The sequence below is a fragment of the Methylobacterium thuringiense genome (genome assembly GCF_022179645.1).
Lineage (GTDB): Bacteria > Pseudomonadota > Alphaproteobacteria > Rhizobiales > Beijerinckiaceae > Methylobacterium > Methylobacterium thuringiense.
This window is the reverse complement of sequence record NZ_BPRA01000009.1, coordinates 1-56,917: the sequence shown is the minus strand read 5'-3', so window position 1 is coordinate 56,917 and position 56,917 is coordinate 1. Positions and strand designations below refer to the sequence as shown.

The 56,917-nt window shown below is 69.4% G+C and carries 49 protein-coding genes, 1 tRNA gene and 2 pseudogenes (1 of these 52 cut by a window edge); 29 read left to right on the top strand and 23 right to left on the bottom strand.

Going from position 1 to position 56,917, the window contains the following annotated elements:
* Window positions 1–1,353 carry the 3' portion of an NADP-dependent malic enzyme gene (locus MFF07_RS10715; RefSeq protein WP_147818497.1) on the top strand. Its footprint begins 981 nt before the window's first position, so only the last 1,353 of its 2,334 coding nucleotides appear in the window; its start codon lies off the left edge, out of view; it ends in the stop codon at window positions 1,351–1,353.
* A 42-nt stretch (window positions 1,354–1,395) separates the two neighbouring features.
* Here MFF07_RS10715 and MFF07_RS10710 read toward each other — a convergent pair whose 3' ends face one another.
* Window positions 1,396–2,046 (bottom strand): response regulator, encoded by a 651-nt coding sequence (locus MFF07_RS10710; protein ID WP_147818498.1) that lies wholly within the window; start codon window positions 2,044–2,046, stop codon window positions 1,396–1,398.
* Window positions 2,043–3,470 carry a sensor histidine kinase gene (locus tag MFF07_RS10705; protein ID WP_238231878.1) on the bottom strand — a complete coding sequence of 476 codons (1,428 nt, stop codon included), beginning with the start codon at window positions 3,468–3,470 and terminating at the stop codon, window positions 2,043–2,045. The genes MFF07_RS10710 and MFF07_RS10705 overlap by 4 nt, the downstream gene beginning before the upstream one ends.
* Before the next feature lie 162 nt (window positions 3,471–3,632).
* On the opposite strand from MFF07_RS10705, the gene MFF07_RS10700 reads away from it, so the two are divergent.
* The 3 genes from MFF07_RS10700 (at window position 3,633) to MFF07_RS10690 (ending at window position 6,373) form a co-directional block, all read left to right on the top strand.
* Complete coding sequence (locus MFF07_RS10700; RefSeq protein WP_147816770.1) at window positions 3,633–3,839, top strand: hypothetical protein; 207 nt, start codon at window positions 3,633–3,635, stop codon at window positions 3,837–3,839.
* A gap of 4 nt (window positions 3,840–3,843) precedes the next feature.
* Complete coding sequence (locus tag MFF07_RS10695) at window positions 3,844–5,349, top strand: sodium:solute symporter family protein (RefSeq protein ID WP_147816771.1); 1,506 nt, start codon at window positions 3,844–3,846, stop codon at window positions 5,347–5,349.
* Between the two features lie 94 nt (window positions 5,350–5,443).
* Window positions 5,444–6,373, top strand: a complete 930-nt coding sequence (locus tag MFF07_RS10690) for a class I SAM-dependent methyltransferase (RefSeq protein WP_147816772.1) — start codon at window positions 5,444–5,446, stop codon at window positions 6,371–6,373.
* 24 nt (window positions 6,374–6,397) lie between these two features.
* On the opposite strand, the gene MFF07_RS10685 is transcribed toward MFF07_RS10690, so the two are convergent.
* Complete coding sequence (locus MFF07_RS10685; protein ID WP_147816803.1) at window positions 6,398–7,267, bottom strand: DMT family transporter; 870 nt, start codon at window positions 7,265–7,267, stop codon at window positions 6,398–6,400.
* 75 nt (window positions 7,268–7,342) lie between these two features.
* Between MFF07_RS10685 and rhuM the strand changes: the two genes are divergently transcribed.
* A complete protein-coding gene (rhuM, locus tag MFF07_RS10680; RefSeq protein ID WP_238231876.1) occupies window positions 7,343–8,455 on the top strand; it encodes a RhuM family protein in 1,113 nt (370 codons plus the stop codon).
* Window positions 8,456–8,906: 451 nt separating this feature from the next.
* Here the strand turns inward: rhuM and leuC are convergent, their stop codons facing one another.
* Window positions 8,907–10,322: a 3-isopropylmalate dehydratase large subunit gene (gene leuC, locus MFF07_RS10675; protein WP_147816773.1), complete on the bottom strand. Its 1,416-nt coding sequence runs from the start codon at window positions 10,320–10,322 to the stop codon at window positions 8,907–8,909.
* A 248-nt stretch (window positions 10,323–10,570) separates the two neighbouring features.
* Between leuC and MFF07_RS10670 the strand changes: the two genes are divergently transcribed.
* From MFF07_RS10670 to MFF07_RS10655, 4 genes are all read left to right on the top strand, one after another.
* Complete coding sequence (locus MFF07_RS10670; RefSeq protein ID WP_147816774.1) at window positions 10,571–10,933, top strand: prenyltransferase/squalene oxidase repeat-containing protein; 363 nt, start codon at window positions 10,571–10,573, stop codon at window positions 10,931–10,933.
* Window positions 10,934–10,955: 22 nt separating this feature from the next.
* On the top strand, window positions 10,956–11,423 hold the full coding sequence (locus MFF07_RS10665; protein ID WP_147816775.1) for a DsrE family protein: 468 nt from the start codon (window positions 10,956–10,958) through the stop codon (window positions 11,421–11,423).
* Window positions 11,424–11,504: 81 nt separating this feature from the next.
* Window positions 11,505–12,479 carry a 2-hydroxyacid dehydrogenase gene (locus MFF07_RS10660; RefSeq protein ID WP_238231875.1) on the top strand — a complete coding sequence of 325 codons (975 nt, stop codon included), beginning with the start codon at window positions 11,505–11,507 and terminating at the stop codon, window positions 12,477–12,479.
* Window positions 12,476–13,453: an AprI/Inh family metalloprotease inhibitor gene (locus MFF07_RS10655; protein ID WP_147816777.1), complete on the top strand. Its 978-nt coding sequence runs from the start codon at window positions 12,476–12,478 to the stop codon at window positions 13,451–13,453. Before MFF07_RS10660 ends, MFF07_RS10655 begins: the two co-directional genes overlap by 4 nt.
* A 97-nt stretch (window positions 13,454–13,550) precedes the next feature.
* On the opposite strand, the gene MFF07_RS10650 is transcribed toward MFF07_RS10655, so the two are convergent.
* The 6 genes and pseudogenes from MFF07_RS10650 to MFF07_RS22710 form a co-directional block, all read right to left on the bottom strand.
* The gene (locus tag MFF07_RS10650; protein WP_147078374.1) at window positions 13,551–13,715 is read right to left on the bottom strand and encodes a YqaE/Pmp3 family membrane protein; all 165 of its coding nucleotides are present in this window, start codon (window positions 13,713–13,715) and stop codon (window positions 13,551–13,553) included.
* A gap of 322 nt (window positions 13,716–14,037) precedes the next feature.
* Window positions 14,038–16,242: a 3-hydroxyacyl-CoA dehydrogenase NAD-binding domain-containing protein gene (locus tag MFF07_RS10645; protein ID WP_147816778.1), complete on the bottom strand. Its 2,205-nt coding sequence runs from the start codon at window positions 16,240–16,242 to the stop codon at window positions 14,038–14,040.
* Window positions 16,243–16,335: 93 nt separating this feature from the next.
* Window positions 16,336–16,824, bottom strand: coding sequence for a DUF2059 domain-containing protein (locus MFF07_RS10640; protein ID WP_147816779.1), 489 nt, complete (start codon window positions 16,822–16,824; stop codon window positions 16,336–16,338).
* Between the two features lie 220 nt (window positions 16,825–17,044).
* Window positions 17,045–18,253, bottom strand: coding sequence for an acetyl-CoA C-acetyltransferase (locus tag MFF07_RS10635; protein WP_147816780.1), 1,209 nt, complete (start codon window positions 18,251–18,253; stop codon window positions 17,045–17,047).
* 168 nt (window positions 18,254–18,421) lie between these two features.
* Window positions 18,422–20,212 (bottom strand): acyl-CoA dehydrogenase C-terminal domain-containing protein, encoded by a 1,791-nt coding sequence (locus MFF07_RS10630; protein ID WP_147816781.1) that lies wholly within the window; start codon window positions 20,210–20,212, stop codon window positions 18,422–18,424.
* Window positions 20,213–20,773: 561 nt separating this feature from the next.
* Window positions 20,774–20,944 (bottom strand): annotated as a pseudogene (locus MFF07_RS22710) (hypothetical protein); the annotation flags it as partial.
* 2,086 nt (window positions 20,945–23,030) lie between these two features.
* Here MFF07_RS22710 and MFF07_RS22780 point away from each other — a divergent pair.
* From MFF07_RS22780 to MFF07_RS10615, 3 genes and pseudogenes are all read left to right on the top strand, one after another.
* A pseudogene (locus MFF07_RS22780) lies at window positions 23,031–23,795 on the top strand (tetratricopeptide repeat protein); the annotation flags it as partial.
* Between the two features lie 362 nt (window positions 23,796–24,157).
* A complete protein-coding gene (locus MFF07_RS10620; protein WP_147816783.1) occupies window positions 24,158–24,595 on the top strand; it encodes a DUF3429 domain-containing protein in 438 nt (145 codons plus the stop codon).
* A gap of 57 nt (window positions 24,596–24,652) precedes the next feature.
* A complete protein-coding gene (locus MFF07_RS10615) occupies window positions 24,653–25,807 on the top strand; it encodes an FAD-dependent monooxygenase (RefSeq protein WP_147816784.1) in 1,155 nt (384 codons plus the stop codon).
* Window positions 25,808–25,921: 114 nt separating this feature from the next.
* Here the strand turns inward: MFF07_RS10615 and pdeM are convergent, their stop codons facing one another.
* The 5 genes from pdeM to MFF07_RS10590 all read right to left on the bottom strand — a co-directional run bounded on the left by pdeM (window position 25,922) and on the right by MFF07_RS10590 (window position 32,076).
* On the bottom strand, window positions 25,922–26,635 hold the full coding sequence (pdeM, locus tag MFF07_RS10610; protein ID WP_238231974.1) for a ligase-associated DNA damage response endonuclease PdeM: 714 nt from the start codon (window positions 26,633–26,635) through the stop codon (window positions 25,922–25,924).
* Window positions 26,636–26,748: 113 nt separating this feature from the next.
* Window positions 26,749–29,409: a ligase-associated DNA damage response DEXH box helicase gene (locus MFF07_RS10605; RefSeq protein WP_147816785.1), complete on the bottom strand. Its 2,661-nt coding sequence runs from the start codon at window positions 29,407–29,409 to the stop codon at window positions 26,749–26,751.
* A gap of 46 nt (window positions 29,410–29,455) precedes the next feature.
* The gene (locus MFF07_RS10600; RefSeq protein ID WP_238231872.1) at window positions 29,456–30,619 is read right to left on the bottom strand and encodes a methyl-accepting chemotaxis protein; all 1,164 of its coding nucleotides are present in this window, start codon (window positions 30,617–30,619) and stop codon (window positions 29,456–29,458) included.
* Between the two features lie 235 nt (window positions 30,620–30,854).
* Window positions 30,855–31,043 carry a hypothetical protein gene (locus MFF07_RS10595; protein ID WP_187272485.1) on the bottom strand — a complete coding sequence of 63 codons (189 nt, stop codon included), beginning with the start codon at window positions 31,041–31,043 and terminating at the stop codon, window positions 30,855–30,857.
* A 58-nt stretch (window positions 31,044–31,101) separates the two neighbouring features.
* Window positions 31,102–32,076, bottom strand: coding sequence for an alpha/beta hydrolase (locus tag MFF07_RS10590; protein ID WP_147816787.1), 975 nt, complete (start codon window positions 32,074–32,076; stop codon window positions 31,102–31,104).
* A gap of 327 nt (window positions 32,077–32,403) precedes the next feature.
* On the opposite strand from MFF07_RS10590, the gene MFF07_RS10585 reads away from it, so the two are divergent.
* The 5 genes from MFF07_RS10585 to MFF07_RS10565 all read left to right on the top strand — a co-directional run bounded on the left by MFF07_RS10585 (window position 32,404) and on the right by MFF07_RS10565 (window position 34,102).
* Window positions 32,404–32,754, top strand: coding sequence for a DUF6460 domain-containing protein (locus MFF07_RS10585; RefSeq protein ID WP_147816788.1), 351 nt, complete (start codon window positions 32,404–32,406; stop codon window positions 32,752–32,754).
* Between the two features lie 241 nt (window positions 32,755–32,995).
* Window positions 32,996–33,070: transfer RNA gene (locus MFF07_RS10580), tRNA-Gly, on the top strand.
* Window positions 33,071–33,186: 116 nt separating this feature from the next.
* Window positions 33,187–33,429 (top strand): hypothetical protein, encoded by a 243-nt coding sequence (locus tag MFF07_RS10575; protein ID WP_147816789.1) that lies wholly within the window; start codon window positions 33,187–33,189, stop codon window positions 33,427–33,429.
* A gap of 86 nt (window positions 33,430–33,515) precedes the next feature.
* A complete protein-coding gene (locus MFF07_RS10570; protein WP_238231870.1) occupies window positions 33,516–33,755 on the top strand; it encodes a DUF4926 domain-containing protein in 240 nt (79 codons plus the stop codon).
* A gap of 8 nt (window positions 33,756–33,763) precedes the next feature.
* Entirely contained in the window at window positions 33,764–34,102 is a 339-nt protein-coding gene (locus MFF07_RS10565) for a DUF6883 domain-containing protein (protein ID WP_147816790.1), read from the top strand.
* Between the two features lie 6 nt (window positions 34,103–34,108).
* Here MFF07_RS10565 and MFF07_RS10560 read toward each other — a convergent pair whose 3' ends face one another.
* Both MFF07_RS10560 and MFF07_RS10555 read right to left on the bottom strand, forming a co-directional pair.
* Window positions 34,109–36,412: a hybrid sensor histidine kinase/response regulator gene (locus MFF07_RS10560; RefSeq protein WP_147816807.1), complete on the bottom strand. Its 2,304-nt coding sequence runs from the start codon at window positions 36,410–36,412 to the stop codon at window positions 34,109–34,111.
* 139 nt (window positions 36,413–36,551) lie between these two features.
* A complete protein-coding gene (locus tag MFF07_RS10555) occupies window positions 36,552–37,943 on the bottom strand; it encodes a pentapeptide repeat-containing protein (protein ID WP_373322308.1) in 1,392 nt (463 codons plus the stop codon).
* Window positions 37,944–38,113: 170 nt separating this feature from the next.
* Here MFF07_RS10555 and MFF07_RS10550 point away from each other — a divergent pair, with 170 nt between their 5' ends.
* From MFF07_RS10550 to MFF07_RS10530, 5 genes are all read left to right on the top strand, one after another.
* Complete coding sequence (locus tag MFF07_RS10550) at window positions 38,114–38,488, top strand: response regulator (protein WP_147816792.1); 375 nt, start codon at window positions 38,114–38,116, stop codon at window positions 38,486–38,488.
* Between the two features lie 37 nt (window positions 38,489–38,525).
* Entirely contained in the window at window positions 38,526–40,475 is a 1,950-nt protein-coding gene (locus MFF07_RS10545) for an AI-2E family transporter (protein ID WP_147816793.1), read from the top strand.
* A gap of 213 nt (window positions 40,476–40,688) precedes the next feature.
* Window positions 40,689–41,039 (top strand): hypothetical protein, encoded by a 351-nt coding sequence (locus MFF07_RS10540; protein WP_238231865.1) that lies wholly within the window; start codon window positions 40,689–40,691, stop codon window positions 41,037–41,039.
* A 115-nt stretch (window positions 41,040–41,154) separates the two neighbouring features.
* Window positions 41,155–41,625, top strand: a complete 471-nt coding sequence (locus MFF07_RS10535; RefSeq protein ID WP_147816794.1) for a tellurite resistance TerB family protein — start codon at window positions 41,155–41,157, stop codon at window positions 41,623–41,625.
* A 143-nt stretch (window positions 41,626–41,768) separates the two neighbouring features.
* The gene (locus MFF07_RS10530; RefSeq protein WP_147816795.1) at window positions 41,769–44,417 is read left to right on the top strand and encodes an MGH1-like glycoside hydrolase domain-containing protein; all 2,649 of its coding nucleotides are present in this window, start codon (window positions 41,769–41,771) and stop codon (window positions 44,415–44,417) included.
* A 229-nt stretch (window positions 44,418–44,646) separates the two neighbouring features.
* Here the strand turns inward: MFF07_RS10530 and MFF07_RS10525 are convergent, their stop codons facing one another.
* The 5 genes from MFF07_RS10525 to MFF07_RS10505 form a co-directional block, all read right to left on the bottom strand.
* A complete protein-coding gene (locus tag MFF07_RS10525) occupies window positions 44,647–45,501 on the bottom strand; it encodes a CheR family methyltransferase (protein WP_147816796.1) in 855 nt (284 codons plus the stop codon).
* Entirely contained in the window at window positions 45,498–46,646 is a 1,149-nt protein-coding gene (locus MFF07_RS10520) for a protein-glutamate methylesterase/protein-glutamine glutaminase (protein ID WP_147816797.1), read from the bottom strand. The genes MFF07_RS10525 and MFF07_RS10520 overlap by 4 nt, the downstream gene beginning before the upstream one ends.
* A gap of 104 nt (window positions 46,647–46,750) precedes the next feature.
* Window positions 46,751–47,134, bottom strand: a complete 384-nt coding sequence (locus tag MFF07_RS10515) for a response regulator (protein WP_147816798.1) — start codon at window positions 47,132–47,134, stop codon at window positions 46,751–46,753.
* Between the two features lie 30 nt (window positions 47,135–47,164).
* On the bottom strand, window positions 47,165–47,647 hold the full coding sequence (locus MFF07_RS10510; protein ID WP_147816799.1) for a chemotaxis protein CheW: 483 nt from the start codon (window positions 47,645–47,647) through the stop codon (window positions 47,165–47,167).
* Window positions 47,648–47,673: 26 nt separating this feature from the next.
* Entirely contained in the window at window positions 47,674–50,376 is a 2,703-nt protein-coding gene (locus MFF07_RS10505; RefSeq protein ID WP_147816800.1) for a hybrid sensor histidine kinase/response regulator, read from the bottom strand.
* 290 nt (window positions 50,377–50,666) lie between these two features.
* Here MFF07_RS10505 and MFF07_RS10500 point away from each other — a divergent pair, with 290 nt between their 5' ends.
* Window positions 50,667–51,257, top strand: coding sequence for a PilZ domain-containing protein (locus tag MFF07_RS10500; protein ID WP_147816801.1), 591 nt, complete (start codon window positions 50,667–50,669; stop codon window positions 51,255–51,257).
* A gap of 76 nt (window positions 51,258–51,333) precedes the next feature.
* Here MFF07_RS10500 and chpT read toward each other — a convergent pair whose 3' ends face one another.
* On the bottom strand, window positions 51,334–52,065 hold the full coding sequence (chpT, locus tag MFF07_RS10495) for a histidine phosphotransferase ChpT (protein ID WP_147816802.1): 732 nt from the start codon (window positions 52,063–52,065) through the stop codon (window positions 51,334–51,336).
* A gap of 178 nt (window positions 52,066–52,243) precedes the next feature.
* Here chpT and MFF07_RS10490 point away from each other — a divergent pair, with 178 nt between their 5' ends.
* The 6 genes from MFF07_RS10490 to MFF07_RS10465 form a co-directional block, all read left to right on the top strand.
* Window positions 52,244–53,176 carry a 3'(2'),5'-bisphosphate nucleotidase CysQ family protein gene (locus tag MFF07_RS10490; RefSeq protein ID WP_238231864.1) on the top strand — a complete coding sequence of 311 codons (933 nt, stop codon included), beginning with the start codon at window positions 52,244–52,246 and terminating at the stop codon, window positions 53,174–53,176.
* A gap of 87 nt (window positions 53,177–53,263) precedes the next feature.
* Window positions 53,264–53,875 carry a DUF1134 domain-containing protein gene (locus tag MFF07_RS10485; protein WP_147821807.1) on the top strand — a complete coding sequence of 204 codons (612 nt, stop codon included), beginning with the start codon at window positions 53,264–53,266 and terminating at the stop codon, window positions 53,873–53,875.
* 176 nt (window positions 53,876–54,051) lie between these two features.
* Window positions 54,052–54,888, top strand: coding sequence for a hypothetical protein (locus MFF07_RS10480; protein WP_238231862.1), 837 nt, complete (start codon window positions 54,052–54,054; stop codon window positions 54,886–54,888).
* Between the two features lie 210 nt (window positions 54,889–55,098).
* On the top strand, window positions 55,099–55,359 hold the full coding sequence (locus MFF07_RS10475) for a 3',5'-cyclic-nucleotide phosphodiesterase (RefSeq protein WP_147821701.1): 261 nt from the start codon (window positions 55,099–55,101) through the stop codon (window positions 55,357–55,359).
* A gap of 109 nt (window positions 55,360–55,468) precedes the next feature.
* Entirely contained in the window at window positions 55,469–55,849 is a 381-nt protein-coding gene (locus MFF07_RS10470; protein ID WP_238231861.1) for a hypothetical protein, read from the top strand.
* Between the two features lie 252 nt (window positions 55,850–56,101).
* The coding region (locus MFF07_RS10465; protein ID WP_238231860.1) for a diaminopimelate decarboxylase family protein at window positions 56,102–56,917 on the top strand (816 nt) is incomplete at its 3' end.

Below are 56,917 nucleotides of genomic sequence, written 5' to 3'. Positions count from 1 at the left end.
CCCTACATCTTCCGCGGCGCGCTCGACGTCGGCGCGCGGGCGATCAACGAAGAGATGAAGAAGGCTGCGGTGAAGGCCATCGCCGCCCTCGCCCGCGAGGCGCCCTCCGACGTCGTCGCCCGCGCCTATGGCGGCGAGGCGCGGCCGTTCGGCCCGCAATCGCTGATCCCGAGCCCGTTCGATCCGCGCCTGATCCTGCGCATCGCCCCGGCCGTGGCCCAGGCGGCGATGGATTCGGGCGTCGCCGGGCGGCCGGTCGAGAACATCCACGCCTACGCCGAGTCGCTTGACCGCTTCGTCCACCGCTCGGGCTTCATCATGAAGCCGCTGTTCTCGAAGGCGAAGGCCGACCCGAAGCGCGTGATCTACACCGAGGGCGAGGACGAGCGCGTGCTGCGCGCCGCCCAGGCCATCGTCGAGGACGGCGTCGCCCGTCCGATCCTGGTCGGCCGCCCGCGGGTGATCGAGGTGCGCGTCAAGCGCTTCGGCCTGACCCTGCGCCAGGGCGAGCATTTCGACCTGATCGATCCCGATGACGATCCGCGTTACCGCGACTACGTCGCGACCTATCTCGAGGTCGCCGGCCGCAAGGGCATCACCCCGGACCTCGCCCGCACGCTGGTGCGCACCAACACCACGGTGATCGGCGCCCTCGCCGTGCGCCGCGGCGAGGCCGACGCGCTGATCTGCGGCCTCGAAGGGCGCTTCGACACCCGGCTCCGGGTGATCCGCGACATCATCGGCCTCGCGCCGGGCGTGCTCGACCTCGCCGCGATGAGCCTGATCGTCACCAAGAAGGGCGCGTTCTTCCTCGCCGACACCCATGTCCGCCAGGATCCGAGCGCCGAGGAGATCGCCGACATGGCGATCGCTTGCGCCGGCCATGTCGGCCGCTTCGGCCTGACCCCGAAGATCGCGCTGCTGAGCCACTCGGATTTCGGCCAGTCCGACGATCCCGCGTCTAGGAAGATGCGCCGCGCCCTCGAGCTGATCCAGGCCCGCGACCCGAAGCTTCAGGTCGACGGCGAGATGCAGGCGGATTCCGCCCTCTCCGAGATTCTTCGTGACAGGGTTCTGCCGGGGTCGCGCTTCAAGGGCGCGGCCAACGTCCTGGTCTTCCCGAACCTGGATGCGGCCAACATCGCCTTCCAGTTCGCCAAGATCCTGGCCGACGCGCTCCCCGTCGGCCCCCTCCTGATCGGCCCGGCCAAGCCCGCCCACATCCTGACGCCCTCGGTGACGGCCCGCGGCATCGTCAACGTCACGGCGGCGGCGGTGGTCGAAGCCCAGGCGAGCCAGCGGCTGGCGACGCTGCAGGCGGGCGAGCCGGGGGCGGCGCTGGTGACGGAATAGGCGGGCTGGCGCCTCGACGTCGAATGTCTTCGAACGCGAGCATCACACCGCCCGCTCCAGCTCCAGCAACCCCGCCCCGATCGCGAGCCAGACCAGATGCGCGTCCGTCCGCGCGCCGATCTTGGCCTTGATGCCGTAATGGTAGTTCTGCACGGTCTTGGGGCTGATGTTGAGCTGCCGGGCGATGCTGTCGGTGGTTTCGCCCGAGGCGACCAGCCGCAGGATCTCGACTTCGCGGGTGCCGAGGTCGCGGATCACGGCGTGGCCGCTCGACAGGCGGTCGGCGGCGATCTCGCGGGTGATGTCCTCAGATAGCGCCCGGCCGCCGCGGGCGACCGTGCCGACGGCGCGGACGAGTTCGGACGGGGCGCTGCTCTTGGTGACGTAGCCCGAGGCGCCGGCCTCGAAGGCTTTCAGCGCGAAGGCTGCGCCGCCGTGCATCGTGAAGACCAGAACCCGGGCATGCGTGTCCCATTGCCGGATGTGGCGCAGGGCCTCGATGCCGCTCGGGCCGGGCAGCGAGATGTCCATGACGACGATGTCGGGGGTATGCAGCTTGTAGGCGCGATAGGCGCCGGCCGCGTCCTCGGCCTCGGCGACGACGCGGGTGCCGGGCTGGCGCTCCAGCAGCAGCCGGTAGCCTTCGCGCACCACGGGATGGTCGTCGACGAGGAGGATCGAGAGGCCGGTCACGCAGCGGCCGCGACGGCGGGGACGAGCCGCGGACCCCTGAGCGGGATCACCGCGGCGATGCGCAGGCCGTGTTCGGCCCTGGCGATCGAGAGGCTTCCGCCCAGCGAGGCGATGCGCTCGCGGATGCCGAGGATGCCGCGGCCGGTGGTGCCGTCGAGACGGGCCGGATCGCCGCCGCCCTCGTCCTCGACGGTGAGGCGCAGCCCGCCCTCGGCCGCGCCGGCATGCTCGATCGTCAGCCGCACCTCGGCGGGGCGGCCGTCGGCGCGCGGACGGCCGTGGCGGGCGGCGTTGGTGAGGCATTCCTGGGCGATGCGGTAGACGCTGACGGCCGCCTGCGCCGGCACGGCGGCGAGGTTGCCGGCGACGTCCAGGCGGAAGACCGAGCGCGGTTGGCCAAGATGTCGGCTTCTGGCGTTCCAGCCCGAGACGAGCTGGGCGAGGCTCGCCTCCAGGCCGAGCTCGTTGATGTCCTGGCTGCGCAGGCGCGACAGGGCCTCCTTGAGGCTCCCCATCATCCGGGCCGTCACCCGCGAGACCGAGCGGGCCTGGGTGGCGAGATCCGGCCGGTCGGGTTCGGCGCCGGCCTCGATCGCGGCGGCCAGCGCCGCGGTCGCGGTGAGGCACTGGCCGAACTCGTCGTGCAGGTCGCGGGCGAGCGCCCGGCGCTCCTCCTCCTGGACTTGGAACAGGCGCTTGGTGAGGGCGGCGCGCTCGGCGGTGGTGCGGGCGAGGCGGCCGGCAAGGTCCTCGACCGCGCGGCCGATATGGCGGAACTCCGCCGTGGCGAAGGCCGGAAGGCGCGGCCCGAATTCGCCGGCCTCCAGCCGGCGCAGGGCACGGGCGATGGTGCGGGCCGGCATCACGGCGTGGCCGATCAGCAGCGCCGCGAGCAGGCCGATCCCGGCCGCCATGGCGGCGGCGATGCCGGTGACGATCCGCACCTGCCCCCAGACCTGCCGCAAAGCCGCCGCCGGATCCGGCGCGGCGGTGATCGTGCCCGCCCTGAGCTGGCGCACCGTCAGGGGCACGCTCACCGAGGGATGCGCGCCGAAGGCCGTCTCGTAGACGCCGGCGAACCAGGCCGGCGGGCTCGCACCGACGCCCTCGACCTGGCTGCACAGCGGCTTCGCGCCCTGCACGGCGCTCGTGAGCGTGATGCAGATGCCGGGGGAGATGACGCGCAGCGTCTGCACGGCCTGCCATTCGGGCAACGGCAGCAGCGGCGCCTTCTCCATGCCGTCGCGCCAGAGCAGCTGGCGCCAGTACAGCACCGAGAGGTCGCGGGCGACGCGGGCGGCCGAGGCCTCGGTCTCGGCCCGGATGCCGTTCTTGGCGTCCCAGACGATCCAGCCGACCGCGCAGGCGAGACAGAGCAGCACCACGCCGACGAGGCGCAGGATCAGATGAGCCAACAGACGCATGGCGGCCTCCCCGGGATCGTGAGCGAGTTGGAGCGGGCCGTGACGGCCTTGGCAAGGCCGCGTCGGGGCCTTCGGTCAAATTGCCCGGCGGTAGGCGGGCACCCTGCCCTGTCGGCTACGGCTCCGCGCGGCGAGGTTCTGCGAGCCGAAACGGAGACGCCGATGCGACTGCCCCGCTTCATCCAGGTCTGGTTCGCCCTCGACCTGCTCCTGGCCCTGCTGCCGCCGCTGCACTGGCATCTCGGCGTGGCGGAGCCGGTGCTCGGGATGCCGTGCACCCTCGCCTACCTCTGGGGCGCGAGCCTGTTCATCGCGGCGAGCGTCGTCGCGGCCTATTTCGCCGATCCCGCGCGCGCCGTGGAGCGTTGACCCAATGGGCATCCTCGTCACCTACGGCGCGCTGGCGCTGTTCTTCGCCGCCGTCGTCCTCATCCTGCAGCGTTCCTACGTCGCCGACCGGAATTTCGCGGATTTCACAGTGGCCGGCCGCTCCTTCGGCGGCTTCTTCCAGGCGATGGCGTTCTTCAACACCTACCAGCCGGGCACGGTCTTCCTCGGTGCCTTCGGCTTCATCGTCGGCAACGGAGTCGTCGGCCTCGGCGTCTCGACCATGCTCGCGCCGGTGGTCATGTACCTGATGGCACAGCGGGTCTGGACCTGGGGCGCCCGCCACGACCTCAAGACGCAGCCCGACCTGATGGCGCTCCGCTACGGCTCGCGGGGGATCCGCGTGGTCGCGGCGCTGATCGGCGTGCTCGGGCTGTTTCCATGGATGGTGCTGGGGATGCAGTCCCTCGGCGCGGTGTTCTATGCCCTCGGCCTCGGACATCTTGGCTTCACCACTTCGGTGATCCTCGGCGTCGCGGTGATGTCGCTGCGCCAGGTCTGGACCATCCGCATGGGCATGCGCGGCATCGTCATCTCCGACGTCTTTCAGGGCATCGTCGCCTACATCGTCGGCAGCGGCCTGATGATCGGCCTCATCGTCTGGCTATTTTCGCAAGGGGCCTCGCTCGATGCCGTGCCGGCGACGAAGCTCGCCCTGCCGGGTGCGAACTCGGACGTGCCGCTGCTGTTCTTTTCGCTGACGCTCTTGCCGCTGCTCTGCTCGCTGTGCTGGCCGGACCTGTTCATCCGGCTCTACACCGGCTCCGGCGTCGAGGCGGTGAAGCGCTCCTCGGCCTATTGCGCGCCGCTGTCACTGGTCTTCGTCACGAGCCTCGGCTTCCTGGCGCTGCTGGCCTCCTCGCGCCCCGACGTGCTGGCGAGCCCGGAGACGGCGTGGTTCACGCTGAACCAGGCGGCCGGGGGCGTGCCGCTGCTGGCGCTCGCCGGCGTCATCGTGTTCGCGGCCTCCATGGGCAACATCGACGCCACCGTGCAGTCCATGGGCGCGCAGATCGCCAACGACGTGGTGCATCCCTACCGGCTCCTGAGCGAGCGCGGGCTCATGCTGACCTCCCAGATCGCCATAGCCGCTATCACCGCCCTCTCGGCCGTCATCGCCTGCCTGCCCCTGCCCTCGCTGTTCTCGATCGGCCTGTTCGCCTTCCAGGTGATGGTGCAGATTGCGGTACCGCTCTACCTCGGCATTTTCTCGAAGGCCGGCAACGCCGCCGGCGCTCTCACGGGCATGCTCGCCGGCATCGCGGTCGTGGCTGTGCTGCAACTGCTCTATCCGCTCGGCGTCCCCTGGGCCTGGGGCCTGACCTCCGGCTTCGTCGGGCTGATCGTCAATCTCGCGATTTTCTTGGGGGCGGCCGCATTGCTTCCCCGGAGCGCCGCCGAGCAGGCTCGGCTCGACACGCTGTTCGGCGAGGGCGGCAGCCCGTCCGCTGCGACCGATGCCGGACAGGGTCTGAGGGTTCGGCCGGCCTGACGACCTTGGTCGCTTGCGGGGAGTCGCGTCCTGTTCCAGGATCGCGGGTCCCCGTAAACCGGTGGCGCCCGGCCGCGCCGATCGAAAGCGCCCGATGACCCCTCCGCCGTGCCCGATCACCGGCGAGCCGGCGATCCGCCTCGTGCAGTGGGTCGGCGCCGGGTTCCTCGCCGACCTCTGGCGCATCACCCTGCGCGTGGACGCGCTGCCGAGCTTCAAGGGCACGACGCGCTTCGGGTTGTGGGAATCGGCGACGGGTCTCTACTTCTTCGACCCGATGCTGGAGGGCGATGCGGGATTCTACAGGTCGCTCTACGAGCGGCTGAGCAGCCGTTACTACCCGCGCGAGGGCCATCCGCGCTCCGAGTTCACCCTCGCCGCACGCCATATCCGCCCGAACGAGCGCGTCCTCGACGTCGGCTGCGGCTTCGGGGCCTTTCGCCATGCGGTGCACCACGCGCGCTATACCGGCCTCGATCCGCATTTCTCCGGCGAGCCCGGATCTGAGTGGGCCCGCATCGAGACGCTGACCGATCACCTCGCGGCCCATGCCGGCGCCTATGACGCCTGCACCGCGTTCCAGGTCCTCGAACATGTCGAGAACCCGGTGGCGATGCTCGGGACCATGATGCGGGCGGTCCGGCCCGGTGGGCGCGTCATCATCGGCGTGCCGCACGTGCCGGCGGCCCACACCAGGATTCCGAACTACCTGATCAACGCCGTGCCGCACCACCTGACCTGGTGGACTGCGGACGCGCTGACGGCGATCGCGGCCCGCGTCGGCCTCGTGAACGCGACGGTCGAGACGGCGCCCTGGGCCGATGTCGACGGACTGGTCTACTGGATGGCGCGCTGCTCGCCGGTGAAGTGCCGGGACCGGCACTACCGGCATTCCTGGGCCTGGCATGCCTCCACCGTGATCGGCTTCCTCGGCGGCTACGCGATGTGGACGATCAAGCCGACACCGAAGACGACGGACGAGGGCGCGTCGCTGCTGCTCGTGGCCGACACGCCGGCCGGATAGGCGGTCTCCCGACTGCGAAGCGGGTCACCGACCCTGGCCCGGCCGGAAGCGTTCGGCGACGGCGATGCCGCCGAGGACCAGGGCGAGGGCGGTCGCCTGCGTCGCGCCGAAGGGCTCGTCCAGGAGCATAACCGCGAGGCCTGCGCCGAAGACCGGTACGAGGTTCACGAACAGGCCGGCGCGGTTCGGTCCGATCAGCTCGACGCCGCGGATGAAGAAGAGCTGCGCGGCCAATGTCGGGCCGATCGCGACGAAGGCGACGACGGCCCAGCCCTTCGCGGTCGGCCAGATCAGGTGGCCGGCCGCCCATTCGACGGCGAGCGGCGGCAGCGAGGTGACGAGCGCCGTCGCGGCGATCGCCGTGAAGAAGGCCAGTCCCGCCACTCTGGGCCGGGAGGCCAGCCCCACGGTGTATCCGGCGTAGAACAGGCAGGCGGCGAGCATCAGCCCGTCGCCGAGATTGAACGAGAAGGTCCGCAGCACGCTCCAGTCGCCATGCGTCGCCGCCACGCCCGCGCCCATCAGAGTGATCGCTGCGCCGACGGCCTGTCCGCTGGTTACCGGTGTCCGGCTGACGAAAAAGTTCATCAGCATGACGAGCACGGGGATCGAACCCTGGAACAGGGCGACGTTGGTCGCGCTCGTATAGGTGCCGGCGAGGTAGAACAGGCTCGCATAGGCGGTGAAGCCGCTGGCGCCCATGGCGAACAGATAGACCGGCCGGCGCGCCAGCAGGCGCCAGTCCTCGGCCGACTGGCGCGGCGCGATCAGTGCGAGCACGGCGAAGCCGATCGCCCAGCGCAGCGTCGTCAGCACCTGCGGCGAGACCTCCCCCGTCGCCCATTTGCCGGCCACCGCGTTGCCCGCCCACATCAGCGTGGTCAGGACCAGCATGGAGTAGGCGAGCGCTGCCGGGTTGGAGCGGGCGGGGACAGGTAGGCTGGTGTGGGACTCCACGATCGCCTCGGCATGGTGGGACGCATTTTGACGAAAGCGATCGACCTAATAAGGTTGCCGGAATGTTCTCCGTCAACAAGGTCGCGCCGCTTTATGGGCCCCGAGGATAACGAACCGGTTCACTTGGTCGAGGAGCCGGAAACCGGCGATCGCTTTCTCGTGTACGCAACCGACAAAGGCCTTCGGCTGGACATCCGGTTTGTGGGCGAGGCGCTCTGGATGACGCAGGGGCAGATCGCTCAGCTTTTCGGTCGCGACGTCTCGACCATCTCCCGGCACATTGCCAACGTGTTCGAGGAGAAAGAGCTCGACGAATCGGCTTCTTTGCAAAAAGTGCAAACAACCACCGGTCGTCCGGCGTCCCTTTACAGCCTGGATATGGTCATCTCGGTTGGCTACCGTGTCTCCTCGGCGCAAGCAACGTTGTTCCGGCGATGGGCAACCGGCGTTCTGGTTCAATTCGCCAAGAAGGGTTTCGTGGTCGACGCACCACGTCTGAAGCAGCCCGACAACGCCGATCGGATCACGGAACTACGCGAAATCATTCGCGATATCAGGTCCGATGAGGCGAATGTCTACCGTGAGCTGCGTCAGATCTGCGCACTTTGCCGAGATTACGATGGAACGACAGCTGCCGCGAGAGAATTTTATCAGCATACGCAAGCGAAACTTGTTTACGCAGTAACCTCGCATACGCCAGCGGAAATCGTATCGACAAGAGCCGACCATTCTGCCGATAACATGGGCTTACAAGCTTGGCCAAATGATAGCATCAGAAAGGCCGATGTAAGTGTCTCGAAAAATTATCTCACGGAAAGGGAAATCAGAGAACTTAATAGACTTACAACAATATTGTTAGATATATTTGAAGACCAATTAGATCTAGGTAGAATTTTAATAATGGAAGACGCGAGAAGCCTTTTGGTTCGACAGCTGCAACAACTGGGTCGCGCTATTCTCCGGGCAGGCGGTCGCGTGAAGGCCTTGGATGCGAAGCGCCTGGCGGAGCAAGAATACGATCAGTTCGATTATCGGCGTAAGTTGGAACGTCAGCGGGAAGCGGACGAACGGATTTCCGCACTTGCAAAAGAGGCCAAAGCCCTCGGCAGGATACCGCGCAAGTAGAGAACCCCGCCGCCTTTGTCCGATCGCGGCAGAGCGCGTCTGGCCGCTGAGCCCCTATCGCATCTGCCCCGCCGGGCGAAGTGACCAGTTCGCGCGCGAAGAAGAGCTATCGCCGGACCGGCCGGTCGTCCCAGCGGATCGCCGGATCGTATTTGCGACAGCCCGCGATCATATCCTCCGGCGGCTTGCGCTCGACCCGGCTGCCGGAAAAGCCCTCCAGCACTTCCCAGCTATCGCTGTGGGAGAGAAAGTCTTGCAGGCGTTCCGGTGGCTTTGGCTCGGAAGGGGCGAGGCAGCCCCTTCGGCAAGGGCGCCGGAAGCTGCCGGGATCGCCCCAAGAGGATGAGCGCCGATCGTCCCGTCACGCGCCCGCCTTCCACAGCGACCATGCACTGCCCTCATTCCTACTCGCGGTCGCAGCGGAGGACGATGCGGTCCGCTGCCGTGAGGCTCAAGCCTGCCCGCGCCAGTCCCGGATATCGACGAAGCGGCCGGCCACCGCCGCCGCCGCCGCCATGGCCGGGGAGACGAGATGCGTGCGCCCGCGATGGCCCTGGCGGCCCTCGAAGTTGCGGTTCGATGTGGAGGCGCAGCGCTCCAGCGGGCTCAGCCGGTCGGCGTTCATGCCGAGGCACATCGAGCATCCGGGCTCACGCCAGTCGAAGCCGGCCTCCTTGAGGATGCGGTCGATGCCCTCGGCCTCGGCCTGCGCCTTCACCAAACCCGAACCCGGCACCACCATCGCCGAGATGCTCTCGTGCACCTTCCGGCCCTCGACCATCTGCGCGACGATGCGCAGATCCTCGATGCGGCCGTTGGTGCAGGAGCCGATGAAGATGCGGTCAAGGGTGATGTCGGTCATCCGCGTGCCGGGGGTCAGGCCCATATAGGCGAGTGCTTGCTCCTTCGACTGCCGTTTGTTCTCGTCGGCGATGACGGCCGGGTCCGGCACCACGCCCTGGATCGAGACCACGTCCTCCGGGCTGGTGCCCCAAGAGACGATGGGCGGGAGGCTGGCCGCATCGAGCCGCACCTCGCGGTCGAAATGCGCGCCTTCGTCGGTGACGAGGCTTTCCCAATAGGCCCGCGCCTTGGCGAAAGCCGCGCCTTGCGGCGCCTTCGGCCGGCCCTCGACATAGGCGAAGGTGGTGGCGTCCGGCGCGACGAGGCCGGCCCGTGCGCCGCCTTCGATCGACATGTTGCAGATCGTCATCCGGCCTTCCATCGAGAGGGCGCGGATGGCCTCGCCGGCATATTCGATGACGTGGCCGGTGCCGCCGGCGGTGCCGATCTCGCCGATGATCGCGAGCACGATGTCCTTGGCGCTGACATGCGGCGGCAGGGTGCCGTCGACCGTCACGCGCATGTTCTTGGCCTTGCGCTGGATCAACGTCTGCGTGGCGAGCACGTGCTCGACCTCCGACGTGCCGATGCCGTGCGCGAGAGCCCCGAAGGCCCCGTGGGTCGAGGTGTGGCTGTCGCCGCAGACGATGGTCTGGCCGGGCTGGGTGAAACCCTGTTCGGGGCCGATGATGTGGACGATGCCCTGGCGCCGGTCGAGGGCGTCGTAGAACTCGATGCCGAAGTCGCGCACGTTCTCGGCCAAGGCCTCGAGCTGCGTGCGGCTCTCGGGATCCTCGATGCCCTTGGAGCGGTCCGAGGTCTGGACGTTGTGGTCCACCACCGCGAGCGTCTTTTCGGGAGCGCGCACCTTTCGGCCGGCGACGCGCAGTCCTTCGAACGCCTGGGGGCTCGTCACTTCGTGGACGAGGTGGCGGTCGATGTAGAGCAGCGTGTTGCCGTCCGGCAGGGTCTCGACGACGTGGTCGTCCCAGATCTTGTCGTAGAGGGTGCGGGGAGCGGTCATGGCGCTGTCGGTCGAAGGGCTGCGGGTGTCGGCCTCGCGGCGCGACTGATCGCGCGCACGGACTGGGATCGTTCCAGATCCCATCTAGTAGCGCTCCCGAGCGCGTTTCGGAAGAGGCCGGCTGTCATGCTCGACCGCGATGCCTGCAGCCGAAACTCAGGCTGGGTCGAAGCGCTGCTGGATTGTCCGTCGGCGAAATCACACGCTACAGTCGAGCCAAGAACACGCTCGGAGCCTCCGAGGGAGTGATGTCGAGACCGCTTGAGGCCTTCACGTTCCCTCACCGCCCGGTGATCGATCCGTTGGAGCACGGGACAACACCGCGCGCGTCGCTGGCGACCGCGATCCGCCGGGCCGTGGCGGCGCTCGGCTGGCGGCGCCGGACGGACGGGCATTGGGTGTTTCCGCTCGAGGCGGACGCGACGATCCCCGCCGACTACGTGCTGCTCCAGCACTATCTCGACCGGATCGACGAACCGCTGCAGGCGCGGATCGGCACCTATCTGCGACGCATTCAGGCAGACGAAGGCGGCTGGCCGATGCATCCGGGCGGCCGCTTCGACCTGTCGGTGAGCGTGAAGGCCTATTTCGCCCTCAATGGCGCCGGCTGACGGATCGAGCGGGGAGCAGGCCATGGATCGACGTTCTCTCCTGCGGGCCGGCGGTGCTGCCGGCTTGCTCCTCGCCCTGACCGCGTCCGCCCTTCGGGCCGAGGAGGCCAAACCGCTGCATCGCATCGCCCTCCAGGTCAGCTCCGCCGATCCGGCGCTGATGAATCTCGCCCTCACCAACATCGTGAACATCGCCAAGCACTACGCGGGCACGGGCGACAGCGTGGCCATCGACCTGACGGCGTTCGGGCCGGGTTACGCGATGGTGCGGGCGGATACCTCGCCGGTGAGGGCGCGGATCGCCGAGATCAGGCAGCGCTATCCGTTCGTGCGGTTCTCCGCCTGCCAGAACGCCCGGCGGGCCATGGCCGAGGCGGAGGGGAAGACGCCCGACGCGATCCCGCAGATCGCGGAGGCCGACGACGTCCCGGCCGGCGTCGTGCATCTCAGCGAGTTGCAGGAGCAGGGCTGGTCCTACCTGCGACCTTGACGCTCTCCCGAGCGGCTGCGCTGGACCGCCATGCAGCCCGGCGCTAAGCCGGCGGGAACCGCCATACGGGACTCCAGGCCAGTGCCCGATACCTCCGCGCCCGACATCCTGACGATCCGCCACCTGCAGCCCGACATCGTCGAGGCACTCGATGCCCGGTTCCGGATGAACCGCCTCGATCAGGCGCCCGACCGTGAGGCGTTCTTGAACGAGATCGGTCCGCGCATCCGCGGTCTCGCCGTCGGCTCCCAGACCGTGGTCGATGCCGCCTTGTTCGAGCGGCTGCCCAATCTCGAAATCGTCTCGAATTTCGGCGTCGGTTACGACACCATCGACGCGCTCGAGGCCGGACGGCGCGGCATCGTCGTCACCAACACGCCCGACGTTCTCTCCGACGAGGTCGCCGACCTGGCGCTCGGGCTGCTGTTGGCCACCGTGCGCCAGATCCCACAGGTCGACCGCTACCTGCGGGCCGGCCGCTGGCCGGAAAAGCCCTACCCGCTCACCGCAACCCTACGCGAGCGCCGGGTCGGCATCCTCGGGCTCGGCCGGATCGGGCAGGCAATCGCCCGGCGTCTCGAAGGCTTCGATGTCGCGATCCACTACCACGGCCGCAGCAGGAAGCCCGGCGTCGCCTACACCTACCACACTACCCTGATGGGGATGGCGAAGGCCGTCGACGTGCTGATGGTGGTGGCGCCCGGCGGACCCGGCACCGACGGCATGGTCGACGCCGCGGTGCTGGCGGCGCTCGGGCCGGACGGAATCGTGATCAACGTCGCCCGCGGCAGCATCATCGACGAGGCGGCACTGGCCGAGGCGCTGAGATCCGGCACGATCCACAGCGCCGGGCTGGACGTCTTCGCCAAGGAGCCGCACGTCTCGCCCGAACTCCTCGCCCTCGATCACGTCGTGCTGCTGCCTCATGTCGGCTCGGGCTCGGTCCACACGCGGAGGGCCATGGGCCGGCTGCTCGTCGACAACCTCGTCGCCTGGTTCGACGGCAAGGGGCCGCTGACGCCGGTGCCCGAGACGCCGTGGAGCCGCGGAGCATGATCCGCGGCTCGGCTGCCGGGCTCGCAATCCTGATCGCCGCCTGCCTGTCCCTGCAGGCACAGGAGACGCCGTTGCGCGGCGACGAGACGCCGGCAGCCGTGCCCGAGGTGCCGCCGACGCAGGCCGCTCCTCCCGTTTCTCCGCTCAAGACCCTGCCGGAAACCCTCGGGGACGCCGTCGGGATGTGGGACATGTCCCTCGACGGCAGCAACCGGCGCTGCGAGTTGACGCTCTCGGCCGATAGCGGGCCGGACGGCCGCGTGCTGCGTTTTCCCGCCGGTTGCCGGCGGGCGCTGCCGATCCTGTCCGAAGCGGCCGGTTGGCTGTTTGCCGAGAAGGGCATCCGCATCGTCGACCGCAACGTGCGACCGGTGATCACCTTCACGCCGCGTGCCGACCAGGGGAGCCTCGGCGGCCAGGCCGAGCACGGCGGCACCTACAGCCTCGTTCCGCTTCAGACGCTGGCGATGCTTCCGCCCCCGCCCGCGGTCGAGCCTGCAGCGCCGGACGGCGCCGTGGGCTCGAGTCTTTCCGACGTCGCACCGTCTCGCGACATTCCAGGCTCTCAGCCGGTACTGGGGGCGGGCATGCTCGCCAACCGGGAGGTGACCACCCGTGCCGAGTCGCAGGCCGGCCCGCGGCAGGACCGTTCCGGCCGGCCGGCCGTCGGGACCTACGCCCTCGACCGTTTCGCCGAGAAGGACGTCTGCCGGATCGCCCTGGAGTCCCGTCCTCCTGCCGCGAAGGCGGAGCGTGAGCCGATCAAGGAGCTTTCACCCGCCCGCATCCTGCCGGGCTGCCGCGACGGCGGCATCGCGACGTTCGATCCGGTCTCGTGGCGCTACGCCAGCGGCCACCTGACCCTGAAGGCGCGGCGCGGCCACGCCATCAACCTCGTCCCCACCGGCGAGGGAAGCTGGCGGCGCGATCCCGACACCGGCACGACGCTGGTGCTGCGCAAGGTCGAGCCTTGAACGACGAAGGGGAAGCGACGACGCTTCCCCTCTCGGTTTCCGCTCGGGGCGGCGGCTCGATCGGCCGGATGGTCCCTTGTGGACCGAACGCCGCCGCTCAGCGGTCTCGCAGGACCAGGTAGAGGGCGTGGATCGAGCCCGGGAGATAGAACAGCAGGCAGAGCAGGATGTTGAGCAGGAACTGCAGGCCGAAGCCGTTCGTCATCAGCACGGAGATCGGCGGCAGGAAGAATGCGATCAGGACTTGTACGAGTGTCGACACGATGGCTCCGCGCAAGAGGGTCGTCGCCAGAACGCAAGCCTGGGCATTCGGTTCCCATGGCGTCGGTCTGTCGATTTCGGTGGGCTCGAGTCCATGAACGGTCAGCCGGTTCACGGACGGTCTCGTCGCGCGCGGCGATACGGACGTGTCGGGCAACGACGGTAACCGCTGCCTCTCGCCGAAAGGGCGCGATACGCTCGTGCCCCTTCGATGATGCCCTGCCAGCAACTCTGACGCTTCGCCGCGATATGCCGGCTCGCCACAGGTCCCATTTCGCGACCGGTTACGGGAGACCGGCCGGGCAGCACTTTCGTTCGGCGGCTCAGGCCGCCTTCTTCTTCAACGCGTCGTAGAAGCGGCCGCCGCTCTCGGCCATGGCGGCCAGCGTGTCCGGCACCGCGAAACGCGGGCCGTGCTTGGCCTCCAGCTCCCGCGCCAGGGCGACAAAGCGCTTCGGCCCCATGAAGTCGATGTAGGACAGTGCCCCCCCGGTGAACGGCGCGAAGCCGAAGCCGAGGATCGAGCCGACATCCGCTTCTCGCGGATCGGTGATCACGCCCTCGCCGACCGTGCGTGCCGCCTCCAGCGCCTGAACCACGAGGAAACGGAGCTTCAACTCGGCCACGTCGATCTCGTCGGCCGGAAGGTGCGTCGCCTGCATGTCGCGGAGTGCAGGCCAGAGCCGCTTCTGACCGCCCTCCGGATAATCGTAAAAGCCCTTCCGATTCTTGCGGCCGAGCCGCCCCTGGTTCTCGACCAGTTCCGTGAGCAGCGCCTTCTGGACGGGATCGACGGCGTCGGGGCCGAGCTGCGCCTCGGTGGCCTTGAGGATCTTCAGGCCGAGGTCGATGCCGACCTCGTCGTTGAGGGAGAGCGGGCCGACCGGCATGCCGGCCATCTTGCCGGCATTCTCGATCATCGCCGGCGGTACGCCCTCGGCGAGCATCCGGTGCCCCTCGTCGAGATAGGCGATGACGCAGCGGTTGGCGAAGAAACCGCGCGAGTCGTTGACCACGATCGGCGTCTTCTTGATCGCGCGCACGAAGTCGAGGGCGGTGGCGATGGCCCGGTCGCCCGTCTCCTCGCCCTTGATGATCTCCACGAGCAGCATCTTCTCCACCGGCGAGAAGAAGTGGATTCCCACGAAATCCTTCGGCCGGGCGGAGGCCTTGGCCAGCCCCGAGATCGGCAGCGTCGAGGTGTTGGAGGCGAAGATCGCGCCCTCCCCGATCACCGCCTCGACCTTGGCGATCACCTCGGCTTTGACCTTCGGATCCTCGAACACCGCCTCGATCACCAGATCGCACTCGGCGAGGTCGGTATAGGCGTCGCTGGCGTGGATGCGGGCGAGCAAGGCGTCGCGGTCGGCGGCCTTGGCGCGGCCCTTGTTGACCCGGTCGGTGACGAGCTTCTGGGCGTGGGCCTTGCCCTTCTCGGCGGCCTCCAGGCTCTGGTCGACGAGCACCACCTCCATGCCGGCATCGGCGCTGACATAGGCGATGCCCGCCCCCATGAAGCCGGCGCCGACGATGCCGATCTTCTTGAGCTTGGTCGGCGGGATGTCCTTCGGGCGCCGGGCGCCCTTGTTGATCTCACCCATGGAGATGAACAGCGTCCGGATCATCGCCTGCGCTTCCTTGGTGCGCAAGATGTTGGTGAAATACCGGCTCTCGACCTTGAGGGCGAGATCCATCGGCAGCTGCAGGCCCTCGTAGACCGAGTGCAGGATCGCCTTGGCGGCCGGGTAATTGTCGTGCGTCTCGCGGCGGTAGATCGCATTGGCCGGCGGCCAGATCATCATGCCGGCCGGCGAGTAGACCTTGCCCGAGGGCGGCTTGAACTTCGGTACGTCCCAGGGGGCGACCGCCGAGCCGCCGGCCTTGATCCAGGCTTTCGCCGTCTCGACGATGTCCTCGCGCTTGGTGACGGCGTGGACGAGGCCCATGCCCTTGGCCATGGGGGCGCGGATCTGCTCGCCCTTGAACAGCATCTGCAGGGCGTCGCCCGTCTGCATCAGGCGCGGCACGCGCTGGGTGCCGCCGCCGCCGGGAAACAGCCCGACCTTGATCTCGGGCAGGCCGACGCGGGTCTTGTCGTCGTCGGACAGGACGCGGTGATGGCAGGACAGGGCGAGCTCGAAGGCGCCGCCGAGGCAGAGCCCGTGGATCGCCGCCGCAAACGGCTTGCCGCAGGTCTCGAGCCCGCGGAAGACGAGGTTGAGCCGGCGCGCACCGTCGAAGAAGAAGCGCATGGCCTCCTCCTCGCCGGCCGTGGCCTTGAGCTTTTCGTACTCGGCGCCGAGGCCCTGGAGCATGGTGAGGTCGGCGCCGCCGGAGAACGCCTCCTTGCCCGAGGTGATGACGCAGCCCTTGATCGCCGCATCGTCCGCGACCGCCTTCACGATCCGCTCCAGCTCGTCCATCACCTCCATGGTGATGACGTTCATCGAGCGGCCCGGCATGTCCCAGGTCGCCAGCGCGATCCCGTCGGCATCGGTCTCGAAGCGGAAATTCGTGTAGGCGCTCATCGCGGATCCTCTGGCGTGGGCGGCGGCCGGCGCCGTCGCTGCGTGCGGCGGGCGCGGCCTCGATGCCGCGCCCGCGAGCCGTAGGTCGTTCTGTTACTTCGGCATCTGCATCGGCTGCTGGCCGGGCACGCCGCCCTTCTGCTCGCCGGCCGCGGCCAGAGAGAGCATGTTCAGGAGGCGCGTGACGGCGGCCTGCGAGATCACGTTGATCTCCGACTTCGGATCGGCGTTGATCGCCTGATACTTCTGGTAGATCGGATCGTCGTAGATGCCCTGCAGGTGCTTCAGGTCGGCGAGGCTGAACTTTTCTGCGTAGTGCTTGGAGATGCCCTCGAGCAGCCCTTTGCGCTGGGTGTCGAATTCGGCGCGGGCGTCCTTGCGGACCTTCTCGGCCTTGTCCTCGGGCATCTGCGCGACGGTCTTTTCCAGGGCGCCGGCGAAGCCCGTATCGAGGGTCTTCAGGATCGTCTTGTCGACGAGCGTCTTCGCGACGGCGATCTTGTCGGCCGTCTCGTCGGCATGGGCCGCGAGCGGCATGCCGAGCGCGAGCACGAGGCCGGCGGTTGCGAACAGTCTCATCATCTTGGCGTTTCTCCGTTTCTTTACGCCGCACGCTCGAGCGTGCGGCGGGTGGCCGCCTTTACCAGCCTTTGCCGGCGGGCTGCCACCTCTCGGTCGTTCCTGCGGCGACGGTTCCCGGCGATGGTCGCCCTCGGCGACCGATCATCGGGCAAGCGCGACTGCGCGTCGCCGCCCGTGCGGCGGACGTCTCGCGATGCGACTGCGTCGTGAGACACCAGCGTTAAACTCTTTCGATGATCGTCGCGGTGCCCATGCCTGCGCCGATGCAGAGCGTGACGAGCGCCCGCTCTTTGCCGGTGCGCTCCAACTCGTCGAGCACGGTGCCCAAGATCATCGCGCCGGTAGCGCCCAGCGGATGGCCCATGGCGATGGCCCCGCCGTTGACGTTCACCCGGGCCGGGTCGAGGTCGAAAGCCTGCTGGAAGCGCAGGACGACGGCGGCGAAGGCCTCGTTGACCTCGAACAGGTCGATGTCGTCGAGGCTCATGCCGGCCCGCGCCAGAACCTTCCGCGTCACGTCGACCGGGCCGGTGAGCATCAGGGCCGGGTCCGAACCGATATTGGCGAACGCCCGAATGCGAGCACGCGGCTTCAAGCCGGCCGCTTGCCCGGCCTCGGCCGAGCCGATCAGCACGGCCGCGGCGCCGTCGACGATGCCGGACGAGTTGCCGGCATGGTGGACGTGGTTCACCGCCTCGACCTCCGGATGCGCGTCGATCGCCACGGCGTCGAAGCCGCCCATCTGGCCCATCTGCACGAAGGAGGCCTTGAGGCTCGCCAGCGACTGCATGTCGGTGGCGGGCCGCATGTGCTCGTCACGTCCCAGCAGCGTCAGGCCGTTGATATCGCGCACCGGCACGACCGAGCCGTCGAACAGGCCCTGGTCCCAGGACTGGCCCGAGCGCTGCTGCGACTGGACGGCGTAGGCGTCGCAATCGTCGCGCGAGAATCCGTATTTGGTTGCGATCAGATCGGCCGAGACGCCCTGCGGCATGAAGTAGGATTTCACCGCGATGGCCGGATCCACCGGCCAGGCGCCACCCGAAGCGCCCAAGCCCACGCGGCTCATCGACTCCACGCCGCCGCCGATCGTCATGTCGTGCTGGCCGGCCATGACCTGTGCCGCGGCGAAGTTGATCGCATCGAGCCCCGAGGCGCAGAAGCGGTTGATCTGCACGCCCGGCACGTGATTGCCGTAGTCGGCCACCAATGCGGCGGCACGGGCGATATCCCCGCCGGCCTCGCCGACGGGATCGACGCAGCCGAGCACCACGTCGTCGATTCGGCGCGTATCGAGATCGTTGCGCTCGGCGAGCGCGCGGAGCGCGGTCTCGGCGAGGCGCAGGGCCGTGACCTCGTGCAGCGCCCCGTCCGGCTTGCCGCGGCCGCGCGGCGTGCGGACGTGATCGTAGATGTAGGCGTCTGCCATGTGCGCTTCCTCTTGCTCACTAGCGCCAACCCCTCTCACCTCTGCGGGAGAGGGTAGCCCGCGAAGCGGGTCGGGAGAGGGGAGCGACATCTCCGGAGAGGGCGCTCCCCTCTCCCGCCTGCTCCACAGGCACCCTACCCCGCAGAGGGGGAGGGTTTCGTAGCGGGTCTAAAACGCCTCCGCCGCCAGCGCCATCGTCGTCTCCGAGCCCGCCTTGATGCGGGTCAGCCGCAGGGCCGTCTCCGGCAGCATCCGCTCCATGTAGAAGCGGCCGGTGATGCGCCGCGCCTCCATCCGCGCCGCGTCGCCGCCCTCGGCCGCGTTCACCGCGGCCGCCCTCGCGATCTTGGCCCACATATAGCCGATGGCGACGAGGCCGAGGAGGTGCATGTAGTCGGTGGCGCCGGCGCCGGCGTGGTCGGGCTTCGCCATCGCGTTCTGCATCAGCCACATCGTCGCCGCCTGCAAGTCGTTCACCGCGGCCTGCAACGGACCGGTGAAGGCTTTGAGCGCCTCGTCCTCATTGTGGTCCTTGATGAAGCCCTGGACCTCGCCCAAAAAGGTCATCATGGCGCGGCCTCCGTCCTTGGGCAGCTTGCGGCCGATCAGGTCCATGGCCTGGATGCCGTTGGCGCCCTCGTAGATCATGGCGATGCGGGCATCGCGCACGAACTGCGACATGCCCCATTCCTCGATGTAGCCGTGGCCGCCGAACATCTGCTGAGCCTCGACCGCGTTGGCGAAGCCCTTGTCGGTAAGCACGCCTTTCACCACCGGGGTCAGCAGCCCGAGCAGGTCGTCGGCGGTCCGGCGCTCTTTCTCGTCGCCCGAGCGGTGGGCGATGTCGGATTGCAGCGCGGTCCAGAGCACCAGCGCGCGGGCGCCCTCGTTGAAGGCGCGGATCTGCATCAGCGTGCGGCGCACGTCGGGATGCACGATGATCGGGTCGGCGGCCTTTTCGGGGTTCTTGGCGCCGGTGAGCGAGCGGCCCTGGAGCCGATCCTTCGCGTAGGCCACGGCGTTCTGGTAGGCCGCCTCGGATTGCGCGAGCCCCTGCACGCCGACGGCAAGACGCGCCTCGTTCATCATCACGAACATCGCAGCGAGGCCCCGGTTCGCCTCGCCGACGAGCCAGCCGGTGGCGCCGTCGTAGTTCATCACGCAGGTGGCGTTGCCGTGGATGCCCATCTTGTGCTCGATCGAGCCGCAGGACACGCCGTTGCGCTCGCCCACCGAACCGTCTGCGTTGACGAGGAACTTCGGCACGACGAACAGCGAGATGCCCTTGGTGCCGGCCGGCGCGCCTTCGATGCGGGCGATGACGAGGTGGACGATGTTCTCGGCGAGGTCGTGCTCGCCGGCAGAAATAAAGATCTTGGTTCCGGTCAGCGCGTAGGAGCCGTCGGCATTCGGCACGGCCTTGGTCTTCAGCATCCCGAGATCGGTGCCGCAATGCGGCTCGGTCAGGTTCATCGTGCCGGTCCAGGCACCCTCGACCATCTTCGGGATGTAGGTCTGTTTCTGCCCTGCGTTGCCGTGCACGAGAAGCGCCGCGACGGCTCCCTGCGTCAGGCCGGGATACATCGTCAGCGCGAGGTTGGCGCCCGATGCGAATTCCGAGATCGCGGTGTTGAGGACGTGCGGCAGGCCTTGCCCGCCGTATTCCTCCGGCACCGAGAGGCCGGCCCAGCCGCCCTCGGCATAGGCGTTGTAGGCGGCCTTGAAGCCTTTCGGGGTCGTGACGCTGCCGTCGGGATGGCGCTGGCAGCCCTGTTGGTCGCCCTCGAGGTTGACCGGCGCGAACACGCTGCCCGCAAGCTTGCCGCCCTCGTTGAGCAGCGCCTCGATCACGTCGTCCGAGGCGTCGGAAAACCCCGGCAGGTTGTCGTAGCGGCGGATCGCGAGGACGTCGTTCAGCAGGAACAGCACGTCCTCGACCGGTGCCCGATAGCTCGGCATCTCGTCATCTCCCCGTGCGCGTATCGCCGACGCGTCTCGATCGTTCATATGTAAACTATCGTAGGTCGTCCGGTAAAGGCCCGCAGCGGCGCCACCGACGGCACCGAACCCGGCTGCCGAGGCCTCGAGGCGATCACCCGGGGTATTAACCCGGAGTTTACCAAGATTGTTAAAGGTCTGCCGGACCGTTCCGGTGTTCGCCCGTTCTGCGCGTTGCTGCCAGTGGGAGAAGACCGACCGAACGACGCTTCCGACCCCGGGTCCGACGATGAGACGTACCGCGACGCTCAGCCTCGAAGGCTTCGATCCCGACGTGATCGAGGCGGCGCGCGAGGTCGCGCAGCGCGCCGGCGTTCCGCTGGAGACCTGGATCGAATCGGTGGTCTCCCCCGAGAAGCCGCAGGGGCGCTCGTCCGCGACCCGGCAGCGCAGCCGCGTCACGGTCCGCGAACCCGCCCTCCTCACCCCGCCTGAGGTCAAGGCTTCCGACGCCAAATCTGCCGGGGCCAAGTCTGCAGAGCCCAAGTTTGCAGAGCCCAAGTTTGCAGAGCCCAAGTTTGCAGAGCCCAAGTTTGCAGAGCCCAAGTTTGCAGAGCCCAAGTTTGCAGAGCCCAAGTCTGCAGAGCCCAAGTCTGCCGAGCCTAAGTCTGCCGAGCCCAAAGCTTCCGAGCCCAGGTCTGCCGAGCCTGCTCCGGCTCCCGCACCGACCCCTGCGGCTGGCGCGACGATCACGCCGCCGAAGCCGAGGGCCGTGAAGCCGTCGGAGCTCGCCCCCCCGGCCGCTCCCGCAGCCGAGCCTGCCGGCGGCTCGATCACCGAGATGATGCGTCGCCTCGATGCGCTCGACCGCTCGCTCAACGAGGACCGCAGCACCCCGCGCGCGGACGCGCAGGCCGGACACGCGGATCACGTCGCCGAGCGTCTCGCCGAGATCGAGCGCCGGATGGGCGATATCAGTGCTCAGATCGGCGGTCCGCGCCCACTCGGCCGCCGTGGCCGCCCCATCGCCGCAGAAATGCGCGAGGCCGTGGAAGAGGTTCGACGCCGCCAGCGCGAGCTCGATTCGGGATCGACGCAGGAGCCGGTCGCGCGCGCCGAGGCCGACGCGCACGTCCCCTCACCGGCCATCGCCGAATTGCAGGCCGAGACCACGCGACTGCGCGAATCGCTCGGCAGCCTCGCCACGGGCCGCGACGTCGGCGCGCTGGAGCAGGCCATGCGCTCGCTCTCCACCGACGTGCAGCGGGCCCGCGAGCCGGCCGAACTTTCCACGCCGATCGCCATGATGCGCCAGCAGGTCGAGAGCCTGGCGGAAGAGTTCGCCGACAACGTCCATGCCCGTCTGGCGGGCGAGGCCGAGCGGCTGGCGAGCCGCGCCGACGGCACGCTCGCCGCCGTCGCGAGCCATGCCGACCGCGGCGCACTCGATGGCGTCCATGGCGAACTCGACGAGATCCGCCAGATGATCGCGGGCCTCGCCGGCCCCGAGCGTATCCAGAGTCTCGCTCAGGGGCTGCAGGCGGTCAGCGGACAGATCGCCGAGCTCCAGAGCCATGTCGACGTCAATCCGGTCCGTGACCTGATCGGCAGGCTCGAGACGATCGGTGAGACCCTGCACCGGCCGGCCGTGCCCTCGGCCGACCTCGCCTCGATGCATACCCTGCTGCGCGGCCTCGCCGAGAAGGTCGACCGCGTCGGCGCCGGCGGCGGCAGCCTCGATGCCCTGGAGAGCCAGGTCGTCACCCTGGCTGAGCGGCTCGACACCCGCGGCGCCGACCCCGCCGTGGCGAGCCTGGAGCGCACCATGGGCGAACTGCTGACGCAGATCGTCTCGCTGCGCGACGAGACGTCCGTGGAGGCCGCCGTCGAGCGTGCCACGCGCAAGGCCCTCTCCGACGCCGTGGGCGGCCAGGGTCCGGCATCTGTCAAGATCGATACGTTCCGCGCCGATCTCGATGACCTGCGCGCCCGCCAGATCTCCGCCGACCAGCGCATGCAGGCGACGATGGAGGGTCTGAACGCGGTGCTGTCGCGGCTCGTCGACCGTCTCGGCATGGCGGAGACCGGCCCCGTCGTCCGCACGGCCGTGCCTGAAGAGACCATCGCGCTCGGCGACCAGCTGCGCGCCTCGACCACGCTCGGTGCGCCGAAGCCCGAGACCATTCCGGTCTCCGCCCCCCGCAGCCGCGTCGCCCGCCGGCCCGAGCCGTCCCTCGATTCCAGCGGCCTCGGCGACGAGCTGCTGGAGCCCGGCGCCGGCCGTCCGGCCCATTCCCGCGGCGCCGCGACCGATGCGTCGGGTGCGTCGGCAGCCGGCGACATCAAGACCAACTTCATCGCCGCCGCCCGCCGTGCGGCGCAGGCGGCTCAGGCGGACATCGTCGCCGAGGCGCCGTCCGCCCCCGAGAAGCGCGATGCCCCGCGCCCTCGTGTGACGCCGACGGCCTCTGCCGCTCCCGGCCTCGTCGGCCGGCTGCTCGGCAGCATCGAAAAGCGCCGCCGCCCTCTGATCCTCGGCCTTGCCGCCGTGGTTCTGGTGCTCGGTGCCTTCCAGGCCTACCAGATGAATTTTGCCGCTTCCGAGGCCGAGCATGCCGCCACCCCGGTGGCAGCTGCCAAGCCGGCTGCCGGCGAAGCGCCTGCTCCCGTGGCTGCGGCCGCTCCCGCCGCGCCGTCGGTGGCGACGGCTCCCGCTGCCGGTCCGCAGACGACGCAGTCGATTGCCGATGCCGCCCTCGTCGATGCGAAGCCCGCCGTGCCTGTCCGCGCCGAGGAGAACGAGGCCCCGGTTCCGCCGGCGCCGGTTCAGGCCGCGATCCCGAAGGTCGCGTCGATGGCCTCGCTCAGCCGCGAGCTGTCCACCGTCCCGGCGGGGCTCGCCAGCCTCAAGCAATCCGCCCTCGACGGCGACGGCGCCGCGATCTACGAGCTTGCCGCCCGCGAGGCCGATGGCCGCGGCATGCCGCGCGACCTCGCCCTCGCCGCCAGACTCTACGAGAAGCTGGCCGAGACCGGTTACGCGCCGGCCCAGTTCAAGCTCGGCAGCTTCTACGAGAAGGGCTCCGGCGTGATCCGCGACCTCGGCCAGGCCAAGACCTGGTACGGTCGCGCCGCCGATCACGGCAACATCCGCGCGATGCATAACCTCGCCGTCCTGAACGCCGAGAACCCGAGCGCCTCCGGCAAACCGGATTTCGCCACCGCCTCGTCCTGGTTCCGCCGCGCGGCGGAGTACGGCGTGCGCGACAGCCAGTACAATCTCGCTGTGCTCTACGCCCGCGGGCTCGGCCTCGCACAGGACCTGATCCAGTCCTATGCCTGGTTCTCGGCCGCCGCGGCACAGGGTGACGAGGAAGCCGGCAAGAAGCGCGACGACGTCGCGGCCAAGCTCTCCCCGAAGGACCTCGCTTCGGCCAAGGCCGTCGCCTCGGCCTACAAGCCTAAGGTCGCCGATCCGGCCGTCAACGATCTGCCGCCCGCCAAGGTCGCCGCCCCCGCGGCGATGTCGCTCCTCGGTGCGCCGCTGCCCGGCTCGCCGGCGGCTGCGCACTTCAACCCCTCCGCTTCGCGCACCGGCGTCTGATCCCGCGCGGCGCATCGATCCCGAAGGATCGTGGTTCTGCGCCCAAACGCCCCGGTTGCCGAAACCGGCCGTTTCTGCGCGTGTACTATCCATGATCGCGGCCGGGTTTCGAACGGCAGTCGGGTACGGCATCGGCCCGAAGCCGGGGTACTGGTTTTTTAAAAAACGGATGTATTACAATAACTTAGAGCGTCCTCTCCGATACGGCCTCCATGAGGATGCTCTGCTGCGCGGGTCTCAGGCGTCGCTGACGGTTCGTAGCGCAGGACCTCCGCGACATCGGCGTCGAGGGCCATTCGTGTGATGTGTGGGCAGGGCCGACCGAGAGCGGGACCTCGCGACTGCTTGGACCGGGAGATCGCATGGCGCGCTTGACCCCGGTGCCGGTGGGCGCCGTCATGCTCGGTATCGCCGGGCTCATTCCGTTTCTCGGATTCGCGGCGCTCGCCGTCAGCGGTTCGGATGGCGGCCTGGGTACGATCGGTCTTTCGCCGCGCACGATCTTGTCCGCCTACGGTGCCGTGATCGCCTCCTTCCTCGGCGGGATCCGCTGGGGCGCGGCCGCGGCGCGGGGCGCCGGCAATGCCGACTACCTCCTGGCGGTGATCCCCTCGCTGCTCGCCTGGGCCGCGCTGGCCGCGCCCGCGCCGTGGGATCTGCGGATGCTGGGCGGGCTCGTGCTGCTCTGGGGCGTCATCGACCAGGACCTGACACGGCGCGGGCTGACGCCGGTCTGGATGGGGCGGCTGCGCCTGATCCTGTCGGGGCTCGCAGGCGTGACGCTGCTGATCGCGGCCTGACATCGACTCGCACCGAACTCCGCCGCTAGTCTCGCAAGCCGCGAACGGAGGTCGATCATGTCCCTTCCCACGCAAACCGAGGTCTTCGTCTGCGGAGCCGGCCCGGCCGGCCTCGCCCTGGCGATCGGCCTGTCCGTGAAGGGCGTTCCGTTCGTCCTCTGCGATCGGCTCGCCGAGGGCCAGAACACCTCGCGCGCCGCCGTCGTCCACGCCCGCACGCTGGAGCGCCTGGAGACGGTCGGGGTGAGCGCCCGTCTCGTCGCCGCCGGCAATCCCGTTCCCACCTTCGCCCTGTGCGCGGGCGACGAGCGCCTCCTGACGATCGATCTCGGCGGCTTGGAGACCGCCTATCCCTACGGCCTGATCGTGCCGCAGGACCGCACCGAGGCGATCCTGCGGGAGCGGCTCGCCGAGGGCGGAGCGGCCGTGAACTGGTGCAGCGAGGTCGTCGGAATCGAGCGGGGCGATGTCGGCGCGACCGTCGCCGTGCGCAGCGACGACGGCGCCGTCCGCGTCGTGCGGGCCCGATGGGTGATCGGCACGGACGGCTTCCACAGCACCGTGCGCGAGGCTGCAAGGATCCCGTTCGCGCACGGCACCTACGCGCAGTCCTTCATCCTCGGCGATGTCGAGGGACACTGGCCGCTGCCGCCGGACGTGATCGCGCTCTATCTCGACGCGGCCGGGCTGATGGTGGCGGCGCCCTTCGGCCCGGGGCATCTGCGGATCGTCGCGACCTGCGACGAGGCCCCGGAGCATCCGTCCCTCGACGCGCTCAACGCCATCGCCCGTGCACGCGGTCCGAAGGGCGCGCGGTTCGAGCGGCTGATCTGGTCGTCGCGCTTCCGCGTCCACCACGGCGTCGCCGCCCGCTATCGCGACGGACCGTTCCTGCTCGCGGGCGACGCTGCCCATGTCCACAGCCCGGCCGGCGGCCAGGGCATGAACACCGGTATCCAGGATGCCCTCAGGCTCGCGGAGCTGCTGGCCGAGACGATCCGCGACGGCCGGCCCGGCGCCCTCGACGCCTACGAGCGCGAACGCCGGCCGGTGGCCGAGGCCGTGGTGCGGATGACGGACCGGATGACCCGCATCGCCTCACTGACCGGCCCGCTGAGCTCCGGTCTGCGCAACCTCGCCCTGCGGGCCGCCGGGACCAGTCCCGGCATCCGCCGTAGGATCGCCGTGCAGCTCGCCGAGCTGAACGCGTGATACCGCTTCCGATCGATCCGTTCGATGCCACGGCCCTTTCCTGGACGCCTGCAGCGAAGCGGACGGTGATCCGGGCAAAGGACGTTCCGAGGGAGCGGATCGACCGGGAGCGGTCTAATCCTTCCCCAGCATGTTGCGGCCGATCGCGAACACCCGCCCGTCGCCGAGGAGGTGGGCCGTAAAACCCTTCGGAAACAGCGGCTCGAAGGCCGCGGCGCGGACGTTGAGCCCACCGGTGAAGGCGCCGAAGGCCGGCATGACGAGGCGGCGTTCGTCCGTGACGAAGCAGCGGCGGCGCACGGAGCGGCCGCGCATGGTGACCTTGCCGCAGGGATGGAGATGGCCGGCGATCTCGCCTTCGCCCCCATCGGCCGCGGGCTCGTGCCGCAGCGTTAGGCCGCCGATCGCCAGGGTCCCGGCATAGCGGCCGCCCACGCCTTCGCTGACCTTCGCGTCGTGGTTCCCGGCGATCCAGATCCAGTCGCGGCCCTCCTGGAGGGCGGCGACCATGGCGCGGTCGCCCGGCTCCAGCCGCTCCGGTCCGCGGGCATCGTGGAAGGAATCGCCGAGCGCGACGACGCAGGCCGGATCGAGCCTGCAGATCACCTCGTGCAGGCAGGCCAGGGTCTCGCGGGTGTCGTAGGGCGGCAGGAACTGGCCCGAGCGCACGGCGAAGGACGAGCCCTTCTCCAGGTGCAGGTCGGAGACGACGAGGGTGCGGTGCGCCGCCAGCCAGAGCGTCCCGGAGCGGTCGAGGGTGAGGGCTTCGCCGGCGAGCATCAGGCCCGCCGCCTTGGTGGTCTTTTCGAGTCTCAGGCCGAGCGCCAAGATTTCGTCCTCATCCATGCATCGCCCCGCGCCATGACCTTTGGCCCGCGGAGAAAGGTGATGCGAAAGCAACATCCAACGGCAGTCCTCTGCCGACGCCAGGGACGCGCCGCTCACGCCAGAGCCTCTCCGAGAAGCTCCGCTTCGGCCTCGGCCAGAATCTCGTCGGCCCCCTCCCCGTAGACCCGCTCGCGCCCGATCTCGAGCATGACGGACACGGAGAGCGGCGAGACGCGGTCGAGTGCCTTGTGGGTGATTCGCCCCTTGATGCGCCTCAGCATCATGCCGAGGCGGGCCACGTCGAGGAGTCCGGTTGCCGCATCCTGCCGCGCCGCGGTGAGCAGCAGGTGATCCGGCTGGTGCTTGCGCAGTACGTCGTAGATCAGGTCGGTCGAGATCGTGACCTGCCGTCCGGTCTTTTTCTGACCTGGGAACCGGCGTTCGATGAGGCCGGCGATGACCGCGCATTGGCGAAACGTCCGCTTCATCATCGCGGATTCGTCGAGCCAGGCTTCGAGGTCGTCGCCGAGCATGTCCTCGTCGAACAGGGCCGCGGTGAAGCCCGGCGCCATGGCGATGCGTTCGCTGACGTCCCGGCTCGTCCAGATCGCGATGCCGTAGTCGTTGGCGGCGAAGCCCAGCGGCCGCAGCCCGGCCCGTTCCAGCCGGCGGGTCAGCAGCATCCCGAGGGTCTGGTGCGCGAGCCGGCCCTCGAACGGGAAGGCGGTGAGGTAGAAGCGGTTGCCGCGCGGAAAGGTCTCGACCAGCAGGTCCTTCTCGCCCGGCAGGACGGAGTGCTTGCGCTGCTGCAGCAGATACTTCGCGAGCTGCGGCGGCAGCCGGTCCCATTCGAATGGGTCGGCGATGATCGCCCGCACCCGTGCGGCGAGAAACGTCGAGAGCGGGAATTTCGAGCCGGCATAGGAGGGGATCGCCGGGTCCTCGGCGCCCTTGGCGCGGGTGACGAGGCATTCGTCTTCCGCCAGCCCTTCGAAGCGCAGGATCTCGCCGGCGAAGAGGAAGGTGTCGCCCACCGTCAGCGTCTCGCCGAACTCTTCCTCGATCTCGCCGAGCACGCGACCAGACTTCGGAACCACCGTGCCGGGTTTGCCGCGAAGATGCCGGGTCATCCGGACCTTGATGCGGGCCGATTCGACGATGGTGCCGACATTCATGCGGTATTGCTGGGCCGTGCGCGCATCGCGCACCCGCCATTTCCCGTCGGTCCCGCGAAGAATTTTTGCGAAGCGCTCGTAGGCACGCAGCGCGTAGCCGCCGGTGGCGACGTAGTCGACGACGCCTTCGAAGGCCTCCCAAGTCAGCCCCTCGTAGGGCGCGGCCGAGACGATCTCGTCGTAGAGGTCGACCGGGTCGAAGGCGTCGGCGCAGGCCATGCCGAGGACGTGCTGGGCGAGCACGTCGAGGCCGCCGAGGCGCGCGTCCGGCGTGTCCTGCGCGGCCTCCTCGACAGCGTCGAGGGCGGCGCGGCATTCGAGCATCTCGAAGCGGTTGCCGGGCACGAGATAGGCTTTCGAGGGCTCGTCCATGCGGTGGTTGGCGCGGCCGATCCGCTGCATGATCCGGCTCGCGCCCTTCGGCGCACCGATATTCACGACGAGGTCGACGTCGCCCCAGTCGATGCCGAGATCGAGCGTCGCCGTGCAGACGATGGCGCGCAGTTGGCCCGCCGCCATCGCCGCCTCGACCCGGCGGCGCTGGGCGGCGTCGAGGGAGCCGTGATGGATCGCGATCGGCAGTGTGTCGTCGTTGAGCCGCCAGAGCTCCTGGAAGGTGTATTCGGCCTGGAGCCGGGTATTGACGAAGACAAGCACCGTGCGGTGCTTGCGGATCAACTGATAGATCGCCGGCATCGACTGCCAGGCGGTGTGGCCGGCGAGCGGCAGGGTCAGGCCGGTATCGAGCATGTGCAGGTCGGCCTTGGCGCTGCCCTGCACGACGATGAGGTCGGCCATGGCCGGGCCATTCCCCTCCCCCCTGTGGGGAGGGGTCAGGGGTGGGGGTGGTGCAGGATCGAGCGTTGTGGTGCCGCCTGCAACACCCCCACCTCCAACGCCTCCCCACAGGGGGGAGGAGAGCGCGTCTGAGGCGCTCTGCGCCACCAGATAGCGCCGCAGCGCGTCTGGCTCGCGCACCGTCGCCGAGAGCCCGATCGTGGTCGCCTCCGGGCTCAGCCGGTGCAGCCGGGCCAGAGCCAGTGAGAGCAGGTCGCCGCGCTTGGAGGTGACGAGGGCGTGCAGCTCGTCGAGCACGATGTGCCGGAGGCCGCCGAGCAACTCCGCCGCCTCGCGGTGCGCCAGCAGCAGCGAGAGCTGCTCGGGCGTCGTCAGCAGGATGTCCGGCGGTTTCGCGATCTGCCGGGTGCGCTTGTGGGCCGGGGTGTCGCCGGTGCGGGTCTCGACACGGATGTCGAGGCCCATCCCGGTGACGGGCGCATCGAGATTGCGCGCGATGTCGACGGCCAGCGCCTTCAGCGGCGAGACGTAGAGCGTGTGCAGCCTCGGCTTCCTGCGAGGGCCCGCCTCGGAGAGGCCGACGAGGCTCGGCAGGAAGCCGGCGAGCGTCTTGCCGGCGCCCGTGGGGGCGACGAGCAGGGCCGAGCGGCCGGCGCGTGCGGTGGCGAGCAAGTCGAGCTGATGCGCCCGCGGCTCCCAGCCGCGGGCGGCGAACCACGCCGCGAAGGCGGGCGGCAGCGGGCCGGCCGCGACGCGCCGTCGTGTCGTGGACGTGCTGGGGGACGTGGACGGACCCGGCATGCTCTCCAGCCGTGGGCATGCGGCACAGGCGTGTCGGCCTACGCTATCAGATCTTCCGGACTTCCGTCAGGAACACCGAGACCGCACCCACGATGTCGTTCATCTGCCGCTCGATCCGATCGGTGGCCGACAGCGAGGTTTCCGCCGAGTGCGAGGATTGCGCCGCCGTGAGCGCCACGGCCTCGATGCTGCTGCCGACCTTCGCCGTGAGGCCGGCGGCGATCCGCGCGCTCCGCCCGATCTCGCCTGCAGCCGCGGCCTGCTCTTCCGCGGTGACGGCGACGGCGGTCGCGGTCTGGTTGATGCCGTCGATCACGGTGCCGATCCGGTCCATCACGGCCGAGGTCTGGTTCGTCGCGTCCTGGATCAGGCCGACCTGATGCGCGATGTCGGCGGTGGCCTTCGCGGTCTGCCCGGCCAGAGCCTTGACCTCGGAGGCCACCACGGCGAAGCCGCGACCGGCCTCGCCGGCCCGGGCCGCCTCGATGGTGGCGTTGAGCGCCAGAAGATTGGTCTGCGCGGCGATCTTGCTGATCATGCCGACCACTTCGCCGATGGTGTGGGACGCCGTCGAGAGGGTCTGGACCCGCTCGCGGGCGCGCCGTGCTTCCTCGACCGCCTCGCCGGTGGCGCGGTTGCTGGCGCTCATCTGCCGCATGATCTCGGCATTCGAGGCGTTGAGCTCCTCCACCGCGGCGGCGACCGACTGGACCGTCGCAACGGTTTCGGCGGCGCCGGCGCTCGCCGCCGAGGCCGAACCCGCCGTCTGGCGCGTCGTGTCGAGGGCCGCGTCGGCCGCGCTGCGCATGGAGCTGGTGGCCTGCTCGGCCTCGGCGACGGCCGCCGTCATCGTGGAATCGAAGCGCCCGATGGCGTCGGCCAGCGAGGTGACGTCGGCCCAGGTCAGCAGGGCGGCAAGATAGTCCCCCGACGTGGAGCGGACGGCCGTGACGTGCAGATCGAGGGTCTTCGGGCCGAGGCGGATCTTGGTGCGCCAGGGCAGGCGATCGGGGTTGCCGACGATCGCGCGTTGATGGGCCGGGTTCTTGTGAAACACGTCCATGGACGATCCGACCATCGCCATCGGATCGACGGTGGCGGGAAGATGCTCGCGCAATCCCTGGAGCGTCTGGACGCTGTAGCGGTTCGCGTAGGTGATCTCGGCGGTAATCGGGTCGAGCAGCAGCACGTTGACGGGAAGGAAATCCATCACGGCTGCATAGTCGATGGCGCGGACGGTTGCGGGTGAGACGGGACGAGGTTTCGCCTGAAGAATTCGCGGAAGTGCCATGGTCAAACCTTTCGGGAAACGCACGACATTTATGACTATCGTATAGTTAACAAGATACTAATTGTCTTCGAAAGAATAGATTTTTGTTTTTATTAAATCCATGATTTCATTGAGATTTAAGCGGTTGTAGCGCGGGCTGGCGCGTTGCGGCGCGTTACGCCAGCGCGAACCGCTCGCTCAAGTCCTGCGCCCGTTCGGTGACCCGACCGACCGCCGCGCCAAGGTGCTCAGCCTCACCGCTGCCGGTCAGGCGGTCTACGTCCAGATCGAAGCCGACCTGAGACAACTGCGGGAAACGGTCTTCGGGGACGTGAGCGCCGCCGACATCGAGGCGGGCATGCACGTGTTCCAGGTCCTGAAGGCCTACGGACGGGCGATGCCCGACGTCGTCGAAAACGCGATCACGCCAGCGCCATCAAAAACCGCTCGCTCAATTCCTGAGCCCGCTCGGTGAGCGGTCCCGGATGGCGGATGAAGACGTGGCAGCCGCCGGGATAGATCGCGGTGTGGCCGCCGTTGCCGGCCGCGGCCCAGCGAGCGGACATGTAGAGCGTGTCGTCGAGGAGAGCGTCGCAGGTGCCGACGGAGAACAGCGCCGGCGGCAGGCCCTTGAGGTCGGCGTAGAGCGGCGAGACGTCGGGCTGGCGGCGGTCGACTTCGCCGCCGCAGAAGCCGTCGGCGAAGGTTTTCAGGTCTCGGGTGTTGTTGACGAGGCGCTCCTCGCCCCAGGCGCGCACGCTCGGCGTCAGGCCGAGATCGAAGAAGCCGCAGTTCAGGTTGGCGCCGCGGAAGGCGCGGGGCTGCTTGTGGTGGTCGCGCAGGCGCAGCAGCGTCGAGACCGCGAGATGCGCCCCGACCGACTCGCCGCCGATGGTGAGCGCCGAGACGTTCAGCGCTGCCTTGCCGGGGCCGGCGAGCCAGAGCGCAGCCGCCTCGCAATCCTCGAGGGCGGCCGGATAGAGGTGCTCGGGCGCGAGCCGGTAGCCCACCGACAGGCAGACGAAGCCGCAGGTGTCGGCGATGCGCTCCAACCAGGGGTCCTGCTCGTCGGAGGCGCCGAATACCCAGCCGCCGCTGTGGAGGTGCAGGTAGGCGCCGCGCGGCTTGCCAACCGCCCTGCCCGCCATCTTGCCCTGCGGGCGGATGACCCGGAGGTCGATCGGGCCGGCCGGCCCGTCGATGGTGATGGTCTCGGCGCGCGACGAGCGCGGCAGCAGCGGAAACGCCTTCGAGCCCTTGGCCCGGAGCGCCCGCGCCTCGGCGATCGGCATCGACCACGGGTCGGGCTGGGCGGCCTGGTCGGCGCGGATCTCCGCGTTGATCCGCCGGGTCTCCGGGTCGATCGTCGCCGGGTCGAACAAGGCGTGATCGATCATGGAGGTTCCCCGGTCGAGACCGGCGCGCGGGCTGCGCCTCTCGATCGTATCGAATTGGACCCGCCCGTTCCGGGTTGCATCTCGTACGGGTCCGCGAAAAGTCGTAACGCTCTGGCCGATGCGCGGTTTCCCGGCGCTGTGTCGCGCGGGCCACGCTCGGTGCGGCTCACAAGGCTCCCAACGAGCGGTGGTCTTTCCTCTGGCCACCGCAGCGGGCGTTTCGTGAGAGAGGCCCACGGCGGCTCCGCGCCCGCGATGCGGCGGCGTTGAGAATCGCGGCCGGGCGCATACCTCTTCGCTTTCAGGGTACGAGACGGGACACGAGGCATGATCGGCGACCAGGATCGACGCAGCCGGGCCACGCCCTACCAGGATCTGCCCGAGGTCGGCGATCCGCGCGCCTACGGGCGGCGGCGTTCCGGCCTGCGCCGCTTCCTCGGCGGCTCGCCGACGGCGGTCTTCCTGAAGCTGTTGTTCCTCTCCGTCCTCGTCGGCGCGGCGATGGCCATGCTCGGCCTCACCCCCGGCCTGCTGTTCTGGCGCCTCTACGATGCCGGCCGCGCCCTGATCGATCTCGGCCTCGAGACCTTCCACGATTTCGGCCGCTGGATCCTGGCCGGCGCCGTGGTGGTGGTGCCGCTCTGGCTGCTCTCGCGGTTTTTCGCGATGGGGAAGTGACGTCCTGCCGGCCCATGAAGCCGACGCCTCACGGGCCGTACGCGGCATAGGCGGAGGCGCACAGCCGCGCTCGCCGACGGCCGGAGGCCTTCGGAGCGGCACGATTTTTCAGGCCGTCCGGCGCTGTTCTGCCGGGCAAAACAAATGATCCGAAGCCGCCGAAACGTGGCTTGCAACGCCCGGCGGAATGGTGTTTAGAGAGCGCCGTTCGGGTCCGCCAGTCACCGCGGACCTGCTGCGAGCGGGTGTAGCTCAGGGGTAGAGCACAACCTTGCCAAGGTTGGGGTCGAGGGTTCGAATCCCTTCGCCCGCTCCAGTTTCTCTTAGTCGAGACGAACGATGTTGAGGCCGCCGCTGGGCGGCCTTTTTCGTTTCCGCCGTGCCGTGAGGCCGACCGGCATTCGTTTCGTTGCGACGCAAGAGGATCACGGCATGGCGATCAAGGCACTCAACGACCGCAAGAAGCTGTCGAGCGATTTCAACGAGGCCAACGATGCCTTCATCGACGAGGTTCTGGGCGCGCTCCAGGCGGGCCGGATCCCGGTCGACCTCGCCCGCGCCTACCTCGCGCATCCGGTGGCGATGATGCACTCCGAGGGCGCGCAGGCGGTCGCCGGATACTTCGACCGGATGCTGGCGCAGCGCCCGAACATCGACTGGACGCCGGGGGAGTAGTCTTACCGGTTTCGGATGGCGCCCGAGCGCCATCGCCGAGACCATCGCCTACTTGCGCGCATGCGAGCGGCGCGCGAAAGTCGGGCATGTCCTACGAGACGATGCACCAGTTCCAGGATCCGCACCCGAACCACCCGCTCTTTGCCGAGCTGAGCGTCGTCGAGACCCTGCGCCCCGTCGAGACCGACGACGGCCGGCCGGTGCCGGCCGGTTCGCGTGGGACGATCGTCGCCGTCTACGGCGGCGGCAAAGCCTACGAGGTCGAGTTCGCGCGCCCCGTCGTGGGCAACTGCACCTTGCGGGCCGACGCCTTGCAGGCGGTCTGAGCTTTCCCGTGCCCGAGTCCGACGACGGGACGCCCGGCCTGACGATCGCCGATCCCAAGATCGGCGACTACCTGCTGAATACCGAGCACCCCGAAGGCGGTGGCAAAGCCAAGTTCTTCCTTGCCCACGGCTTCGGATCGGACGTGCCGGACCTCTTCCTGGCGTCGCTGTTCGCTCATGCCCGACCGAGCCACCTCGCCGGCGAACAGGCCACCGGTTTCGGCACCAAGTTCGTCTACGAAGGCCCCATGATCATGCCGGACGGCTCGACTTGGCGGATCCGCTCGGTCTGGCATCGGCCGTTGGGAGAGACCCGGCGTTTCCTCGTGACCGCCTACCCGTTCTGAGCCCGGCTACGGTCCGATCCGGTCCAGCACCCCTTTGAGGTCGTCCGAGACCGGCGGGGTGCCCTGGCGGTCGTAGAGGTCGCGGAGCTGGCGGCCGATGTCGGCGAGGCTGAGCGAGCCCTTGATGATGAGGCGGTCGGCCTGGTCGTCGAGGCTGGCCTTCTCCTCCCGGGTGATCTCCTTGGCGGTGAGCACCACCACGGGCACGTCGCCGTCGGGGCGGCCGCGCAGCGCCCGCAGGAAGGCGAAGCCGTCCATCACCGGCATCATCAGGTCGAGCAGGATCAGGCTCGGGCGGGCCTCGTCGAGGCGCTCCAGGGCGACGGATCCGTTCTCGGCCTCGCGCACCTGCCAGCCTTCGCGGGTCAATGTGCGGCGCAGGCGCTCGCGGGCGTCGGCGTCGTCGTCGACGAGGAGCACGCTGCCGTCGCGACCGGCGGGGCGGTAGCGCTCCATCGTGTCCTTCAGGGCGTTCCAGTCGATCGGCTTCACGAGATAGTCGGTGGCGCCGAGGACGTGGGCGAGGCTCATCTCGTTGACGACGCTGGTGATGATCACCGGCGTGTCGGCGATCTCCGGGTCGGTGCGGATGGCGTGCAGCACGGCCCAGCCGTCCATGCGCGGCATCTCGATGTCGAGCAGGATCGCCCGGGGCTTCAGCGCGCGCGCCAGCGTCAGCCCGGCGCGTCCGTCGTTGGCGGTGCGGACGCGGAACCCCTCGCGTTCGAGGAAGCGCTGCAGCAGTTCGCGGGCGGAGGGGTCATCGTCGACGAGGAGCACCACGTCCTGGTGGGCGTTCTCCTCGGCGGTGATCCGGCGCACGAGCTCGGTCACGCTCGCGGCCTGCGCCTCCTCTTCTTCGGAGGCCAGCGTCACGGGCACGCGGATCGTGAAGGTCGCGCCCTCGCCGAAGGTGCTCTCGACGCCGATCGCGCCGCCCATGCGCTCGCAGAAGGCGCGGGTGATGGCGAGACCTAAGCCCGAGCCGCCGAACTGGCGCGTGGTGGATTCGTCGGCCTGGGCGAAGCGCTCGAACAGCCGCCCCATCTGTTCCTCGGTCAGCCCGATGCCGCTGTCGGTCACGGAGAATTGCAGCCAGTCGGCGTCGGCGTCGCTGTAGCGTTCGGCCTTCAGCGTGATCCGGCCGTCCTCGGTGAACTTCGCGGCATTGCCGATCAGGTTGATCAGCGCCTGGCGCAGCTTGAGCTGGTCCTGGTGCATCGCGCCGAGATCGGGGGCGAGATCGAGGCCGAAGCTGTTGCGCTTCTTGGCGATGAGCGATTGCGTCGCCGCGGTGACGTCCTCGATCAGGGCGTCGACGGCGAAGGTCTCGGCCGAGAGCGTCATGCGCCCGGCCTCGATCTTCGAGATATCGAGCACGTCGTTGATCATGCCGAGCAGGTGCCGGGCCGACGCCTCGATCTTGCGCAGGTCCGGCAGCAGGCCCGGCTGGTCGAGGTCTTCGAGTTCCTCGGCCAACATCTCGGAATAGCCGATCACGGCCGAGAGCGGCGTACGCAGTTCGTGGCTCATGTTGGCCAGGAACTGGCTCTTGGCGAGGTTGGCGGCCTCGGCCGCGGCGCGGGCGCGCTCGGATTCGGCCTCGGCCTCCTTGCGGGCTGTGATGTCGATGTTGATGCCGACCCATTCACGGATGCTGCCGTCCATGGCGAGCACCGGCACGCCGCGGACCTCGAGGTCGCGCCATTCCCCGTCGTGGCGGAGCAGGCGGTAGTCGATCGCGTAGGGCTGTACGCTTTCGACGCAATTCGCCCAGACTTCGGCCGCCCGCGCCCGGTCGTCCGGATGCACGGCCTCGATCCAGCCCCAGCCCTGGTAGGCCTCCTCGGTCTGGCCGGTATAGGCGGCCCAGCGCGGCTGCGGCGGCAGCAATTCGCCCTGCGCGTTGGTGTTCCAGATCACGGCGGCCGAGGCGTCGATCAGGGCGCGGAAACGCTCCTCCGACAAACGAAGGCGTTCCTCGGCCTCGCGAGTCTCGGTGATATCGGTGTTGGTGCCGTACCAGCGCCGGATCCCGCCATCCGCGTCGCGCACCGGCACGGCCAGCGACAGGAACCAGCGGTAGCTGCCATCGGCGGCGCGCAGCGGAAAGGTGTCCTCCCACGGTTCGCCACGGGCGATCGAGCGCGCGAAGGTGTTGGCAGCGCGCTCCAGGTGGTCGGGATGGTGGACCTTGCGCCAGCCCGCGCCCTGCATCGCCTCGGGCGTAGTGCCGGTGTAGTCGTACCAGCGCCGGTTGTACCAGACGAGGCTGCCATCCGGCTCCGCGATCCAGGCGAATTGCGGCATCGCATCCGCGAGGTTGCGGAAGTCGGCCTCGCTCGGCGCGAGGTCGGGTTTCGGATCGTTGGGTTCCGCTGTCACGACTGCGTCCCCTCTCTCATTGTGATGTTGCGTGTGATCTGGCGGCGGTCGTGGTCAGGCGCCATCACCGCCGCAGCCTGTTGCCGAGCACGAAGCCGAACAGGCCGAGCAGGACGATGCCGAGCGCGCCCTCGATGCCGACCAGCAGGTTCGTCACCCGCCCCATCGGCTTCAGGCCGATCTCCGGCGGGTTGGCCGTCAGCATGTTGAGGGCGCTGTAGCTCACGAGGTCGATCACGTTGTAGGTCGGCCGGTGCTCGGGCCCTTCCAGCAGCAGGCCGCCGGTGAGCCAGTAGCCCGCCGCGAACAATCCGATGGCGATGGCGAAGGCCCGCGCGATCCGCGACAGGCTCTCGCCGTAGTCGCAGAGCCATTCGACGAAGCGGTCGGCGAGCCAGCGGTAGCCGAAGCGCAGGAGCCCGCGGCCGTCGCGCCCCTCCCAGGCCTCCCGCGCCTGCGAGCCGGCATGGCGCCGGCCCATGCGGCGCTGGCGTTTGTAGGCCCAGCTCGCGCCGTCGTGGCTACCGATGCTCTTGAGGTTGCGCTCCAGCGCGAGATAGCTCGCCTGCGCCGCCTCGTACTCGCCGGCGATCTCTTCGCCGACCGCCCCGCCGAGCTGCTCCACCCGAAAGCGCGTGCCCTCCAGCCAGGCCCCGGCGAAGCGCGCGTGGCGCAGCCGGCAGGTTGAGAGGTCGAGCCGCACCAGCGTCGTGTCGGCGAGGTCGGCTTCCGAGAGATCCGCGCCGTCGAGCTTCGCCCCGGACAGGTTCGCGCCGCGCAACCGCGAGCCGACGAGCCGGGTCTTCTTCAGGCTCGCGCCCTCGAAATCGGCATGGGTCAGGTTCACGTCGCTGAAATTCGCCTCGTCGAGCCGCGCGCCGCGAAACACCGTGTAGTCGGCATCCGCCCCTGAGACATCGGCGCCCCAGAGGTCGGCTTCGACGAAGCGCGCGCCATCGAGGAGCGCGCGGTTGAGCTTGGCGAAGCGCATGGTCGCGCCGCCGAAATCGGCGTCCTCGAGCATGGCGTCGCAAAAACTCGCCTGGCCGGCGGCGATCCGTCCGAAGCGCGCGCCGCTGAGATCGGCCCCCGAGAGATCGGCTTCCTCAAGGTTCGCCCCATCGAACCGGGCGGAGCGCCCGAGGGCGCCCTTCAGCGTCGCCTTCCTCAGGTTCGCCCCAGACAGGTCGGTCTCTTCGAGATCGGCCTCCGAGAGGTCGGCTCCGGCGATGTCGAGGCCGCCGGTGTCCGCCGCCCACCAGCCCGGCGCGGGAGCGGCCGGGTCGAGCCGCGCCGCCAGATCGTCCTTGCCGAGACGCAGCCGCGCCAGGGCCGCCGGCTCGGCCGACGTGAACGGGGCGCCATGGAGCCCGCCGATCAGCGACAGAAGCGCATCGACGCGGGTTGTCTCCCGATCCGGGGCCTCATCCTGTTGCACCGCCACACCCAACGCCATATCGCGACACGTCGCTCCCATCCGCCCATAGACCGCACGCAGCCGCGTGGCGCTACCGGATCCATCCGGCACCGCCACCGACATAGCCGGCCTGCAACGGATGGCGAGCCAATTGCGACCGTAATGCTGCGGCGCGCGTTGGGCCGGTGCGTGAGAAGAGGGATGGCGGCGTGTCGGGCAAGATCTTGCTGGTGGAAGACCACGAGGAGATCTGGGATTTCCTGTCCCGGCGTCTCAGGCGCCGGGGCTACGAGGTGATCCTGTCTCACGATGGGGAGGCCGGGGTGCAGCAGGCGCGGGCCTCGCAGCCCGACGTGATCCTGCTCGACATGAACCTGCCCGTGCTCGACGGCTGGTCGGCGGCGCGCGCGCTCAAGGCCGCGGCCGACACGCGCGGCATCCCGATCATCGCGCTCACCGCGCATGCCATGTCCGGCGACCGCGACAAGGCGATCCAGGCCGGCTGCGACGACTACCACCCCAAGCCCATCGATTTTTCCAGGCTGCTCAGCCAGATCGCGGCGGCCATCGGCACCGCCGCTTGAGCGCCGGGGGCGCGACGCCGCTGTGGGGTAGCCAGTCATGACCGACGATCCCGTCACGACGCGGCTGCTGCGGCGGGCGCTTCCGACGATCATCATGCTGGCGTCGCTGCTGATCGTGGTGACGCTGGCGAGCGCGCTCTATCTCGGCCGGTCAATCCTGGTGCCGATCGCGCTGGCGATCCTGCTCAGCTTCGTCCTGCTGCCGGCGGTGCGCGGCCTGCGGGGCCTGCGCGTGCCGCGGGCCCCTGCGGTGCTGATCGTCGTGCTGCTGACCTTCGGCCTCCTCGGCGCGATCGGCTCGCTGATCGCCCGCGAGGCCGGACAGCTCGCCGCCGACCTGCCGCGCTACTCGATGACGCTGCGCGAGAAGATGACGGCCCTCCGCGCCGCGACCGGCCAGGAGAACGGGCTGTCCGCGACCTTCTCCGGCCTGTTCGACATGGCCGACGACATCGGCAAGGCGCTGCAGCCCGCCGCGACGACGGCCCCCGAGAGCGCCGAGATCGGCACGCTGCAGCGGCCGATGCAGGTCGAGGTCCAGCCCGCGCGCACCAGCGTGCTGACCACGCTGTCGAGCGTGGCGGGCGACATCCTGCATCCGCTGGCGACCACCGGCTTGATCCTGCTCTTCACCGTGTTCATCCTGCTCCAGCGCGAAGACTTGCGGAACCGGGCGATCCGGCTCGCCGGGTCGAGCGACCTGCGCCGGACCACCGCCGCGATCGACGACGCCACCGCCCGGCTCAGCCGGTTCTTCCTCGCCCAGCTCGCCCTCAACGTCGCCTTCGGCGTGGTGATCGGCGTCGGGCTCTGGCTGATCGGCCTGCCGAGCCCGATCCTGTTCGGCGTCATCGCCGGGCTGCTCCGCTTCGTGCCGTATATCGGTGCGGCGATCGGCGCCGTGCTGCCCCTCGGCGTGGCAGTGGCGATCGATCCGGGCTGGTCGATGGTGATCGCGGTGGCGGTGCTGTTCGTGGTCGTCGAGCCGATTGCCGGCCACGTGCTCGAACCGCTGCTCTACGGCCATTCGACCGGCCTCTCGCCGATCGCCGTGATCATGGCGGCGACGATCTGGACCTTCCTGTGGGGGCCGATCGGGCTGGTGCTGGCGACGCCGCTGACCGTCTGCCTCGTCGTGCTCGGGCGGCACGTCGAACGGCTCTGGTTCCTCGACGTGCTGCTCGGCGACGGGCCGGCGCTCGACCCGCCGGAGACGTTCTACCAGCGCATGCTGGCCGGCGACCCGGCCGAAGCGATCGAGCAGGGCCGGCAGTTCCTGAAGGAGCGGGCGCTCATCACCTATTACGACGAGGTCGTGCTGGCGGGCCTGCGTCTCGCCGAGGCGGATCTCGCGCGCGGCACCCTCGACCGCTCCCGGCAGATGAAGCTCGGCGAGAGCTTTCGCACCGTCGTCGACCGCCTCGGCCAGCCGCGCCGCAGCTGGACCCGGAGCTCCGTCGGCGCCGAGGCGGCGGCGACGCTGGCCCTCGTCGGGCCGGACCCGAAGGCCGCCATGGTCGTACTGAAGCCCGACGATCTCGGGCCGAATTGGCGCGGGACCGCGCCAGTGCTCTGCGTGTCGAGCCGCGGCGTGTTCGACGAGACGGCGACGCTGATGCTGAGCCAGATCCTGGCACGGCATGGGATCGGCGCCCGCGCCCGGCCGTCCAAGGGGCTGACCGAGGCCGATGTGCGCGACCAGGGCATCGCCATGGTCTGCTTCTCCTATCTCGATCCGATCAGCCTGTCGCAGATCCGCCTCACCATCCGCCAGACCCGCCGCGCCATCCCCGGCGTGAAGATCCTCGTCGGGTTCTGGCGCGAGCGCGATCCGGCCTCGCTGGACCGCCTCCGCCGCGCCACCTCGGCCGACCTGCTCGTGACCTCGCTGAGCGATGCACTGCAGGCGGCCCTCGATCTGGCCCAGGCGGCGCCTGCCTCCGCCAAGGCCCCGTCGGGCCGGCGTGTCCTGAAAGCCGCCGAATAGGCCGTGCCAATCCGCCACGTCCGCATCGGCGGCCGCGTTTACGCTCTGGAAACCATAAGCGACCGATGCTCAGCGCTTAGAGCAGGCTGCGAAGAAGCGGCAACGACCTTTCGCGCGAAGCCTGCTCTAAACTTTTGAATCGATTGCGTTTTTTGCGGTTTGATCGATTCGATCGAAACGCGGCGTGATCCAGCAGAAACGCGGAGACGGCTCGTGACGTCAGTACTGAACGAGGACATGTGTCCGGTCCCCCTGGAACTGCTCGGCGCCCTCTACCGGGCCGACCAGGAACAGCTCGACGAGATGCTCGACGCGATCGCCGAGCCGACGCGGGCGCGGCTCGCGGTCTATCTCTACGGGCGCAGCCACACCCACGGGCTCGGGCTGAAGATCGCGGCGGGCTGCGAGGGCTCGACGCTCCGGCGCGCCTGCGGCCTGATCGGCAACGTGCTGTTCGAGCAATCGCGCCGCAACCCGGTCGTGCAGACCTTCGGGAGCCGGATCCTGCCCTCGAAGCGGGTCAGCCTCGGCGGTTCGCGGGGCGCGGCGGGCCTGAGGGCATGAATCCGACGGTCGTACACGCCGGTTGTTGCGGCCTCCGGCCGGCGGCAAGCGCGACGGCGCGCCGCCGCCCATGCGGCGGACCGCTCGCGAGCCGTCAGGCTCGGGAGCCACGCACATGAGCCTGCTGCACAGCATGCTCAGCCGGTTCAACCTGAGCGTGGCGGCCTATGCCGGCGACGAGCCGCTGATGCAGGCGTCGGTCTCGGCGGCGGCCAACGTCATCGTCGCCGACGGCGAGATGTCGGGCGACGAGTTCGACGCGGCGATCCAGGGCATGACCTCCAACCCGATCCTGGAGAAGGGCTACGACGCCCTGATGCTGGAGAGCGAACTCTACGACGGCGTCGCCCGCGCCAGGACCCGCGCCGGACGGGTCGAGAACCTGCGCCGCATCGCGGCCATCATCGAGCGGCCGCTGCAGCAGCGGCACGACGTCTTCCTGATCGCCGCCGACGTCGCCGACCAGGAGGGCATCAGCCCGATCGAGGACCGCGCGCTCGTCGAGATCGCAGCGGCGCTCGACGTCGACAAGGCGGCGCTCCTGCAGGTCGCGCTGGCCAAGCCGATGCCGGCCGCCTTGGTGTAGCGGCTCACCTCCAACCTCACCCTGCCCCAGCTTGGCGCTGAAGATGCATGGGCCGCGGCGCGCTGCGGCGGCCCGGACGGGCGACGCATCCTGGCGCGAGGGATCGCCGGGCGTGCGGGCACGCGCCGGCTCACGAGGTGGATTTGAGCGACATCGACCGGTGGGCCGAGCGGCGCCGCATTGCCGAGCAGGGGCGCTGCGAGCGCGCCTGGTCGCTCTGGGGCCCGTATCTCAGCGAGCGGCAATGGGGGACGGTCCGCGAGGATTACAGCGCCGACGGCAACGCCTGGCGCTCCCTGACGCATGAGGATGCGCGCTCGCGGGCTTATCGCTGGGGCGAGGACGGCATCGCGGGCCTCAGCGACGACCACGGCCTGCTCAACCTGTCGCTCTGCCTCTGGAACGGGCGCGACCGCATCCTGAAGGAGCGGCTCTACGGCGTCACCAACGAGGAGGGGAACCACGGCGAGGACGTCAAGGAGGTCTACCATTACCTCGATGCCGTCCCGAGCCACGCCTATCTCAAGTATCTCTATAAGTATCCGCACGGGCCCTTCCCCTACGACGACCTCAGGAACGAGAGCTGGCGGCGGCGGCGCGACGAGCCGGAATACGAGATCGAGGACACCGGCACCTTCGATCAGGACCGCTTCTTCGCGGTCACCGTCGAGTACGCGAAGGAGGATGCCGACGACATCCACATGACCGTGACCGCGGTGAACCGCGGCGCCGAGACGGCCGAGCTGCACCTCGTGCCGCAGCTCTGGTTCCGCAACACCTGGGGCTGGCGCGACGGCGCCATCGCCTGGAAGCCCTGGCTCGAAATGGGGGCCGACGGGCGGGTCGCCTGCAACCATTCCCGGCTCGGCTCCTACCGTCTGTCCTTCGACGGCGAACCGGAGCTGCTGTTCTGCGAGAACGAGACCAACCTGCGCCTGCATGGCGGCCGGCCCGATGCGCCGGGTCCGTTCAAGGACGGGCTCGACGCGGCCATCGTCCGGGGCGACCGCGAGGCAGTCTCGGCGACGAAAGGCACGAAGCTCGGCCTGCACTACCGCTTCACCCTGGAGCCCGGCGCGCGGGCCGTGGTGCGCCTGCGGCTCTATGCCGGCACGCGGCCCCGCCTCGTCGACGGACAGGGCGCCCTCACTCGGCAGCGGGTCGAGGAGGCGGATGCCTTCTACGACACGCTTCAGGACGGCATCGTCTGCGTCGATCGCCAGCGCATCTTCCGGCAGGCGGCGGCCGGGCTGATCTGGACGAAGCAGCTCTACCGCTACGACGTGCGAACCTGGCTGATGGGCGACCCGCTCCAGCCGGCCCCGCCCCCGGACCGCCGGCACGGCCGCAACGCCATCTGGAAGAACTTTGCCGCCGCCGACGTGCTCTCGATGCCGGACGCCTGGGAATACCCCTGGTTCGCCGCCTGGGACCTCGCCTTCCACTGCCTGCCGCTGGCGCTGCTCGATCCCGACTTCGCCAAGAGCCAGCTGCTGCTCCTCACCCGCGAATGGTACATGCATCCGAACGGCCAGCTCCCCGCCTACGAATGGGAGCTCGGCGACACCAACCCGCCGGTCCATGCCTGGGCGACGTTCCGGGTCTTCGAGATCGACCGGGACCGGCGCGGCGGCCGCGGCGACATCGCCTTCCTCGAAGGCGTGTTCCACAAGCTCCTGATCAACTTCACCTGGTGGGTGAACCGCAAGGACGCCGACGGCCGAAACGTCTTCCAGGGCGGCTTTTTGGGCCTCGACAATGTCGGCGTGTTCGACCGCTCGCGTCCGCCGCCCGGTTTCGGCGTGGTGCATCAGGCCGACGGCACCGCCTGGATGGCGATGTACGCGCTGAACATGATGCGCATCGCCCTCGAACTCGCGCTCCACAACGACGTCTACGAGAGCACCGCCTCGAAGTTCTTCGAGCACTTCCTCGGCATCGCCGAGGCGATGACCGACATGGGCGGCGAGGGTTTCGGTCTCTGGGACGAGCAGGACGCGTTCTTCTACGACGAGGTCGACATGCCCGGCGGCGTCATGCTGCCGCTGCGCGTGCGCTCCATGGTCGGGCTGGTGCCGCTCTTCGCCGTCGAGGTGATCGATCCGAAGATGCTGCAGCGGCTGCCGGACTTCGCCCGCCGGATGAACTGGGTGCTGGAGAACCGCCCGCACCTCGCCCAGCTCGTTTCCCGCTGGGACGAGGGCGGCGCCGGGGACCGCAAGCTGCTCTCGCTGCTGCGCGGCCATCGCATGAAGGCGCTCCTCAAGCGCATGCTCGACGAGGCCGAATTCCTCTCGGATTACGGCATCCGCTCGCTCTCGAAGGCGCACAAGGATGCGCCTTTCCACCTCGAAGCCTTCGGCGCTTCTTTCAGCGTGCGCTACGACCCGGCGGATTCCACCTCGAACATGTTCGGCGGCAACTCGAACTGGCGCGGGCCGGTCTGGATGCCGATGAACTACCTGATCGTGGAGGCTCTGCGCCGCTTCCACACCTATTACGGCGACGACTTTCTGGTGGAGTATCCAACCGGGTCGGGGCAGGAACGGACGCTGGAGGCCATCGCGGACGCCCTCGAAGACCGGCTGATCGCACTCTTCACCAAGGGTGAGGACGGCCGCCGCCCGTTCTTCGGCACTGCGAACCGCAGCCACGCCGACAAGGACGAAGACGAGGCCCTGCTCTTCCACGAGTTCTTCGACGGCGACACCGGCCGCGGCCTCGGCGCCTCGCACCAGACCGGCTGGACCGCGCTGATCCTCAACCTGCTGCACCACAAGGCGCGGCGGTAACGGGAGGCGGCGACATTCGTCCAGCCGTCATACCGTTCCCGAAGGAACGGCATCGATCGATGCGAGCGCTCTCCTCCCCCTTGCGGGGAGGAGCCGGAGGTGGGGGTGGTGCAAGCGGCACCGCAGCGCCCGCTTCTGAGCCACCGCCTCCCCTACCCTTCCTCGCAAGGAGGACGGCAAGGAGGATAGGATGTGAGGCTCGACCCGATCCGATCGACCGGAGGCGGTATCAGACGGCCGCCCGCAGAGGGGCCGCCTGGAACGCCGGGCTCGCCACCACGCCCTTGCGATAGAGCCCGCGATGGCCTCCGTCCGGCACGAGCGCGTCGGTGAGGCCGATCACGGTCTCGGCCGCGCCGAGCAGCACGGCACCGTCGGGCGCGAGCGATTTCGCGATCCGGTGCAGCACGTCGCTCTTCGTCGCCATGTCGAAATAGATCAGCACGTTGCGGCAGAAGACGATGTCGAACGCGCCGAGCTGGTCGAAGGGCTGCAGCAGGTTGAGCTGACGGAAATCGATCATGCCGCCGAGGCCCGGATCGATCCGCCAGCGGTCTCCGACCTGCGTGAAGTGCTTGACGAGGAGCTGCGCCGGCAGGCCGCGCTGCACCTCGAAATGGCTGTAGAGGCCGGCCTTGGCCTTCTCCAGCATCTCCGTCGAGAGGTCGGTGGCGACGATCTCGACATGCCAGCCGGCGAGCCGCGGTGCGGCCTCGCGCAGCAGCATGGCCAGGGAGTACGGCTCCTGGCCGCTCGACGAGGCGGCGCTCCAGATGCGCAGGCGCCGGGTCCCGGCGCGGGCCGTGATCGCGCGCGGCAGCAGCACGTCGCGGAACATGTCGAACGGCACGCGGTCGCGGAAGAAGAAGGTCTCGTTGGTGGTCATCGCCTCCACCACCGCCTGCTCGACTCCGGCACGGTGCATCCGCAGCGCCGTGCAGAGGTCGGCGAGGCTCGCGAGGCCGAAGCGGCGGCAGACCGGGCCGAGGCGGCTCTCGATGAGGTAGAGTTTCTCGGGGCCCAGCGCGAGGCCCGAGCGCTCCTTGAGGTAGACCCGCAGGAAATCGAAGGCGACGTCGCTCATCGTCCCTGCCCCATGAGGTGCGCCTTGAGGGCCGGCCCGATCTCGGGCAGCGGCAGAACGCCGTGGGCGAGGCCGGCCTTGGCGATGCTGCCCGGCATGCCCCAGACCGTACTCGTGGCCTCGTCCTGCGCCAGCAGGGTGCCGCCGGCCTCGACGAGGGCGCGGGCTCCGGCGGTGCCGTCGGCGCCCATGCCGGTGAGCACGACGCTCAGGGTCGCCGCCCCGAACACGGCCGCCGCATCGAAGAACATCACGTCGACGGCCGGCCGGCAGAAGTTCACCACCGGCCCGTCGTCGAGCCGGATCACCGGCTCGCCGCGGGCGAGGCCCATATGGCGGCCACCCGGAGCCACGTAGATCCGGCCGGCTTGCAGGCGCTCGTCCGCCTTCGCTTCGGCCGCCGGCAATCCGACGCGGGCGCCGAGATGCTCGGCGAAGACCGCGGTGAAGACCGGCGGCATGTGCTGGACGATCAGGACGGGCACGCTGCGCAGGGTCGCGGCGCCGATCTTCTCCAGCACGTCTCCGACAGCGCGTGGGCCGCCCGTGGACGCGCCGATCAGGAGACAGCGCGGGGCGACCGTCGTTCGTGGTTTCTGCCGCAGCACGATCGGCGTGGCCGCGCGTGCGGCCGGCGCCGCGAGCGGCGTGGCACCGAGGCTCGTGGGGATCGACGACGCGCGTCGCGTGCGCTTGCCGCCGAACAGCCGCACCCGCTCGATCAGGTCGCTGCGGAAGGCGTCGGAGGTGGTGACGCCCCGGCCGCTCTCGGGCTTCGGCAGGTAGTCGACGGCGCCGAGCGCCAGGCATTTCAGGGAGATGTCGGCGTTGCGCTGCGTCAGCGTCGACATCATCACGATCTGGAGGCCGGGGACGCGCGCCAGCATCAGCGGCAGCGCCTGCGTGCCGTCGAGTTCCGGCATGTCGATGTCGAGAAGTACGACGTCGGGATCATGGCGCGTCAGCGCGTCGAGGGCGATGCGGCCGTTCGAGGCGGTGGCGACGACCTCAAAGCCGGCCTCCGCCAGCCAGCGCGCGACGAGGCCGCGCACCACGGCCGAATCGTCTGCGATCAGGACGCGGATCGGCGCGGATGCGGCCGAGGCCGGACCGGAATGGGGAGTGGCGGCGAGGGCGGCCGGCATGGGATGGGCGCTTCCAGGCAGGATCGAGGGAGTCGGGGGCGACGGACCTGCAAGCCGGAGACGGCCGGCGCGGGATCGGGGCGGCAGATCTCGGCCTTGCGGCCTCAGGCGGCGTGTGCCTCTCGGCCGAGCCCGACCTGTTCGAGTTTGGTCATCAGGATGTCCCGGTCGAAGGGCTTCATGATGTATTCGTCGGCGCCGCCGTGGAGGGCGCGGGCGATGGCGCCGACGTCGTTCTCGGTGGTGCAGAACAGCACCTTGGGTTGGCCGCCCCCGGGCGAGGCGCGCAAGGCCTTGAGGAACTCGTAGCCGTCCATCTTCGGCATGGTCCAATCGAGCAGGATCACGTCCGGCATCTCGGCCATGCAGAGCGCGAGGGCGGTCTCGCCGTCCTCGGCATCGGAGACCTGGAGATTCGCGGTCTCGAGAATGCGCCGGGCCACCTTCCGGATGACGGCGGAATCGTCGACGATCAGAGCGGTTCTCATGTCGGGTCTCTGTCTGGAATCATGAGGGTGTCAGGCCGCGAGCGCTTCGCCGAAGGCGAGCAGCGCGCCGATGTCGAGGATCACCAGCAGGCGCCCGTTGAGCCGGTGGACGCCGCTGGCGAGGTTGCGCCAGCGGGCGTCGAGGTTGATCGGTACCGGCTCTGAGGTCTCCGCGCCGAGCTTCAGCACCTCGCCGACGCCGTCGGTGACGAGGGCGAAGGTCTCGGCGCCCTGTTCCAGGCCGATCGCCATGCACGCGGCGCCCGGCGCACGGTCGGGCAGGCCGAGGCGGCGGCGCAGGCAGAGCGCCGTGACGACACGGCCGCGCAGGTTGATCAGGCCGACGATCTCGCGCGGCGCCAGGGGCACTCCGGTGATGCCGGTCGGCACGAACACGTCGTGGACGCGCTCGATGGCCAGTCCGAACATGGCGTCGCCGACGAGGACGGTGACGTATTCGCGGGGGCCCGCCGTGACGGCGGCCTCGGAGGCGTTGGTGTTGGCGGCCTGCATGGGAGCGGTTCCGGTGGACATGGGGATCAGGCGGCCTGGTCGAGGGGCGCAGCGTCGAGGTCGGCGAGCGCCGCGACGAGGCCGCTGCGGTCGAACTTGGCCACGAGGTCGCTGATGGCGAGCGTGCGGGCGCGGGTGACGGAGTCGGGTCCGATCGCGCCCGAGAGCGCGATCACCGGCAGGGCCGAGATCCGGCCACCGCCCTTGCGCATCTCGGCGACGAGGTCGAAGCCGCTGCGGCCCGGCATCTCCAGGTCGGCCACGACGACGCTGATCTCCGGATCGGCCTTGAGCCGGGCGATGGCCTCGTCGGCGCCCGCCGCCGTGGCGACGTCGTATCCGGCGGCCTTGAGCACCGGCGTGAGCAGGTTGCGGAAGAAGGCCGAGTCGTCGACGAGCAGCAAGGTCGGGTTCTTGGCCTTGGCGGCGCGCGGCCCGCGCGCCCAGTCGTCGTAGGCGAGCGGCAGGAAGTGGGCGACGTCGACGATGTCGGTGGCCCGGCCGCGCAGTACCGCCGACCCGATCAGGTCGGAGCGCTCGGCGACGATCTCGACGTTCAGGTGATCCTCGACGATGTCGACGATCTCGTCGACCACGAGGCCCATCGCGCGGTCGCCGTCGGAGAACACCACGAGCGCCTGCATGCCCTGCGAGCGGATCTGGATGGCCGGGTCGGCCGGCACCAGCGGCATCAGCTTGCCGCGGTACTGGATCAGCGGACGGCCCGCGAGCCACTCGATCTTGCTCGCATCGATCTCCTCGATGCGGGTGACGAGGGAGAGCGGCACCGCCTTGAAGCTGCCGCCGCCCTTGAAGACGAGCAGCGTCGCCTTGTCCAAGGCGGCCTCGGCCGCCTCGTCGACCTGCGTCGCGCTATCGCTGGACACGGCACCCTGCCCGACCTTGCGGGCGATGCCGTTGGGATCGACGATCAGAACCACGGCGCCGTCGCCGAGGATGGTGTTGCCGGCAAACAGCGGGATGTGCCGCAGCTTGGAGGACATCGGCTTCACGACGATCTCTTCCGTATGGAAGACCTCGTCGACGAGGATGCCGAAGCGCTGGCGCCCGACCTGGGCGACCACGACGAAGCCGGAGATCGGCGCGTCGCCGACGGCGGCGTCGGCCTGCATGACGCCGGCGAGCGAGGTGATCGGCAGTAGGCGTTCGCGCAGGCGCAGCACCGGAGCGCCGTTGATGTGCTCGACCCGGTTGGTGCCCTCGGCTTCGATCCGCACGAGTTCGAGCACGGCGATCTGCGGCACCGCGTAGCGCTGGCCGCTCGCCTCGACGATGAGCGCCGAGATGATGGCGAGGGTCAGCGGGATCTTGATGGTGAAGGTGGTGCCTTGGCCACGCTGGGTGGCGATATCGATCATGCCGCCGATCGACTCGATGTTTGTCTTGACGACGTCCATGCCGACGCCGCGGCCCGACACCGAGGTCACGGTCTGCGCCGTGGAGAAGCCGGCGTGGAAGATGAACTTCGCCACGTCGGAATCGCTCATGCGCTCGACGTCGGCCTGGCTGGCGATGCCGCGATCCACCGCCTTGCGCCGGATGGCGGCGAGGTCGAGGCCGCGGCCGTCGTCGGCGATCTCGATCGAGATGGTGCCGCCCTCGTGATAGGCGGAGAGGCGGATGGTGCCGCCGGCCGGCTTGCCGGCCCGGATGCGCTCGCCCGTCGACTCGATGCCGTGATCGGCCGAGTTGCGGACCATGTGCGTCAGCGGGTCCTTGATGAGTTCGAGCACCTGCCGGTCGAGCTCGGTCTCGGCGCCGAGCATCACCAGATCGATGCCCTTCGACAGTTCTGCCGAGAGGTCGCGCACCACGCGCGGCAGCTTCTGCCAGGCGTTGCCGACCGGCTGCATGCGGGTCTTCATCACGCCGTCCTGAAGTTCGGCGGTGACGTGTGAGAGGCGCTGCAGCGGGACCTTGTAGCTCGAATCCTCGTGGCGGCGGGCGATCTCAAGGAGCTGGTTGCGCGTCAGCACCAGTTCCGAGACCATGGTCATCAGGTGCTCGAGGGTCTCGACGTTGACCCGGATCGTGCGGTTCTTCTGCGCGGCCGCCTCGGCCTCGGGGGTCATCTCGACCGGCTTCGCCTCGGCGGCGGCGGCGGGCGCGGCTGGAGCCGGGGCCGTCGCGGCAGCGGGAACCGGAGGAGCCGCCACCACGGCAGCGGGCGCTTCGGCCACGGGAGCGAGCGGGGCGAGCGGCGGCAGCTCGTCGGGACCCTCGGCCTCCATGAAGGCGCGCTCGAGATCGTCCAGCGAGACCTCACCGGGCTTGAGCTCGCGCTGGAGCGCCTGGACCACCAGCGGGGCGGACACGGGCACAGCCGCCGCGGCCGGCTCCTGGGACATGGCGTCGAGGGCCTCGATCAGGTCCGCATCCGACCCCGCGGGCTCGGTGCCGCCGGCTTCGAGATCGGCCAGGATCGCCTTGAGGCGATCGAGGGTCGCCAGGATCAGGCTGACCGACGCCGAGCTGACCGGAAGGCCGTCGCGATAACGGCCCATGAGGTTTTCGGCCGCGTGGGCCAGGGCTTCGAGCCGCGGCAGCCCGAGAAATCCGCAGGTTCCCTTGATCGTGTGAACCAAGCGGAAGATGTTGCGGAGGATCGGCTGGTTGTTGGGGTCCTGTTCGAACTTCACCAACTCCGCGTCGACGGTATCGAGATGCTCTGCGCTCTCGGTCAGAAATTCGCGAAGCAGATCGTCCATCGTCCAATACTCGGTCAAGGCGCAGGCACATGCCGTGCAATCAGGAGCCTGCCGCAATTGGGTTAGGGAACCGTTGCAGTCCTCTGCCCGCGGTCGTCCTGTCTCTGGTCATCTTGGCAAGATTTCGCGCGATCCGGATCTCGTGCGATCCGGCTGTGGATCAATCCTTAAAAGTCTTGTTAACGTGCCGGTCACCATGAATGAACGTCGATTTTCTTGACGCACGTAGAAGATGCAACTGCGTCGGCGATCACGACTTGACCGTTATATCGGCCATGCGGGACTGCGCCATGCTTGCTTTCGGACCTTTGCCTTCGGCGACCGTCGATCTGGTCACCTTGTCCGGGCGCTGCACGATCGGCGAGGACAGGGAGTTCGCCTGCGTCGTCCACCTCCCCGATAGCGAGACGGCCGAGGTGACCTGCGACTACCTCGCCTCCGCCGCCGATATCGGCCGCGAGGCGATCTGCTACGTCGACGGCATCGGCCTGATCGCCGGCAGCATCCGCGAACTCACCGAGAACGGCTTCGTCGTCGGCGTCGAGGTGAATGCCGGCCGTCAGGCACGGATCGAGGCGCGCCTGACCTGGCTGCGCGAGCATGTCGACGGTCTCTCAGACCGTCGCGTCGGCACCCGCATCGTGCCCAGGCACTGCCGCACCACGGTGAAATGGCCGGATGGCCGCTCCCTCGACGCCGAGATCGCCGACCTGTCGATGACGGGAGCCGGCCTCGTGCTCGCCGACAAGCCGAGCATCGGCGCCGTGGTCACCGTCGGCAAGCGCTACGCCACCGTCATCCGCCACAAGGACGACGGCATCGGCGTCACCTTCCGGCTGCCGTTCAGCGCCGAGACGTTCAACGAACAGGTGGTGCTGTAACGGTCATTGCACGGTCTGGCTTGGCGTCGTCGTTCCGCTGCCGCCCTACGGCACACGGAACGACGTATGGCTCGCCCTACGCGAGCGCCGTATCCGAGGGCTCGCTGTCGGAGGGCCGGTCATCCTCGGACGTCGGGGCGTTCGCCGGGGCCGGCTCCACGGCGGCCTCGGTCGGCACGGCGCGGATCGTGACCGCGTCGCCCTCGATCGAGAACGTCACCGTCATCGCGGCGGCGCGGGCGACGAGGCCGGCGTAGTAGGCGAGGATCCCGTGGGAATCGACCGAGCCGGCCTCGGGCGTGCCGGCGATCAGCTCCTCGGCATGGGGCGGAATGCGGGCATGCGAGCCCTTGGCCACGATCACGATTTCGGGTGCGTCGCCGTCGCCGGTGACCTTCACGTCGATCAGGCCGCCGCGCGGAATCGCGGTGTTGGAGATCACCACGAGATTCAGCAGAAGCTTGACCTTGTTCTTCGGAAACAGCGCCACCGGCGCGCTCCAGGCGATGTCCGGCTTCTCCTCCGCGAACATGTTGCGCGTCAGCTTCTCGGCGTCGGCGAGGTCGATCGCCGCGCCGGCCGAGCCCGAGGCGCCGAAGGCGATGCGGGCGAACTGGACGCGGGCCGAGGCGGTGCGCGCGCTCTTGCGGATCAGGTCGAGGGCGAATTCGCGCATCGACGGGTCGTTGTCGTCCTCCAGCACCTCGAGCCCGTTGTTGATCGCGCCGACCGGGCTGATCAGGTCGTGGCAGACCCGCGAGCACAGCAGCGCCGAGAGATCGAGGGCGTCGAGGGTGAGGCTGGCCATGGAGCGGCTCCGCGATGGGTTCTGTTGCACGTCCGCTGCGGGTGCGCCGGGATCGGTGCAGCGGGCCGCGGCGTGCGTGCTCCGGCACCGATAGACACCGTTGCCTGCTTTGAAAAGCGCCGGTACTTCGCGACGAGGTGTGTCGACAAGCGCCGGCCTTCGGGGCATGACCGCAGGGATGAGCGCTTCCGCCTCACAACCGCGTCCCGCGTCCCGCCCTCGCCTGACCGCGCCCGTGTCCGGGCCGGTGCGCGACGCCATCGCGGCGGGCCTCGCCGAGATCGCCTGCGGGGCCGGCGAGATTCTGCGCGGCTACCATGGTGGCGACTGCCCCCATAAGCTCAAGCCCGACGGCTCGCCGGCCAGCCTCGCCGACGCCCGCTCGGAAGAGTTCATCGTCGCGGCGCTGACCCAGCGCTGGCCCGGCATCCCGGTCATCGCCGAGGAGAACAGCTGCGAGGCCGCGACGGCGGAGCTGTTCTTCCTGGTCGATCCCCTCGACGGCACCCGCGACTTTCTGGCCGGCGTGCCCGAATACAGCGTTAATATCGGCCTGATCTGGAACGACCGGCCGATTGCCGCGGCCCTCGCGGCGCCGGGGCTGTTCCGGGTCTGGTATGCCGGCACCACGGCCGTCGAGGCGCCGATCCGCAACGGGCGGCCCGGCGAGCCGCGCCCGATCGCGGTGCGCGCGCCGCCGCGCGACGGGCTCGTCGCGCTGGTCAGCCGGATGCACGGCGACCGCGCCACGGATACCTGCCTCGACGGACTGCCGATCGCCCTGCGGCGGGTGGCCTCCTCGGCGCTGAAGTTCGGGCTGCTCGCGGCGGGCGAGGCCGACGTCTACGTGCGCTGCGTGCCGACGATGGAGTGGGATACCGCCGCCGGCGACCACATCCTCGCCGTGGCGGGCGGCTGCGTGGTCGGGCCGGACGGGGAGCGGCTTACCTATGGTCACCGTTCGCGGCTCTACCGCAACGGCCCCTTCGCCGCCTTCGGTGAGTGCGGGCAGGCGCCGGCCGTGGCGCTGCCGGAGCGCTGCACGGCGAGCTACCGCGAGCGCCGCCGCGCGGGAGAGGCGACGCCGGACGATTCCGCCGCACGATCGTGACGCCGCGTTAACCTTGTCTTGCCGTGAACGGGCCATACTGCCGCGAATCGAGGAATTCGGCGCGGACCCCGCGCGAGGAGGATCGCGATGTCGACGAAGAAGGCGCCCCACCAGACCCTGTCACGCCGCGCCGTGATTCCGGCCCTGCTCGCAGCGCCCGCGGCCCTGCTGCTGCCCGGGCGCGAGGCGGTGGCGCGGGAGGATTCCGGCCGGCCCGAATCGTTCCGGCCGGCGGAGGTCGTCGACAACGGCCACAAGTTCTTCGGCAGCGTTTCCAAGGGCTTGGCGCTCACCATCGAGGAGGCGACGAAACGCTGGGGCCAGCCGAACGGCTACATCCTGGGCCAGGAGGCCTCCGGCGCCATCGTCGGCGGGCTGCGTTACGGCGAGGGCACCCTCTACACCCGCAACGCCGGCAACCGCCGGATCTACTGGCAGGGGCCGTCGATCGGCTTCGACATGGGCGGCGACGGCGACCGCACCATGATGCTGGTCTACAATCTGCCCGGCCTGCCGGACCTCTACCAGCGCTTCGGCGGGGTCGACGGATCGGCCTATTTCGTCGGCGGTTTCGGCATGACGGCGGTGACCAACGACGGAATCGTGGTGGTTCCTATCCGCACCGGCGTCGGCGCCCGGCTCGGCATCAACATCGGCTACCTCAAGTTTACGAGCCGGCCGACCTGGAACCCCTTCTGAGCGCCCGTCCCGATGCTGCCATCGATAGTCCCGTCGTTCGCCGGGATGCATGCCGTGTGCGGCACGGGACTGCCTTGAAGCCGGCCAGAACGCGCCATACACGCTGACGGTGCCGTTTTTCCGGCACGCGTCCCCGAGGTTTCACGCATGGGTCCGTCGGCGTGATCGAGACCGTGATGAGCTTCGCGCTCGGCTTCCTCCTGGCAAGCCTGGCCGCGCTCCTGATGCTGCCGGTGCTGAACCGGCGCGCGGCCCGTCTCGCCCGCAGGCGGATCGACGGCCTGTTTCCGCTGTCGATGCAGGAGATCGCCGCCGAGCGCGATGCCCTGCGCGCCGAGTTCGCCGTCGCCGAGCGGCGCATGGAGCGCAAGGTCGAGGCCGCGCGCTCCGGCCGCCACACCGACATGGAGACCGTCGGCGCCAAGCTCCTCGAAATCGCCGCCCTGCAGCGCGAGGTCGAGGGTCGCGACGCCGCCCTCGGCGGCCGCAAGGTCGAGATCGAGGAGGCGCATGCCCGCATCGCCGGGCTCGACCGCGACCTCGGCTCCGCCCGCGCCGACGGCGCCGCCGGCCTCGCGGCGCTGACCGCGCTGGAGAACGCCCACCGCGAGATCCTCGTCGATCTCAAGACCGTGCGCCGCGAGCGCGACGCCGTCCGCACCGACCTCAAGGACGCCCTCTCCCGCGCCGAGGCGTTTCGCGAGGCGCCGGAAACCGCCCCCGACAGCGCGAAAGCCGCGGGGACGGCCGCGCTCGCCGCCTCCCTCGACGAGGTCCGCGCCCGCCACGCTGCCGTCGTCGCCGAGCGCGACACCCTCGCCGCGAGCCTGCGCGTCGCCGAGGATGCCCTCGCCAAGGCCCTGTCCCACCGCCACGGCAATGGGGCCGTGCCGAGCGAGCGCGACGACGCGGATCTGCGGGCGCGCATCACCGAGGTCGCCGACGCCCTGACTCAGCGCGACCGCCTTCCTTCTGTCGCGAGCTTCCCGATGCCGGCCGCCGCCCGCTCCTGATCCCTCGGCTTCGTCCCGGGCGGGACCCTTCGCGCGCCGGACGGCGTCCTCCAAGGTGTGCCGCCACGCTTGCGGAGGCACGCCCGGCACAATAAGTCCGCGCTCACCGAACGGCGTCGTCACGCGATGGCCCTGCCCGCGCCGCGTTTCCAACACGGCGGGCGGCCATCCGACGCCGGCTCCCTTTCCCACCCACCATCGAGTCGACCCATGGCCTTGACCCTGAAGCCGTTCATCCTCGCCCTGGCCGGCCTCGCCGTCGCGGCCTCCGCCCAGGCGGTCGATTCGAAGCGGGGCAACGAGACCCTGAAAAAGTACTGCACCGGCGATTACCTCTCCTATTGCGGCAACCTCTCCCCCGACGATCCGGCCACCGACGCCTGCTTCAAGCGCAATTTCTCCAAGATCTCCGAGAATTGCCGCCGCGCGATCAACGCCTACGCGCCGTCCGGCACCAAGGGCGGCCGGTAAGCTCATTCCACCTTGCCAAAGACGCGTGCCGGCGCGCTGTTGCGCCGGTGCGCTCGCATCCCGGGCCGCGAACGGCTAAGCTGAGACCGCCGAAATGCCGGACTCGTCGATGCACGCCCGCCCCGATCGCCTCGAACTCACTTCAAGAGCTGCGCCCAAGCGCTTGATGACGCTCGGCATCTGCCTCGTCATGGTCGCCCTCGCCGCCGGCGGCTGCGGCCGCCGCGGCAAGCTCGAACCGCCGAATGGCGCCACGCGCGAGTCGAGCCGCGCGACCTCGGCCCCGGCTTCCGCCCGCTCGCTCCCCAACAGCGTCGGCGTCGCCTCGGGCGGTGCCGCCCCGGATGCGGACGCCGTCCGCGATGGCGACGAGCTTCCGCTCTCGGCCACCCCCGCCGGGATCGACAGCGCCCCCGTCCAGACCAACAAGGGCGCCAAGCGGGGTTTCACCATCCCGAAGGGGCCGTTCATCCTCGATCCGATTCTCTAGAGCGTCGGTTCGGGACGCGGCCGCCGGTTTTCGGAAGGGCCGTTGCTATGGGTCGCGCCTGAAGCTCCGCGCCCGACCCCCGGCCTCGCCCTTCGAGGCCTCCGCTTCGCTCCGGCACCTCAGGGTGGATTGGGAGCCAAAGAGTAGCGAACGGCGTCGGATCGGATCCGCCGAGGCCGTCGCCCGCAGAGTGGAGAGGGTTCGCCGTGGCAGCCTGCTCCCGCATGCCGTCCGTTCTGTTAAAGAGCCCCCATGCATCATTTCCGCTACCGTGACGGGCGCCTCCACGCCGAAGACGTCGACCTGACCGCGCTGGCGGACGAGGTCGGCACGCCGTTCTATTGCTACGCCTCGGCCACGTTGGAGCGGCACTACACGGTGTTCTCCGAGGCATTTGCCGGCGACGACGCCCTCACCTGCTTCGCGGTGAAGGCGAATTCGAACCAGGCGGTGCTGGCGACCCTGGCGCGGCTCGGGGCCGGCATGGACATCGTCTCCGAGGGCGAGCTGCGCCGGGCGTTGGCCGCGGGCGTCCCGGCGGACAGGATCGTGTTCTCCGGCGTCGGCAAGACCCGCGAGGAGATGGCCGCGGCTTTGCGGGCCGGCATCTTCTGCTTCAACGTCGAGAGCGAGCCCGAGCTCGAAGCGTTGTCCGAGGTGGCGGTGTCGGTCGGCCGGGACGCACCGGTCTCGATCCGGGTAAACCCCGACGTCGACGCGCTGACGCATGCCAAGATTGCCACCGGCAAATCCGAGAACAAGTTCGGCATCCCGATCGACCGCGCCCGCGCGGTCTATGCCCGCGCCGCAACCTTGCCCGGTCTCGCCGTCCACGGCGTCGACATGCATATCGGCTCGCAGATCACCGATCTCGCGCCGTTCGACCGGGCCGGCGCCCGGCTCTCGGGTCTCGCCCGCGACCTGATGAGCGACGGCCACGGCCTGAAGCACATCGATTTCGGCGGCGGCCTCGGCATCCCCTATCGCGAGGACAACACCACCCCGCCGGACCCGACGGCTCTGGCCGCGGTGCTGCGCCCTCATTTCCAGCCGCTCGGCCTCAAGCCG

Bases quoted from the DNA above. Each gene is read 5' to 3' on its own strand.
- MFF07_RS10705 (WP_238231878.1), bottom strand. From the start codon at position 3,470: ATGCGTCTGTTGGCTCATCTGATCCTGCGCCTCGTCGGCGTGGTGCTG.
- MFF07_RS10700 (WP_147816770.1), top strand. From the start codon at position 3,633: ATGCGACTGCCCCGCTTCATCCAGGTCTGGTTCGCCCTCGACCTGCTC.
- MFF07_RS10695 (WP_147816771.1), top strand. From the start codon at position 3,844: ATGGGCATCCTCGTCACCTACGGCGCGCTGGCGCTGTTCTTCGCCGCC.
- MFF07_RS10690 (WP_147816772.1), top strand. From the start codon at position 5,444: ATGACCCCTCCGCCGTGCCCGATCACCGGCGAGCCGGCGATCCGCCTC.
- MFF07_RS10685 (WP_147816803.1), bottom strand. From the start codon at position 7,267: ATGCTGGTCCTGACCACGCTGATGTGGGCGGGCAACGCGGTGGCCGGC.
- rhuM (WP_238231876.1), top strand. From the start codon at position 7,343: ATGGTGGGACGCATTTTGACGAAAGCGATCGACCTAATAAGGTTGCCG.
- leuC (WP_147816773.1), bottom strand. From the start codon at position 10,322: ATGACCGCTCCCCGCACCCTCTACGACAAGATCTGGGACGACCACGTC.
- MFF07_RS10670 (WP_147816774.1), top strand. From the start codon at position 10,571: ATGTCGAGACCGCTTGAGGCCTTCACGTTCCCTCACCGCCCGGTGATC.
- MFF07_RS10665 (WP_147816775.1), top strand. From the start codon at position 10,956: ATGGATCGACGTTCTCTCCTGCGGGCCGGCGGTGCTGCCGGCTTGCTC.
- MFF07_RS10655 (WP_147816777.1), top strand. From the start codon at position 12,476: ATGATCCGCGGCTCGGCTGCCGGGCTCGCAATCCTGATCGCCGCCTGC.
- MFF07_RS10645 (WP_147816778.1), bottom strand. From the start codon at position 16,242: ATGAGCGCCTACACGAATTTCCGCTTCGAGACCGATGCCGACGGGATC.
- MFF07_RS10640 (WP_147816779.1), bottom strand. From the start codon at position 16,824: ATGATGAGACTGTTCGCAACCGCCGGCCTCGTGCTCGCGCTCGGCATG.
- MFF07_RS10635 (WP_147816780.1), bottom strand. From the start codon at position 18,253: ATGGCAGACGCCTACATCTACGATCACGTCCGCACGCCGCGCGGCCGC.
- MFF07_RS10630 (WP_147816781.1), bottom strand. From the start codon at position 20,212: ATGCCGAGCTATCGGGCACCGGTCGAGGACGTGCTGTTCCTGCTGAAC.
- MFF07_RS10620 (WP_147816783.1), top strand. From the start codon at position 24,158: ATGGCGCGCTTGACCCCGGTGCCGGTGGGCGCCGTCATGCTCGGTATC.
- MFF07_RS10615 (WP_147816784.1), top strand. From the start codon at position 24,653: ATGTCCCTTCCCACGCAAACCGAGGTCTTCGTCTGCGGAGCCGGCCCG.
- MFF07_RS10605 (WP_147816785.1), bottom strand. From the start codon at position 29,409: ATGCCGGGTCCGTCCACGTCCCCCAGCACGTCCACGACACGACGGCGC.
- MFF07_RS10600 (WP_238231872.1), bottom strand. From the start codon at position 30,619: ATGGATTTCCTTCCCGTCAACGTGCTGCTGCTCGACCCGATTACCGCC.
- MFF07_RS10590 (WP_147816787.1), bottom strand. From the start codon at position 32,076: ATGATCGATCACGCCTTGTTCGACCCGGCGACGATCGACCCGGAGACC.
- MFF07_RS10585 (WP_147816788.1), top strand. From the start codon at position 32,404: ATGATCGGCGACCAGGATCGACGCAGCCGGGCCACGCCCTACCAGGAT.
- MFF07_RS10575 (WP_147816789.1), top strand. From the start codon at position 33,187: ATGGCGATCAAGGCACTCAACGACCGCAAGAAGCTGTCGAGCGATTTC.
- MFF07_RS10570 (WP_238231870.1), top strand. From the start codon at position 33,516: ATGTCCTACGAGACGATGCACCAGTTCCAGGATCCGCACCCGAACCAC.
- MFF07_RS10560 (WP_147816807.1), bottom strand. From the start codon at position 36,412: ATGCCGCAATTCGCCTGGATCGCGGAGCCGGATGGCAGCCTCGTCTGG.
- MFF07_RS10555 (WP_373322308.1), bottom strand. From the start codon at position 37,943: ATGGCGTTGGGTGTGGCGGTGCAACAGGATGAGGCCCCGGATCGGGAG.
- MFF07_RS10545 (WP_147816793.1), top strand. From the start codon at position 38,526: ATGACCGACGATCCCGTCACGACGCGGCTGCTGCGGCGGGCGCTTCCG.
- MFF07_RS10535 (WP_147816794.1), top strand. From the start codon at position 41,155: ATGAGCCTGCTGCACAGCATGCTCAGCCGGTTCAACCTGAGCGTGGCG.
- MFF07_RS10525 (WP_147816796.1), bottom strand. From the start codon at position 45,501: ATGAGCGACGTCGCCTTCGATTTCCTGCGGGTCTACCTCAAGGAGCGC.
- MFF07_RS10520 (WP_147816797.1), bottom strand. From the start codon at position 46,646: ATGCCGGCCGCCCTCGCCGCCACTCCCCATTCCGGTCCGGCCTCGGCC.
- MFF07_RS10515 (WP_147816798.1), bottom strand. From the start codon at position 47,134: ATGAGAACCGCTCTGATCGTCGACGATTCCGCCGTCATCCGGAAGGTG.
- MFF07_RS10510 (WP_147816799.1), bottom strand. From the start codon at position 47,647: ATGCAGGCCGCCAACACCAACGCCTCCGAGGCCGCCGTCACGGCGGGC.
- MFF07_RS10505 (WP_147816800.1), bottom strand. From the start codon at position 50,376: ATGGACGATCTGCTTCGCGAATTTCTGACCGAGAGCGCAGAGCATCTC.
- MFF07_RS10500 (WP_147816801.1), top strand. From the start codon at position 50,667: ATGCTTGCTTTCGGACCTTTGCCTTCGGCGACCGTCGATCTGGTCACC.
- chpT (WP_147816802.1), bottom strand. From the start codon at position 52,065: ATGGCCAGCCTCACCCTCGACGCCCTCGATCTCTCGGCGCTGCTGTGC.
- MFF07_RS10490 (WP_238231864.1), top strand. From the start codon at position 52,244: ATGAGCGCTTCCGCCTCACAACCGCGTCCCGCGTCCCGCCCTCGCCTG.
- MFF07_RS10485 (WP_147821807.1), top strand. From the start codon at position 53,264: ATGTCGACGAAGAAGGCGCCCCACCAGACCCTGTCACGCCGCGCCGTG.
- MFF07_RS10480 (WP_238231862.1), top strand. From the start codon at position 54,052: ATGAGCTTCGCGCTCGGCTTCCTCCTGGCAAGCCTGGCCGCGCTCCTG.
- MFF07_RS10475 (WP_147821701.1), top strand. From the start codon at position 55,099: ATGGCCTTGACCCTGAAGCCGTTCATCCTCGCCCTGGCCGGCCTCGCC.
- MFF07_RS10470 (WP_238231861.1), top strand. From the start codon at position 55,469: ATGCACGCCCGCCCCGATCGCCTCGAACTCACTTCAAGAGCTGCGCCC.